This window comes from Psychrobacter sp. Choline-02u-9 (assembly GCF_002836505.1).
In the GTDB taxonomy this organism is placed as follows: domain Bacteria; phylum Pseudomonadota; class Gammaproteobacteria; order Pseudomonadales; family Moraxellaceae; genus Psychrobacter.
The window spans coordinates 57,672-115,342 of the sequence record NZ_PJBF01000042.1; the positions used below are offsets into that span (position 1 = coordinate 57,672).

The 57,671-nt window shown below is 44.3% G+C and carries 41 protein-coding genes (2 of these 41 cut by a window edge); 21 read left to right on the forward strand and 20 right to left on the reverse strand.

From position 1 onward, the window contains the following. From hisC to CXF69_RS03915, 6 genes are all read left to right on the forward strand, one after another. A protein-coding gene (hisC, locus tag CXF69_RS03890) for a histidinol-phosphate transaminase (protein WP_101204459.1) crosses the window boundary here: on the forward strand, positions 1–277 show its 3' portion. It extends 866 nt beyond the left edge of the window; 277 of the gene's 1,143 nt are visible here — the last part of the coding sequence; its start codon lies off the left edge, out of view; its stop codon occupies positions 275–277. Between the two features lie 110 nt (positions 278–387). Beyond that, entirely contained in the window at positions 388–2,721 is a 2,334-nt protein-coding gene (locus CXF69_RS03895) for a bifunctional prephenate dehydrogenase/3-phosphoshikimate 1-carboxyvinyltransferase (protein ID WP_101204460.1), read from the forward strand. A gap of 195 nt (positions 2,722–2,916) precedes the next feature. Beyond that, entirely contained in the window at positions 2,917–3,879 is a 963-nt protein-coding gene (gene rarD / locus CXF69_RS03900; RefSeq protein WP_101204461.1) for an EamA family transporter RarD, read from the forward strand. Between the two features lie 42 nt (positions 3,880–3,921). Continuing rightward, positions 3,922–4,359 carry a dihydroneopterin aldolase gene (folB, locus tag CXF69_RS03905; protein ID WP_101204462.1) on the forward strand — a complete coding sequence of 146 codons (438 nt, stop codon included), beginning with the start codon at positions 3,922–3,924 and terminating at the stop codon, positions 4,357–4,359. Positions 4,360–4,384: 25 nt separating this feature from the next. Further along, positions 4,385–4,882: a 2-amino-4-hydroxy-6-hydroxymethyldihydropteridine diphosphokinase gene (locus CXF69_RS03910; protein WP_227522879.1), complete on the forward strand. Its 498-nt coding sequence runs from the start codon at positions 4,385–4,387 to the stop codon at positions 4,880–4,882. Positions 4,883–5,103: 221 nt separating this feature from the next. After that, complete coding sequence (locus CXF69_RS03915) at positions 5,104–6,321, forward strand: RCC1 domain-containing protein (protein ID WP_166739204.1); 1,218 nt, start codon at positions 5,104–5,106, stop codon at positions 6,319–6,321. A gap of 274 nt (positions 6,322–6,595) precedes the next feature. On the opposite strand, the gene cysE is transcribed toward CXF69_RS03915, so the two are convergent. The 5 genes from cysE to ggt form a co-directional block, all read right to left on the reverse strand. After that, positions 6,596–7,507, reverse strand: coding sequence for a serine O-acetyltransferase (gene cysE, locus CXF69_RS03920; protein ID WP_101204464.1), 912 nt, complete (start codon positions 7,505–7,507; stop codon positions 6,596–6,598). A 189-nt stretch (positions 7,508–7,696) separates the two neighbouring features. Beyond that, positions 7,697–8,578, reverse strand: coding sequence for an RNA methyltransferase (locus tag CXF69_RS03925; RefSeq protein WP_101204465.1), 882 nt, complete (start codon positions 8,576–8,578; stop codon positions 7,697–7,699). Continuing rightward, positions 8,578–8,958 (reverse strand): Hpt domain-containing protein, encoded by a 381-nt coding sequence (locus tag CXF69_RS03930; protein ID WP_101204466.1) that lies wholly within the window; start codon positions 8,956–8,958, stop codon positions 8,578–8,580. Before CXF69_RS03930 ends, CXF69_RS03925 begins: the two co-directional genes overlap by 1 nt. Before the next feature lie 72 nt (positions 8,959–9,030). Beyond that, a complete protein-coding gene (dnaE, locus tag CXF69_RS03935; protein ID WP_101204467.1) occupies positions 9,031–12,750 on the reverse strand; it encodes a DNA polymerase III subunit alpha in 3,720 nt (1,239 codons plus the stop codon). A gap of 295 nt (positions 12,751–13,045) precedes the next feature. Further along, entirely contained in the window at positions 13,046–15,004 is a 1,959-nt protein-coding gene (ggt, locus tag CXF69_RS03940; protein ID WP_101204468.1) for a gamma-glutamyltransferase, read from the reverse strand. Positions 15,005–15,343: 339 nt separating this feature from the next. Here ggt and CXF69_RS03945 point away from each other — a divergent pair, with 339 nt between their 5' ends. Next, positions 15,344–17,530: a hypothetical protein gene (locus CXF69_RS03945; RefSeq protein ID WP_101204469.1), complete on the forward strand. Its 2,187-nt coding sequence runs from the start codon at positions 15,344–15,346 to the stop codon at positions 17,528–17,530. 55 nt (positions 17,531–17,585) lie between these two features. Beyond that, positions 17,586–19,202 carry a hypothetical protein gene (locus CXF69_RS03950; protein ID WP_102078241.1) on the forward strand — a complete coding sequence of 539 codons (1,617 nt, stop codon included), beginning with the start codon at positions 17,586–17,588 and terminating at the stop codon, positions 19,200–19,202. Positions 19,203–19,351: 149 nt separating this feature from the next. Here CXF69_RS03950 and CXF69_RS03955 read toward each other — a convergent pair whose 3' ends face one another. Continuing rightward, a complete protein-coding gene (locus CXF69_RS03955) occupies positions 19,352–19,876 on the reverse strand; it encodes a Spy/CpxP family protein refolding chaperone (RefSeq protein WP_227543643.1) in 525 nt (174 codons plus the stop codon). Between the two features lie 374 nt (positions 19,877–20,250). Here CXF69_RS03955 and CXF69_RS03960 point away from each other — a divergent pair, with 374 nt between their 5' ends. From CXF69_RS03960 to CXF69_RS03970, 3 genes are all read left to right on the forward strand, one after another. Further along, positions 20,251–20,937, forward strand: coding sequence for a response regulator transcription factor (locus CXF69_RS03960; protein ID WP_057759848.1), 687 nt, complete (start codon positions 20,251–20,253; stop codon positions 20,935–20,937). 14 nt (positions 20,938–20,951) lie between these two features. Next, a complete protein-coding gene (locus tag CXF69_RS03965; RefSeq protein ID WP_101204473.1) occupies positions 20,952–22,589 on the forward strand; it encodes a sensor histidine kinase in 1,638 nt (545 codons plus the stop codon). A 429-nt stretch (positions 22,590–23,018) separates the two neighbouring features. Next, positions 23,019–28,121: a YadA-like family protein gene (locus tag CXF69_RS03970; RefSeq protein WP_101204474.1), complete on the forward strand. Its 5,103-nt coding sequence runs from the start codon at positions 23,019–23,021 to the stop codon at positions 28,119–28,121. Positions 28,122–28,292: 171 nt separating this feature from the next. Here CXF69_RS03970 and CXF69_RS03975 read toward each other — a convergent pair whose 3' ends face one another. Then, positions 28,293–29,471 (reverse strand): acyl-CoA dehydrogenase family protein, encoded by a 1,179-nt coding sequence (locus tag CXF69_RS03975; RefSeq protein ID WP_101204475.1) that lies wholly within the window; start codon positions 29,469–29,471, stop codon positions 28,293–28,295. A gap of 349 nt (positions 29,472–29,820) precedes the next feature. Beyond that, positions 29,821–30,471 (reverse strand): maleylacetoacetate isomerase, encoded by a 651-nt coding sequence (gene maiA, locus CXF69_RS03980; RefSeq protein ID WP_198551520.1) that lies wholly within the window; start codon positions 30,469–30,471, stop codon positions 29,821–29,823. Between the two features lie 161 nt (positions 30,472–30,632). Here maiA and CXF69_RS03985 point away from each other — a divergent pair, with 161 nt between their 5' ends. Continuing rightward, entirely contained in the window at positions 30,633–31,490 is an 858-nt protein-coding gene (locus tag CXF69_RS03985; RefSeq protein ID WP_101204477.1) for an IclR family transcriptional regulator, read from the forward strand. A 45-nt stretch (positions 31,491–31,535) separates the two neighbouring features. Here the strand turns inward: CXF69_RS03985 and CXF69_RS03990 are convergent, their stop codons facing one another. The 5 genes from CXF69_RS03990 to CXF69_RS04010 all read right to left on the reverse strand — a co-directional run bounded on the left by CXF69_RS03990 (position 31,536) and on the right by CXF69_RS04010 (position 37,347). Then, positions 31,536–32,588: a TRAP transporter substrate-binding protein gene (locus CXF69_RS03990; RefSeq protein WP_101204478.1), complete on the reverse strand. Its 1,053-nt coding sequence runs from the start codon at positions 32,586–32,588 to the stop codon at positions 31,536–31,538. Between the two features lie 137 nt (positions 32,589–32,725). Then, a complete protein-coding gene (locus tag CXF69_RS03995) occupies positions 32,726–33,301 on the reverse strand; it encodes a VOC family protein (RefSeq protein ID WP_101204479.1) in 576 nt (191 codons plus the stop codon). Between the two features lie 146 nt (positions 33,302–33,447). Then, on the reverse strand, positions 33,448–34,749 hold the full coding sequence (gene fahA / locus CXF69_RS04000) for a fumarylacetoacetase (RefSeq protein ID WP_101204480.1): 1,302 nt from the start codon (positions 34,747–34,749) through the stop codon (positions 33,448–33,450). A 296-nt stretch (positions 34,750–35,045) separates the two neighbouring features. Then, entirely contained in the window at positions 35,046–36,242 is a 1,197-nt protein-coding gene (locus tag CXF69_RS04005) for an amino acid aminotransferase (RefSeq protein ID WP_101204481.1), read from the reverse strand. Positions 36,243–36,399: 157 nt separating this feature from the next. Continuing rightward, positions 36,400–37,347 (reverse strand): LysR family transcriptional regulator, encoded by a 948-nt coding sequence (locus tag CXF69_RS04010; protein WP_101204569.1) that lies wholly within the window; start codon positions 37,345–37,347, stop codon positions 36,400–36,402. Between the two features lie 178 nt (positions 37,348–37,525). Here CXF69_RS04010 and hppD point away from each other — a divergent pair, with 178 nt between their 5' ends. The 4 genes from hppD (at position 37,526) to CXF69_RS04030 (ending at position 41,716) form a co-directional block, all read left to right on the forward strand. Beyond that, entirely contained in the window at positions 37,526–38,626 is a 1,101-nt protein-coding gene (hppD, locus tag CXF69_RS04015) for a 4-hydroxyphenylpyruvate dioxygenase (RefSeq protein WP_101204482.1), read from the forward strand. Between the two features lie 131 nt (positions 38,627–38,757). Then, entirely contained in the window at positions 38,758–39,705 is a 948-nt protein-coding gene (phhA, locus tag CXF69_RS04020) for a phenylalanine 4-monooxygenase (protein WP_101204483.1), read from the forward strand. Between the two features lie 162 nt (positions 39,706–39,867). Continuing rightward, complete coding sequence (locus tag CXF69_RS04025) at positions 39,868–40,209, forward strand: 4a-hydroxytetrahydrobiopterin dehydratase (RefSeq protein WP_101204484.1); 342 nt, start codon at positions 39,868–39,870, stop codon at positions 40,207–40,209. A gap of 103 nt (positions 40,210–40,312) precedes the next feature. Beyond that, positions 40,313–41,716, forward strand: a complete 1,404-nt coding sequence (locus CXF69_RS04030; RefSeq protein WP_101204485.1) for a Na+/H+ antiporter NhaC family protein — start codon at positions 40,313–40,315, stop codon at positions 41,714–41,716. Between the two features lie 68 nt (positions 41,717–41,784). Here CXF69_RS04030 and CXF69_RS04035 read toward each other — a convergent pair whose 3' ends face one another. Further along, entirely contained in the window at positions 41,785–42,531 is a 747-nt protein-coding gene (locus CXF69_RS04035) for a siderophore-interacting protein (RefSeq protein WP_101204486.1), read from the reverse strand. 73 nt (positions 42,532–42,604) lie between these two features. Further along, positions 42,605–44,779, reverse strand: a complete 2,175-nt coding sequence (locus tag CXF69_RS04040; RefSeq protein ID WP_102078450.1) for a TonB-dependent siderophore receptor — start codon at positions 44,777–44,779, stop codon at positions 42,605–42,607. A gap of 433 nt (positions 44,780–45,212) precedes the next feature. On the opposite strand from CXF69_RS04040, the gene CXF69_RS04045 reads away from it, so the two are divergent. Further along, positions 45,213–46,718: a PepSY-associated TM helix domain-containing protein gene (locus CXF69_RS04045; RefSeq protein ID WP_102078449.1), complete on the forward strand. Its 1,506-nt coding sequence runs from the start codon at positions 45,213–45,215 to the stop codon at positions 46,716–46,718. Positions 46,719–46,887: 169 nt separating this feature from the next. Here CXF69_RS04045 and CXF69_RS04050 read toward each other — a convergent pair whose 3' ends face one another. Further along, positions 46,888–48,663 (reverse strand): multidrug ABC transporter permease/ATP-binding protein, encoded by a 1,776-nt coding sequence (locus tag CXF69_RS04050; RefSeq protein WP_101204489.1) that lies wholly within the window; start codon positions 48,661–48,663, stop codon positions 46,888–46,890. Between the two features lie 96 nt (positions 48,664–48,759). Next, a complete protein-coding gene (locus CXF69_RS04055) occupies positions 48,760–51,075 on the reverse strand; it encodes a TonB-dependent receptor (RefSeq protein WP_102078448.1) in 2,316 nt (771 codons plus the stop codon). Positions 51,076–51,449: 374 nt separating this feature from the next. On the opposite strand from CXF69_RS04055, the gene CXF69_RS04060 reads away from it, so the two are divergent. From CXF69_RS04060 to CXF69_RS04075, 4 genes are all read left to right on the forward strand, one after another. Continuing rightward, entirely contained in the window at positions 51,450–52,052 is a 603-nt protein-coding gene (locus tag CXF69_RS04060) for a cytochrome b/b6 domain-containing protein (RefSeq protein WP_058025436.1), read from the forward strand. Between the two features lie 36 nt (positions 52,053–52,088). Beyond that, positions 52,089–52,760, forward strand: coding sequence for a response regulator (locus tag CXF69_RS04065; RefSeq protein WP_101204491.1), 672 nt, complete (start codon positions 52,089–52,091; stop codon positions 52,758–52,760). 60 nt (positions 52,761–52,820) lie between these two features. Then, positions 52,821–54,305 carry an ATP-binding protein gene (locus CXF69_RS04070; RefSeq protein ID WP_101204492.1) on the forward strand — a complete coding sequence of 495 codons (1,485 nt, stop codon included), beginning with the start codon at positions 52,821–52,823 and terminating at the stop codon, positions 54,303–54,305. A gap of 78 nt (positions 54,306–54,383) precedes the next feature. After that, positions 54,384–55,082, forward strand: coding sequence for a VIT1/CCC1 transporter family protein (locus CXF69_RS04075; protein WP_058025429.1), 699 nt, complete (start codon positions 54,384–54,386; stop codon positions 55,080–55,082). 34 nt (positions 55,083–55,116) lie between these two features. Here CXF69_RS04075 and CXF69_RS04080 read toward each other — a convergent pair whose 3' ends face one another. From CXF69_RS04080 to CXF69_RS04090, 3 genes are all read right to left on the reverse strand, one after another. After that, positions 55,117–55,968, reverse strand: a complete 852-nt coding sequence (locus CXF69_RS04080) for an SDR family oxidoreductase (RefSeq protein ID WP_058025428.1) — start codon at positions 55,966–55,968, stop codon at positions 55,117–55,119. A gap of 77 nt (positions 55,969–56,045) precedes the next feature. Beyond that, complete coding sequence (locus CXF69_RS04085) at positions 56,046–57,029, reverse strand: TauD/TfdA family dioxygenase (protein ID WP_227522872.1); 984 nt, start codon at positions 57,027–57,029, stop codon at positions 56,046–56,048. 39 nt (positions 57,030–57,068) lie between these two features. Next, on the reverse strand, positions 57,069–57,671 hold the 3' end of the coding sequence (locus CXF69_RS04090) for an AMP-binding protein (protein ID WP_101204493.1). Its footprint extends 1,023 nt past the window's final position; the window shows 603 of its 1,626 coding nt (coding positions 1,024–1,626); the start codon falls outside the window, past its right edge; it ends in the stop codon at positions 57,069–57,071.

Consider the following 57,671-nt stretch of genomic DNA (forward strand, 5'->3'; position numbering starts at 1 on the left):
GATAAACGATGAGCAAATGCGTTGGTTAGAAAAGCAGTTTGACGCGCTAGGGCTGGGTTTTGTGAAGTCGCATGCCAATTTTATTATGGTCGAAGTGCAGGTTGAGATGGAAGATATAACTGCTGCCTCTATCCATCAGGCACTACTTGAACAAGGCGTTATTGTCCGTCCGTTGGATGCTTACGGATTGCCTAACTGGCTACGTATCACAGTAGGTGTGGCTGAAGACAATCTGCGTTTGATTGATACTCTGCGTTCTATTTTGACTGAAGACTAAGCGCATCTATAAGTGCTTTGTAATTTAAAAATTGTTCTTAATTAGCCATTAAAATTTATAACACTAAGACTGGCTCTATCTATGTCTTAGTGTGTCCAACGAGAAAAGCCGTGAGTAGTCAGAAAAATAATAAACTTCAATCGTCTCTAAATACTACGCCGCCTATATTCAAACAAGTTTGTGTGATTGGGCTTGGGCTGATTGGTGCCAGTTTTGCGCAAGCTATTAAAGACAATGGCTTAAGCGCGCGTCTGGTAGCAGTCGATAGACATGCACCAAGTATCACAGAAGCCATCGAGCATGGTCTGCTAGATGCAGGTAGTGCAAACTTACAAGACGTCATCGCTGGCAGTGATTTAATCATTATTGCAGTGCCAGTACAGGCAGTTCAAGCAGTGTTCGTTGATATCAAACAAGCGATAGATAACGGACAGCTTGCCAGTGATTGCATCATGACGGATGTCTGTAGCACTAAGGTCAATATCATTGATGCCGCTAAAGCAATGTTCGGCTCGCTGCCGACAGGATTGGTGCCAGCGCATCCAATTGCTGGGGCTGAAAATTCAGGGTATCATGCGCGCCGCGCCAGTTTATTTGTCAATCATAGCGTCATTATTTGCGAGCTACCGACAACCAGTGCAACTGCTATTGCAAAGTTGCGACTATTGTGGGAATCAGTAGGCGCAAATGTCATGTCAATGGATGCTGAGCACCATGACCGCATATTAGCGCACACCAGCCATTTGCCACATTTACTTGCCTTTAATTTGGTTGAGCAATTGGCAAGCCATGATGACAATTTAGATATGTTTCGTTATGCCGCTGGTGGATTCCGCGATTTCACGCGTATCGCTGCCAGTGACCCTAAAATGTGGCATGATATATTTTTTGCCAACCAAAGCGCGATTGTCAGCGCCCTTGATGAGTATGGTGTCTATTTACAGACGATGCGCCAGCTTATCATTGATCAAGATTCAACTGCCCTGATGGGACTTTTGGGCCGCGCGCAAGCCGCACGGCGACATTTCGGCCATATGTTAGCCAGCACCCCTTATACGGATACTTCTGCTATGTCAGCTTCTTATAATATTACCCCTAGCAATACTGTTTCTGGCACCATCGCGATTCCTGGTGATAAATCTATCTCGCATCGCAGCGTTATGCTCGGCAGTCTTGCCACAGGCGTGACAAATGTGACTGGGTTTTTGGAAGGGGAAGATGCGCTAGCAACGCTACAAGCATTCCGTGACATGGGTGTGACTATCGAAGGCCCTGATAATGGCAATTTGACCATTCATGGTGTTGGTATGAATGGTTTAAAACCTAGCAAAACACCACTGTATATGGGTAACTCTGGTACCAGTATGCGCCTGCTATCTGGTATTTTGGCAGCACAATCATTTGATAGCGTACTGACAGGTGATACTAGCTTGAATAAACGCCCGATGGAGCGCGTGGCGGCACCGTTACGGTCTATGGGTGCCGTTATCCAAAGCACTGGTCATAGTGGTACTGCGCCGCTGAGTATCACTGGTCGTGATACAGCTGGTAAGCCATTACAAGGTGCTGAGTATGATATGCCAGTTGCTTCAGCTCAGGTAAAGTCTTGTTTGCTACTAGCAGGTCTATGGGCCGAGGGTACGACAACGGTCACACAGCCTGAGATCAGCCGTGACCATACTGAGCGTATGCTATCGGCCTTTGGTTATCCGGTAACCGTAGAAGGCAATCGTATCAGTGTCACTGGCGGCGGCACACTAACAGGCGGCGATATCGCGGTTCCTGCTGATATCTCATCTGCAGCGTTTTTTATGGTGGCAGCAGCCATCAGTCAAGACAGCGAGCTGACCTTAACCCAAGTAGGTATCAACCCTACGCGTACTGGCGTCATTGATATTCTAAAATTAATGAATGCAGATATTAGCCTAAGCAATGAAACACATGTGGGCGGCGAGCCAGTTGCTGATATTACGATTCGCAGCTCAAACCTAGTCGGTATTGAAATACCAGAGCATCTCGTACCACTGGCGATTGATGAATTCCCTGTGCTATTTATCGCAGCCAGCTGTGCCCAAGGTCGTACGGTATTGACTGGTGCCAAGGAGCTGCGTGTCAAAGAGTCAGATCGTATCGCTGTGATGGCAGAAGGATTACATACGCTTGGTATTGATTGTACTGTAACTGATGATGGTCTGATTATCGAAGGCAAAGGCGCCGCTACTGAAAGCGGTGAAGTCAACAATGACCAACCTGTCTTTGGTGGCGGTCATATTGTCTCGCATCATGATCACCGTATTGCAATGAGCTTCTCTGTTGCCAGTCTGCGTGCATCCCAGCAAATTACCATTGAAGGGGTTGAAACGGTTAATACCAGTTTCCCGGGATTTGCTGAGCTTGCCAACCAAATTGGTATATCTATCCAAGTGGATACTGGTGCTGAGTAAGTCGCTAAGCTACCGTTAACTCTTAAAGATTTAATCTAACATCGTTAGCAATGTACTCATGTCACTATTGGCATGAGTACATTGCTTTTTACCTTATAATCTCACTGTAGTAACCCTGCACTCTCACGATTCGATTGACAATAATAATTAGAATTAGGTGAGAGTGCGCTTTGCTCTAAAAAGTTGTCCTATATTATGACTACCCAAAATGTCATCAAAAAACCCGTTGCCCCAATCACCACAACCAGACGCGGCATTATTACTGCGCTTATCGCGTTCTTTATTTGGGGTGGATTTCCGTTATACTTCAAGCAGCTATCTGATTATGATGCGACGGAGATCATAGGTCACCGTATCACTTGGACGTTTTGTTGCCTATTGATTGTGTTAGTGGCTACCAAACGCTGGGGATGGATAGAAACGCTCAAGCAAAACCCAAGATGGATCGCGCTATCACTGGTCTCTGGGTTAATTATCGCAACCAACTGGCTGACCTATGTATGGGCGGTTAATCAAGACCGTATCCTTGAGGCCAGTTTGGGTTACTTTATCGGGCCATTGGTAGGTGTTGCGCTATCGATGATTTTATTCAAAGAGCGTTTGCGTCCTTTACAGTGGGTCGCTATTGGATTTGCACTGTTGTCTGTCATCATTCAAGTGGTGATGCTTGGTAGTCTGCCGTGGATATCATTGATTTTGGCATTTAGTTTTAGTACTTACGGGACGATTCAACGACAAACGCCATTGACTGCTGTCGATGCCATGTTTGTCGAGACTGCAATGCTAGTACCGTTATGTCTTTGGTGGTTTTGGCAGTCTGATGTGGCAAGCCACCAACTGAGCTTTTGGTTTAGCTCAAACATTTGGCTACTGATGATCGCAGGTCCGATTACGCTAATACCACTTTTATTATTCAATAAATCTACCAAGCTCGTTGCATACAGTATTCTGAGCTTCATGAATTATCTGACGCCGACCTTCATTTTCTTTTTGGCGGTGTTCTATTATAAAGAACCGTTCGATTCACAACGTTTGGCAGTATTTGGTCTGATTTGGTTAGGTCTGCTATTATTTAGCATCGATCTGTGGCGCCATCGTCCAAGTAAAGTGTTAAAAGCGGCGCGCCTACGTGAAGAAGCGCTAAAATCGGTTAAGTAAATATTAATAATACGGAAAAAATTAGCAAACAAGGATGAAAGCATGTTTCATACTCAGTCTGATGTTGTATTTATAAAAGGTCTAAAAGTTGAGGCAGTAATTGGTGTTTATGATTGGGAGCGTGCTATCACTCAGCCATTACTCATTGATATCGTGCTTGAAACGGATATTAGCCGTGCGACTGTGTCAGATGATGTCAGCGATGCGCTGAGCTATAAAGAAGTCTGCGATGATGTGAGCGAGTGGTGCAAAGAGATTCAAGCAAAGCTGCTTGAGCATTTGGCTGGTCAGATCTCTGATAAGGTATTCGCAAAATATGACTGTCAAAAAATAACGTTGAGCATTGCTAAGCCTACCGCTATTGCCCAAGCTGATGCGGTAGGGGTGCAAATAACGCGCTATGCGCCAGCATCAACTAACGAGCTAACTACTAAAGAAGCTGCCAAAGAAGTTAACGTCAGCCAAGCTGATGATGCATAAAACGTCAGTGGATTTGAATTTGGAAATGCTAACACAATGCGCACCTGAGACTGTGCAAGCACAGCCTGTAGTAGAGGTAGTGTTAGCATTAGGTAGTAATTATCAAGCCGACAAGTATCTCCCGCTTGCTCGGCAGCGCTTGGCAGCGCTAGGTGCAGTGCAATTGTCTACGGCCTTCCAAAATCCTGATTTTACCGCGACTTTAGACCAGCCAAAACCTGACTATACCAATCAATGTGTCCATCTAGTACTGACCACACCGATGCGCCTACAACAACTACAGAAAACCTTCAAAACTCTTGAAGGCGATTGTAATAGGTGTCGACAGACTGAGCCAAATCAAGTACGGCGAGTGACGATGGACATTGATATTTTGATGGTCAAGTTGGCTAATATAGAAAATAGCCTAAGCAAAAAACCGAAATTTAAATCAGTGTTTGATTGGATTGTCATGGCCGATCGTTATCCATTTAAAGCGCATGAGGAAGCGGGAGTTAAAGAATTGATTTTAACTAAGCTATAGTTTGGCTAATAAGTAGCCGTATCTTAATCACCATTATATCTTTTCATCTAAAACTACCGTTGTTCAGTACTCACTCTGCCTTAACCCATCAGTTTACTAGACAAAAATCTAATAAAAACTATGCGATTATCTAAGCAATTGTTAGTATAAGTGACGATGTAATCTTCAAGATACTACTACCTATTCAAAAACCAATGAACTTTTTGAATAAAAAAATAATCATGAGTTTAGCAATCATACTCATGATGTCTACTTTGTCTGCCTGCGATAAAACGCCTTCCGAGCATCTTCAATCTCTTACCAAAGATAACTACCCTGTGGCAAATATGCCAGACGAGCCACTAGAAACTCCACTTGAGATTAATATTGAGCCCAAGCGCTTAGCCATGACCAGCTCATGGAGCGCAGGGGTAAAAGACGATGGTACGCTTTGGACATGGGGTACAGATGGTCTACTGCGTGATACCAAGACAGGACAAGATCCAACGCCTAGGCAAGTCGAGGGTGTCAATGATGCGGTGGCTGTGTCAGGTGCTGGTCATATGTTACTACTACGAAAAGATGGCACAGTGTGGGGTTGGGGTAGTAACTCTCATGGAGAGATAGACCCTAGTGATGGTGACATCTTTATTGAAGAATTGAGACAGATTAAAGGGATTGAGAATGTTGTAGATATCGCTGCTGGTGAAATGGACTCCATATTCTTAACTAATAACGGTGAAGTCTATGTATTAGGCAGTAATGAAGGTGGTTGGGTTAATGAAATCCCAAAGCAACTTATTATCCCAACTAAAGTTCCTAATCTTTCAGATATAATCCGTATTGAATTTAGAAATGGAGTTCTATTAGCGTTAGATAAAAAAGGCGAGTTGTACTCTACAGGAAAATCAGAACGTGCGTTAGGACGTCTTCTCTATCAATCACAAGAACCTGAAATAGAATATCATCCTGCTGCTAAAGTCGCATTACCTAAAAAAACTATCGATTTCTCAGTAACCTCTACAAGCGCAATGGCAGTTCTTGAAGATGGAAGCGTATGGAACTGGGGAAGCAATAGCTCTGCTAACCTAGCCTTATCAGATTCTGAAGATATTAAAATGCCAGAAAAAAATCCATATTTACATAAGGTTGTAAATATTGGAATACATGCTGCTGTAACTTCTCAAGGTGACTTATATACTTTGAGTAAATACGGGTTTGGGAAGAATAAAAACTCTATTTCAGCGTATACATATAATAAACCTTTTTTAATAATGCAAAATATTGATCCAGACCAAATAGTTTATGGGTACTTATCATATGCTGTGGTCACAAATGATGGCAATGTCTGGTTTTGGAATTGGAATGAAAATGGGCAACGCGGCACGGGTGAAATTGTAGAAAGCATGGAAAAAGATTATGTATTAACCCCCGAAAAATCACTATTTACGTTAAATTAAACTTCTTAATTATCAGGAAACTTACTATGTCACAGTCAATAAAAGATATCTTTTATCATGCTTTATTAGCTCGTGCAGATTACTCTGAGATGAAAAGCAACGATTTGCTAAGTCGAAATTTGCTAGAAAATCAAAAAAGTTAATCTACCATGTATGCGGACATGGTAGATTTTATCTAAGACTACTTTGACTCTATTGTTTCTCTACTAAAATCTATATAAGCATTTGTTATCACTCTATACGGCAATAGTACTGCCTACATTTAACGACTGTCTTAGCGATTTTTCTCATTATTGACATCATCTACATCAGCACGACCAATCACATCTAAATCTTCTAGACAAAGCTTGTCATATTCTTTTTTGCAAAAATTAGGATCAATATCACACATCGCTGACTGTAGTTGATCGAGGCGATTCTCTGACTGTTGAATGTGTTCGAGCATTTTAGCAAATGCTTCTGCGACTGGGTCTTGTGAATAAGGGTCGATACCATAAGCACGGAAAGTATTGGTACGTTTGGCAGTAGGGGTAGTGTCGTTAGTTTGATCGCTGTTCTCGCCAGCTTGCGCAACTTTTTCTTGTTGCTTAGCGTCTTGTACTTTTGTCGCGATTGGGTTGCCTTTTTCATCGTGATGATCTGAGATCATACGCGCGGCACTGCCGACCATTGTGGCGCCTGCTGGTACTGGTTTGACTACCACTGCATTCGAGCCGATTTTAGCGTTTTTACCGACTGTAAATGGTCCCAAAACTTTTGCACCAGCACCGACCGTTACACCGTCTTCTAGCGTTGGGTGACGCTTGCCATTATTCCAAGACACACCGCCCAAAGTAACACCATGGTATAGCGTCACATCGTTGCCGATCTCAGCAGTCTCACCGATGACGACGCCGACACCATGATCGATAAAAAAGCGTCTACCAATCTTGGCAGCAGGGTGAATTTCGATACCTGTCATGATGCGCGAGCCGTAGGAAATCACGCGTGCCGCTAGTTTTTGTTCATTGTTCCAAAGACAGTGTGCACCGCGATGCAAAACAAGCGCATGTATGCCCGGATAAGTTAGGATCACTTCCAGACTATTACGCGCCGCAGGATCTCGGGTGAATACTGCATCAATATCTTCTTTCAAATCGTTTTTGATAGTAATAAGCGATTTGAATAATTTGGATGGCAATGACATAAAGCGTCCTATCTATTCGTCGGTAGAGTGTCGTTGCGAAAACAGCGATGTCTCTAATCTGTGGTCATAAAGTTCGGATAATCAGGAATATATATTTTCGCTAAGCTTCTGCAAGTTATAACAGCTTTATACCGCAAAATATAGTAAAAAGCTGTCAAACAAAGGCAAGCTTATAAACTACGGCTTGTTTTAGTCTTTCGATAGTTTGGCAATCAAAGCGCTTAATAGCTGATATTCTTTTTGATCAAGCTGTAGGCGTGACCCAAGTCTAGACAAGCGTGATGGCAATGACTTTAGATGTTCGTTATTTGCTAGGCCACGCTGTACCATAAGGTCAGTGGTGCGCTGAGTGAGCTGTTGCAGCTGCTGCTGATTAATAGCAGGCTCATCCCATTGCTGACGCAAATTCACATTGATTATCGATTGGGCGTCTGTGCTTGCATCCGAATCTAAACTATCAGCTGTCTGAGTATGCGTTTGAGCATAAGCAAAAATAAAGCTGGCGATGACTTGCACCGCTGATGCAACATTTAGCACAGGGTAAGCAGGATTGGCATCGATTTGAACGTGATAATCAGCATAAGCCAATTCTTCATTGGTCAATCCACGGTCTTCACGTCCAAACAATATAGCAATATTTGGTTTGTTAGAAGTAGCAGCAGATGAGGTATCAACATTACTATCGTCTGCACTTAACGCTGCCTGTGCATCGATAAAGTCAAACATAATCTTAGCGGCTTGCGTAGGTGTCACGACAGGGCGCGGCATATGACGGCTACGACTGCTAGCGGCAAATACCAACTGACAGTCTGAAATAGCAGATTCTAAAGTGGGTGTAATCAAAGATGAGGATAATAATTCACTGCCACCCGCTGCATGAGACACACTGGTTTCGTCAATCGGTAATTTGGGATCAACCACCGTTAAGCGAGACAAGCCCATGGTATGCATTGCACGGGCAGCCGAACCAATATTGGCAGGCAAAGTCGTATTAACCATGACTACTTGTAGGCAATCAAGGTAGTCGCTTACTGTATGTGATGATACGGCTAATGAAGCGTCGTTACTCATTATTGTCCCAGTCTCTGATTGATTTCTTGTTCAGCACGGTGTAATGCAATGGCAATCTCTTCGATCAGGACGGCTTGCTCATTAATCCGGCGCTCACGGCAGTATTCTTGTAACTGGCTGCTAAGACGGACTAATTGAGTCGTACCTAAGTTGGCGCTGGCGCCTTTTAAAGCATGAGCAGTTTCGAAGCCATTGGCGTTATCGTCTTTTTGATGGGCAATTCGCAGCGCTGCAACTCTTTGCTTACTATCAGAAAAATATACTTGTATCAAATCAACAAAGTCTTCTTCGAGCAGGTCACGCATGTCCTCGAACTGTTCATGATTGATGATTTCTTCATCAGTTTGTCCGAGCATATTATTATTTGTAGTGTCATCCATCGTGGTTGTCCAATTTATAAAAGTTAAAGCAATAAGATTACTATAATGAATTTTTAAAACGTAATGTACGTCTTAGCTGTAATGAAAATGTAAGTTCTCTTCACTGACCAAAGTCTTTAATGTCTGCAAGTTATCGTCATTTGGGTAAACGCGCCAGTGTTCAGACAGTCCAACATTTGCGATGCCATAGACCTCATAAATGCTTAGTCCAAGTGGCAGACAGTTATCATTGATAGAAGCGTCAGTATTACTCAGGGCATTATTGGCATAACTGGCTGACATACCGTTTTGATTGGCCGCGTCATGATTCATGTCGCTCTCTAATGCCAATAAGTCATTACCGTTCTCATCATACAAGCTACCACCCATTGCAGGGTCGTAGACGTTACTACCGCTGCTACTTTGCTCGTCTTGCTCTTGGTTATATGCCAGACGCGGCTCAGGAATAATGTCAGCTTGGGCTGATTTAAGTAACGGCTGTAGACGTGTGAGCAGATTAATATCACTACCATGAACTTTGATACTGATTTTTTTGAGCCAACGTAGTCTGGCATCTACCATACTCATGGCACTATCAAGACGTGCAAACAAACGTCCATCGCGCTCACGGATGCTGCCTTTGATGATGACGACTTCATCGATTTTCAACTGCTCTTTGACACGATTAAAACGCTCAGCGTAGCAGCTGACCTCGAGTCTCGATGTACCATCATCCAAAGTAATCACGTTGCGATTACCAAAGTTGGCAATATCTATAATAAGCCCCGAGAAATAACAGCTACCGTTATAGCCAGTATCGGTCAACTTGTCGAGACGCGCACCAGAGGTATAGCGTTTGAGCTCATCCAAATACTCATTGATTGGATGTCCCGTTAAGTACAGTCCCAAGGTGTTTTTTTCGGCTTTTAGGCGGTGTTTGTCACCCCAGATGAGTTCTGGCGTCATGACTAACGGCGGCGCTGCGACCACACCGTCCATTTCACCAAACAAATCCATCATACCGATTTCGCGGTTTTGACGGTCTTGCTCAGCGGCTTGTACGGCGCTTGGCAATTGACTCATTAAGGCACCGCGAATCTCGTAAGCTTCATCGGCTGGCAAGTCAGGTCGTAGCGTGGCGGCAAAGTCATCAAAACAGCCAGCGCTAACCAATGCTTCTAGTGTGCGTTTATTGACTTTTTTGATGTCCACACGGCGGCAGAAGTCATACAAGTCCTTAAAAGGACCATCCGTGCGACGTGCATCTACGATAGACTCTACCGCGCCTTCACCCACGCCTTTGATTGCGCCAAGACCATAGATGATATTGGTTGGAGTATCGGCAACGAAATGCCACTCACTACGATTGACCGAAGGATTGACTACGGTTAACCCAAAGTTTTCACGGCAGTCATTGATAAAGAACACGACGTTGTCGGTGTTGTTCATATCTGAAGTTAAGACCGCTGCCATAAATTCGGCAGGGTAGTATTGCTTTAGGTAGGCCGTTTGATAAGCCAATACGCCATAAGCCGCAGAATGCGAGCGGTTAAAACCGTAACCTGCGAACTTTTCCATCAAGTCAAATACACCGCCTGACGTGACTTCATCAATGCCTTGTGAGGTGGCACCAGTGACAAAAATATCGCGCTGCTTGGCCATCTCTTCAGGTTTCTTTTTACCCATCGCACGGCGTAGCATATCAGCACCGCCCAAACTATAGCCTGCCATCACCTGCGAGATTTGCATCACCTGTTCTTGATAGACAATAACGCCATTGGTGTTTTCTAAAATCGGCTCAAGATTGGGATGGTCATAAATGACTTCCTCGCGACCATGCTTACGGTCGATATACATCTCTACCATACCTGCATCGAGTGGGCCGGGACGATACAGCGCACACATGGCGATGACATCTTCGATATTGGTCGGTTGCAGTTTGGCCAAATACTTTTTCATGCCCATACTTTCTAGCTGAAAGACCGCCGTGGTTTTGGCATCTTGCAGCAGCTTATAGGCTTTGCTGTCATCTAACGGCAAATCCTCTAAAACTAAGGCAGGTACGTTTTCTTTTGCACGGCGTAAATTGATATTTTCAACCGCTGCGTTGATAACGGTTAAGTTGCGTAGACCCAAAAAGTCAAACTTCACCAAACCGACAGCTTCTACATCGTCTTTATCAAACTGGCTGACACGGTGACCTTCATCATCACAGTAAATGGCGCTAAAGTCAGTGATCTTGTGCGGAGCAATCAATACACCACCAGCATGTTTACCGACATTTCGGCAGACGCCTTCCAGCTTAATCGCCATCTCCCAAATCTCAATGGCATCTTCATAATCCATATTATCAGGATTAGAGATCAAGTCTTTGAGTTGTGGTTCTTGCTCAAGCGCTTGGCTCAGTGTGATGCCAGGCGTTTTTGGAATCAGCTTGGATATTTTATTGGCCAAAAAATACGATTTGCTTTGTACGCGTGCCACATCACGCACAACCGCTTTTGCGGCCATAGTACCAAAGGTAATAATCTGTGAGACGGCATCACGACCATAGGTTTGCGCGACATAATCAATAACGCGGTCACGACCTTCGATACAAAAGTCGATATCGAAATCGGGCATCGATACACGCTCAGGGTTCAAGAAGCGCTCGAATAGTAGATCGTAATGAATCGGGTCAAGGTCGGTAATGTTTAGTGCATAGGCAACCAACGAACCTGCACCAGAACCACGTCCAGGGCCTACTGGCACACCATTGGCTTTTGCCCAGCGGATAAAGTCCATGACGATTAGGAAATAACCGGGGAAGCCCATGGATAGAATAATATCCAACTCATATGCGAGGCGTTCATCGTATCTCTGACGGAAATCGTTCCAATTGTCCGTACGTGCTTCGACAGGAAACAGCTTGTCTAAGCGCTGCTCAAGACCGCGTTGTGACTCGGCACGGAAAAACGACTCAATCGTTTCGCCTGCAGGCACAGGAAAATCAGGTAGGACGTTAATACCAAGCGTTAAGGTGACATTGCAGCGTGTAGCGAGGCGCAAGGTATTGTCAATGACCTGCGGAATATCAGCAAATAATTGCTCCATCTGAGCTTGTGTTTTTAGATACTGCTCATCTGAGTAAGTCTGTGGGCGATTTGGATCAGCAAGGACATAAGAGCCTGCAATACACACGCGGGCTTCATGAGCATCAAAATCATCTTGCTCTAAGAAACGCACGTCATTATGCGCAATGATAGGAATGTTGTGTTTGGCACCTGAATGGATGGCTGCTCTAATAAAAGCATCTTCGCCTGAGCGATTGGTACGCTTGATCGCAAAGTATAAACGATCGTCAAACTGTGCCTGCCACTCAGTAAGTAGTTCATCGGCTTTTTCTGGCATCGAGCCGACCAATGCTTGACCCACGTCTGACTTTTCTGTGAGCAGTACAATCACACCTGCTGCATGCTCTAAGATATGACTGCGCTTAATAACCGGGGTACCATGATTGATAGGATCAGCGCGACCTTCGGTAAACCCGAGCGATACGATACGGGTAATGTTTTGATACCCTTCGTTATTCATCGCAAGTAAGGTAAGGCGTGTGTCTTCATTATCCATGATGACTTCACTGCCAATAATAGGCTTGATACCCGCACCTAAGCAGGCACGATAAAATTTCACCGTGGCATATAAATTGGACAAATCGGTCAATGCCAACGCTCGCTGATTGTCAGCCGCAGCAGCTTTTACCAGCGGTTTAATACGCACGATAGAATCGGTGATGGAATATTCGCTGTGAATGCCAAGGTGTACAAATGCCATAGAAGACTCTTACTGGTACGATCAAAGAAATAAGCTAGCGATAAAATAATTGATTACTATCAATCAATTACGCTGATATCTAGAGGCCGACAAGACCTCGATAGCCATATTGATACGTTTTAAATGGGGTCGTCAATAATAGCATTATTTGCCGCAGACAGCCACAGGTTCAAAGGGTTTAATCTGCGTAAGTTAAGTCATTAAGGTATAAAAACTCGGTTATAGACAACAGCAAAAAGCCCTCAATACAACGAGGTATAGAGGGCTATGTAATTGATAATTAAAGTCAGTTTGTTTAATAACCAACCACTGCCGCATCGACAATACGTGGATCAGACGATCCATAAACACCGTTTGGTGTGAGCATGATCGATTGTGTAGATCCCATTGCAGATTTTGGACTGACCGTATGACCCATTGATTCGAGCTTTTTCACTGTGTCGATATTCAGTGCTTTTTCTACTCGAATTTCATCAGGTAACCATTGATCGTGGATACGCGGCGCATGCGTTGCTTCAGCGATATTCATATCATGGTCGATGACGTTGGATATAATCTGAGTGACAGTCGTGATGATACGGCTACCACCTGGGCTACCAGTAACGATGTAAGGTTTGCTGTCTTTGAATACGAGTGTCGGACTCATAGAAGACAGTGGACGCTTATTGGCTTCCACAGCATTAGCGTCGCCACCAAGTAAACCGTAGCCATTTGGTACGCCAGGTTTGGCAGAAAAATCATCCATTTCATTATTGAGCAAAATGCCTGTACCGTCCGCAACGAGACCAGTACCATAAGAGAAATTCAACGTATAAGTATTGGCTATCGCATTACCGTCTTTATCAACGATAGAGAAGTGTGTGGTCTGATCACTCTCATAGGGCAGAGGATTGTTCGCTTTGATAGTCGCTGCTGGCGTGGCTTTATTGGGATCAATCAACGTACGCAGTTTGTCTGCATAGGCTTGTGAGGTTAAGCCGCTGGCAGGTACATCGATAAAGTCGGCATCTCCCAGATACTCAGCTCGATCTGCATACGCTAACTGCATTGCTTCTGCCATTAAGTGAATAGTCTGTGCGCTGTTTTGTCCGTAGTCTTTGAGCGGATAGCCTTCTAATATATTCAAAATCTGCACGATGTGAATACCACCAGAGGAGGGCGGCGGCATAGAAACAATCTCATAGCCACGGTAGTCGCCTTTGACAGGTTCGCGAGCAATGGCTTGATAATTGGCCAAATCTTGCAGGCTCATGCTACCGCCTGCTTCGTTGACTGCTTTGACCAGTTTTTGAGCGGTCTCACCCTTATAAAACCCATCGGTACCCTGTACCGCAATCCGCTTTAACGAACGCGCAAGCTCAGGCTGCTTTAAACGTTCACCTGGCTGATAAGCGCTGCCATCAGGCTTAAAAAACACTTTTTTAGTACTTGGCCATTTCTGTAAGCGATCACTCAACGCCGTGAGTGACTCGGACAAGCCAGCGGTGACTTCTATACCGTTTTCAGCCAGTGCTATCGCTGGTGCCATAACTTGCTCGCGGCTCATCGTACCATGCTCTTCTAGCGCTTTTAGTAGTCCTGCTACTGTCCCTGGCACGCCAACGGCCAAGCCATGATAGCGAGATAAGTCGCTGACAGCATTGCCTTCTTTATCAAGGTACATATCGCGTGAGGCGCTACTTGGTGCTTTTTCACGGTAATCAAGCGCCACCGTTTTGCCTTGTTTGGCATCATAAATCATCATAAAACCACCACCACCGATATTACCTGCGCGCGGCAAGGTTACTGCTAGGGCAAAACCCACTGCAACGCCAGCATCTACCGCATTACCGCCGTCCTTTAGAATCTGTAAACCAATGTCAGAGGCAAGCGCTTCTTGGGTAGCGACCATGCCGTTCTTTGCCCAAACTGGATGATGAATGGCGTCTTCAGAATAGATGGCTTGGTCACTATTAGCATTGTTAGCATTGTTCGATTCGGTGCTAAGTGTATTGGTCTTTGCTCGCGTGATGCGCTTGGTTTCAGAGAGTACCGTTGGACTATCAGCCATGATGGCCAAGTTTATAGCACTGGTATTGATTGATGTATTGTTGACCGTGGCGTTACTTGTTGAGTTCGTTGGCTCTACAGCCTGTGTGGATATAGATAGCAGTAGCGTACTTGTAATGAGCACGACGCTAGATTTGAGTAAGGTATTAATTTTTGGTTTACGTTGCTGAGCGGTTCGATGGTGGCGAGATAATAACTGTGACATCGCAAAGTCCTTTTTACGCGAGTGGAGAGAATAGAGTTAGGAAATAGATAAGCCTAAATAGTAACGAAAATATGAAATAGTAGAAAGTTGTTTATTATCTTTTGTGGTGTACGCTTTTATAGCGTTCAGCTGTATCAGCTGTATTTCAAATAAATGAAGCTAATTTTCAAGTAAATGAAGCTAATGATAAGACAGCTGTTATGCAGAGAAAATTATTTATCAATGAAGAAATTCTTTAAAAATATTCGCTAATATTACTAAATTGTAACGTCTTGTGATATAAATAACGGTACCACTGTACACTCATTATCGACTGTCTATTCATACAAAGAGATTACTATGTCATCACACCATATTAATAACCGCAATCGACAGCGCTACTCTGAGACTGCGCCCACTTATTTATCTAGCACTGATCATAAAAACTATAATGGTAAAAATAACAATGGTCATCTATATCCAACCAGTAAATTGACTTCTATCGCACTGCTAGTTGGTAGTGCTTCACTTGTACTCGCAGGTTGCCAATCAACTCCAGCCAGCTCAGCTTCCAATCTGTCGTCGAATAGCAGCGTCTCTAGTACCATGATGGACTTTAGTATCGCAGATGCCGCGCAGAGCCAACGTCAGGGTCAAGCCTTTACTGCTAGTCAAAATGCTCAGGCCGCGCGTTATGAGCAGCTGTTTGATCAAGAGAAGTATCCAAGCACCGAAAACCAAGCCAAATCACACTTGCTAGCAGCCATTCGTCAGCACTTGGCGACCGAGCATGTCGCAGTCGCCACAGCCAACTATCGCTCAGCACCATTCATTGACCCAGATAGTATCGATGCAGGATCTAGTAGCTTGCTTAGAACGATCATAGAAACCTATGCGTATCAGCCTGAGGGTATGTATGATAGTAGCGATGATGAGGCGCAAGCTGAGGCTAGAGCAGAATTAGCAGCGGTAGGTGTAGAGTCGAATAAATGCAATGAAAACGAAGATGATGACGCTTATAAAGTCTGTGTGGTAGAGGGTATTAACTACGATTATGATGATGCGAAAGATTCGATAGAGTCCGACTATCCTAGTGACTATGATAAGTCTAGAGCAGAAGCTGAAGCAGAGAGAAGAGCCATTGCTGCTATATTGGCGGAAGCAGGGGAGAATGAGCCGACGATCAGTGATGCTAGCAGCGATAACGATTATGCTTACGATACAGCAGATGACTATAGTAGCGATGATTACAGTAGTGAGGACTATGATAATTATGATGAATACAGTAGCGGTACTGAAGGTAGGCTCTCAGGGATGTCAGGGTTAAGTCCCAAGTCAATGGCTGCAAAATATGAAGCCATGCAAATGGCAAAACAGCAAGCTAAGACAGAGACGGTAAATCGTGGCAGCCTACCAATGTCATCTACAGGCATGATTGGCAATATACTTGATATGTTCCACCGCACTCCTGAGCAAATAGCTGCATCCAATGCTTATCAGTATGAGCATTTAACGTTTAATAGCGTCAGTCAATACCGTCCCAAGCAGCGCCAACTACAAAGTGTCTATAGCTACGACTACGCCACACCAACGATTAGCTCATCGATACAGATACCGTTAGCATTTGATTTTAATAATAGCAGTGTCGTAGTAGATCCATCGGCCATTATGCCGATTGTTGCACTTGTTAACCCTGAGAATACGCCATTGCCAGCACAGATGACCTCGCACACGGTGAGCTTTGGTTTGCCTGAAAGTGTCACGGCACAGTTGCCACCAGCGGTGCTCTACGATGCGGTGCTCAATGCGATACAGAGCAGCATGGCTGAGCTGGCGCCTGAGCATTTTAGCGCAGTCGATATCAGTGGTGATGCGTTTGCCAAAGAAGTCGGTGCGACTCGCGCCGTAAAAGTCTATTTCGGTAGTCAGCAAAGCGGTGAGATGATCGGTAAGACCCTTAAATATGTAACGAAATCACTGCAAGAATACGTAGATGCCAATCCAGATAAATATCCTGATGGTGCCGCACTAAAGACAGCACTTGCTAAAGTGCAGTTATACAATAAAGGCTATCAAAGCGCGGATGTCGGTTCGCTATTGCAGCTGATCGAAGCTATCGGTCCTATCTCGTTTAATCAAATCAACTACTATTACTTAGACAGCTCAGATCGACTGCTGGCCAAGCAGCAACGTGTCAATATCGGTGGTGATTTGATGGGGTCGACCACAACCATGCTAAACCAAGTGCGTTACGATAAAGCCAGCTTCAACCGTCATGCCTTGACACCATTGCTTACAGAGTCTTTTGGTCCAGACGCTATGCCTCCTATCGATGGCAATGCATGGATAGCTACGCAGCGCGAGAAAAAAGACAGATTACAAACGGCCCGCTATGCACGCTACGACTATCAAGATAGCGGTAACGAGGGTGCTTATAGCAGTAATGAATATGGCACTGATGAGTATGGTAACGATAACGACAATGGCACAGACGCTGTCGATGAGAGCCGAGTTGACGATGCTCAAGATGATATGAATGAAAAATAGAAATCAAATGACATCATCGCATTGCATTTACGCTCATATCTATTAAGGATAAAAAATGAAAATAGTACATCACACCATTGCACAACGTCTGCCATGTAAGACTAAAAACAATCTGTTAGTCACCAGCGCATTTTTGACAGGGGCACTGTTGATAACAGGTTGCCAGTCTACCAGTTTGGGCCAGTCCAACACGGCGGCTGTAAAACAAGCACCTAGCATTGCCAAAAAGACACTAGAAACAGCACTACAAAAACAGCGTCGTCAGTCATTTAGCTATCATAGCAATCTTGAAATTGGCAATAACCAACAATTTACAGATGCAGATGCAGATGCAGATGCCGATGCCGATACTAATACTGGTACGGAGAAAATGGCAGCATCAGTCTATGTAGACGAACATTGCGAAGAGGCACATGACCAAGCGTATGCCGCTCTAATTCTGCAAGCCGAACAGCAAAACAAAGATGTCTTAGCGGTGGATTACGATACTAAGCGTGACAGCATAAGGCAGTCGTATTTTGAGTGCGTAGATGCCTATCATGCATGGGATGACCATCAATACGATAGCGATGTAAAAGTAGTACCAGATTATCAAGCGCTATTTGATAATTATGAAGATAAACAAAGACCGTTAGATAGGAAGAAAGCACAGTTATTAGATGAGTACCTACTGAAGCCGCTCTCTATCGACTCTCAAGGGATCTATCAACCGATGGCAGGCAAGGCTACGATGCTCGCTAGTGCGCAATACCAAGCACGTAATCATCACAGCAGTATCAACCAGCCTATTTATATGGATTTTAAAAACGGTGATATTTACCTATGGGCAGATAATTTTGCGATTCTAAACTCAGAATTGTTGGACGATAAACTCGGTACAAAATGGCAAAACAAGTGGTTAAAAATAGCTATTGATGATGGTACATTGCCTAAAGGATTTGGTGGTGAAGTCATCAAAAGCCACTTTGCAGCGTTAGATGCGACTTATGATGCGGCTCCTGTCAGCCAGTTTAATTATGTTGCCCCTAACTCACTTGCTTCAATATCGCCAAAACTGCCTGCGCACCAGTTATCGGCTATGCTACCAAGCGATCAAATCATTCGCCGAGTACAAAGCTTTGGGGATTATCAAGCGTCGCAACAGAAATATATGCAGATTTTCTACGATCGGATCAGTGAAAAATACCCAGAGTTGGTACAAGAACCCGAACCGATGACAGCGTTTGAGTCGATTCAAAATCCAAAGGCATTTACCAGTAAGTCTATTGTACAAAAAATACTGGCTATGATAGAAGATCAAATGAATGAGGAAGCCACGACAGGTGAGGCCGTTGCCAATACAGAAGTACAGGAACTGTACGGGTTTGATAAAAGTGGTCAACTCAAATGGGAGCACTTACGTCGTCAGTTGGACAATACTAGCGAAGCGAATAGTAATAAGGGCATGAGGATAGATGTGTTGCAGCAGTATTCTGCTATCAGCACTAAGGACTTGGCGTTTCCTAACTTACCAAGTAATGTGCAGATGCCGAACGCTAGCAATAGCATTGATTTACGAAAGTATGCTCCAGAGCTGCTGCAATACTACCAAGATGGTAATGGCACGGCAGTAGGTAAGATGGTCTTTAACATGTTGCCGATGGTCAGAGAGCGTATTGGTTCGGTTGAGTAACTTATTAGAGTATTAATGAGTAAATAGAAAGCATTATTAGTTTTTGAACAGGATAATTTTGCACTAAAAAAAGCGCACCTATTAACGGCGCGCTTTTTTAGTTTATACGTATACAGCTGGGTAAAATAACACTTTTCCGGAGTGGTTTATTACATACCTTGCTGTGCACGATCACCACGTTGCTCACGATGGTCTGGACCACGACGGCCTTCGTCGTCACCTTTTCTATCTTCTTTCATTTGTGCAAGTTTTGCACGTTGCTCAGCAGTCAACACTTGAGCGATGGCGTGTTGTGTTTGTACACGTTCGATAAAGCGTTGCTTTTCTTTTGCCGCACGTTGATCAGCCAGACGGTTCAAAGCAGCAGTATTCAAAGTGCTGGCATTGGTCAGTGCTTGTATTTGCTGATCCATTTGCGCGCGTTCTGCTTGATGTTCTGCACGGTCAGCAGTGCGATCGCCACGTTTGTTTTGCATGATGGCTTTGATTTGCGCTTGCTGTGTCGCTGTTAGATCCAGTTTTGACATTGGGCCTCTCATCGCACCATCTTTGTGGTTCTTTTGCATTTGTGCAGTTGGCGTTGTATCAGTGGTTGCGTTAACGCTGGTGCAAGCCGTTACTGTAAATATGCTAGACGCTGCTAATACTGAGCCTAATAGTAATTTTTTCATCATAATATCCTTGATTACATTGAGTTTGATTTCATAAGCACTAAATTTTTATCTTGCAAGTACCATCTGTTGAACGTTATCGCTCGTTATGGTCAGCCATCTTAGAAATGCAATACTTGCTGTTGATAGGAGTATATTACGACAGTTAAAGGTTACGAACATTTATGAAGTATTAAGAAAGGTAACGTTTCTGGTGAATTGGCAAGTGCTTGCCTGATAATATGGTTAACTACAGTCTACCGACAATAAAAATGCCACGGCGGCAATTTCGCTAACCATATCACAATGACACTTGTACGCGGATTTATTGCGTCATGATTACTATAGAGTGATTGGATTGAGTAAATAGAGATAAATAAAAATTAAAGGAGAGAAGCATGCCAAATATCCTGATAGGCGATGACGACGAAGAGTTGACTCAGTTATTGCAAGAGTACTTGGACAATCATGGCATTCGCTGTGACTGCGTGCATGATGGTGCAGCAGTCATACAACGACTCAAGGCAGTAGCACACGAAGATACGGTTTATGATTTACTCGTACTCGATATTATGATGCCAAAATTAGATGGATTAAGTGTCTTGCGCCAATTACCAAATATTATTGATATTCCTGTCATTATGTTAACGGCGAAAGGGGAGGAGATTGATCGTATTATTGGTCTAGAGCTTGGTGCCGATGACTATATCACCAAACCTTGTAACCCTCGAGAGCTGCTGGCTCGTATCAATGCAGTGATTAAACGTACCAATACGACCGCATCAGAGCATACTCCGTTGCCAGAGAGTCGTTTGCATCTCGATCAAAACCAACGCGCCTGTCAGATAGATGGGGTAACGCTACAAGTCACTGGTACAGAGTTTGATCTGCTCGTGGCTCTGCTCAAGCAAAAAGGGGAGGTGGTGAGTAAAGCATGGCTGTCAGAAAATGTCCTGCAACGCGAATTGCAGCCCTTCGACCGTAGTCTCGATGTACATGTATCTCGCTTACGCAAAAAACTTCAACCTTTCCACGATGAACCAATAAAAGCGGTGCGTGGCAAAGGTTATCAACTGGTGCTGTAATGACGGACATATCGATGAAAGCTTCTGAGCAGACCCTCAAAAAAGCACCTAAGTTTAAGGTGCGCATTACCTTGTTTTGGCGTCTGTTTCTGAGCTTATTACTGACGATTTTAATCACCTCTGTATTGTCTATCGTGGTAGAGCGCTGGCTGGCTGAAAAAGAGCTGACCTCTCGTATGGACGTACAAATCGATAGTCTATTGATAAAGCGTGAAGAGATGGTCGCGGCGCTACGGGCTGGTGATGTAGACTCTGTCAGGCAGATGTATCGTCAAGACCGACAGCTGATGAATCAAATCAGAGTCTATGATGAGCAGGGCGCTATTGTATTCCCGCGTTACCGTGACCAAGACGATCGTGCGCAAGGACAGTTGCAAAGTGGTCGGCGGCTAATGGATCGTGCGATACAACCGTTGCAGCAAATACCACCTAGGCCACCTAGAGTAGAGAATAGCGTTTATGGTCTAGAAGGTCGCAATGCTGACAATAGACTTCGTGAACACGACAATGAAATACCGAAAATTGAGCCGTCTTTTTGGCAAAAATTCCTAAAGTCAAGAACAGCAAGTAGTGCAGCAGTAGCTGATATCGATACTCGTCCTGAACTGGCTGATATGTCTGTTGAATTACCTGATGGTCAGTCAATTATCATACAGTTGCGTCCGCACCTACGTTTTTCGGACGTAGTTGAGCTACAGCACGGTAATTTTCCAATACGTTTGCTATTGATCGTTATCTTTAGTGTATTGGTCTGCATATGGCTCAGTCGTACGCTAACTCAGCGGATTGGCCGTGTACAAAATACCGTACACCGTATGATCGATGGTAATTATCAAGCCAACCCAGAACTGTCCAAGATGGGCGATGATGAGTTGGGGCTACTTGCCAAAGACGTTGCCCATCTCTCGACCAGACTGGTTGACAGTGAGCTGGCACGTAAGCAAATGCTCAGTGATATCTCACATGAGCTGCGTTCGCCACTTGCTCGTCTGGATGTAGCGACTGAGCTGACTCGAGACTTTGCGCCCAATGCCAATCGTTATCTGGACCGTATCGATAAAGAATCTACACGAATGAATGAGCTAATTGAGCAAATCATTCATATTCAGTCTCTACAAATGCAGCAATATACCGTCGATAATTTGGAGAGTGAGGCAGTCGATATATCCGACACTATTAGTAATATCGGAGAGGATGTCTGCTTTGAATTTCAACATAAAGACGTGCATTGGCAATGGCAACCGCATGAAGCCTCAGCGCTAGATAGTTTGGAAGGATTTTGGACAGTTCAAGGTAATGCAGAGCAGTTGTATAGTGCACTTGAAAATGTCATTCGCAATGCTTTTATGCACACGGCAGCGGGTTCGACAGTGATTGCGGAAATCAAAGCAATACAAATGGACAATAAGGCACCAGCTGTTCAAATTAATATAACAGACGAAGGCGGCGGTGTCGCAGACAAAGACTTAGAACGTATTTTTCATCCCTTTGTGCGGCTCGATACTGCTCGGCATCGTGACACTGGCGGCTATGGTCTTGGATTGGCTATTGTTCACGCTGTAGTCATGGCTCATAAAGGATATATCAATGCTCATAATCGGCAAGATGGTATTCAAGGGTTAGTGGTTCAAATAGTGCTACCTAGCAGATAAAAAGATAAATAATGCAGAAATAATTTATGTAACCAATATGCGCTTATCATGTATTTTTAATGTGTATAAGCGCATGTTTAGTAGTAGATAAAAGCTGACTCTTTTTAAAACCGACGTAATTTATTATAAATAGACACAAATTAAAAGTAATTATATTCGTTTATATGAATATAAATGACGAACGGTATCAAAACACGGATGAACGGCATTGTCTCTCTGTATATATTCGGTAATACTAATATATACAGAGAGTGATAAAGATTATACAAAACAGAACGTCTTATTCCTTAAAGACTACTACAACTATTATTTGAACAAGGTCTCGTTATTATAAGCTTATAACCCGTTTTATTTTGTCACATCGTCTCTCTGACATGGATCTTATCTCTGATTTTTTAAATCTGACAAGTCTGTAAGGGAGTACGCATCATGAACCGTATCTATAAAGTCATCTGGAATGAAGCCTTAAGTTGTTTTACCGCTGTTGGTGAATACGCGAAGGGACGTGGCAAATCTTCCAAATCTAGCGTTAGCTCTAACGCTACCATCAACACAACGTCTAACCTGTCCGTTATCCATACGTTACGTCTGAGCACTATAGCGCTTGGGCTACTAGCTGCTGGCTTTGGCATGCAGGCAAATGCATTGGGTACCTACTTTGTTGGAGACGATCCAACACCTAGAATACATACCAATTCATTCCTTCATCAAACACTAACGGTGCAGGGTGGAGAAACGGTCATTGGTGATCCAAATACCAAAAATATTAGCGTGACTGCCAATAGACATGATAAGTCGCTAACGATAAAGCTCGATGAAAATGTCGACTTGGGGGCTGATGGTAGTCTCAAAACGGGTGATACCTTAGTCGATAACTCTGGCATTAAGATTACAGCCATAAATCCAGCCAATAGTGTCACTTTGAGCAGTAGTGGCTTAAACAATGGTAATAATAAAATCACCAATGTATCCAATGGTGCTGTGATGGCAGGGAGTAAAGATGCAGTTAATGGCTCGCAGCTATATAGGCTAGTTAATATAGTCAAGGATAACAAGACTAAATATTATAGTGTTGACTCTGAAGCTATTGGCAATGCCAACAACGATGGCGCAACAGGTTATAACGCTATGGCCATGGGTGGCAATGCAAAGGCAACAGGCAGTCAAACTATTGCTATTGGTAGCTCGGAATCTGGACAGCAAACGTTGGCAAGTGGCGAGCAGTCTATTGCTATTGGTGCGAATGTCGTTTCAAGAGGCGGCTCTTCTATTGCCATCGGTGGCGATGACCTAAACTTAGCATCAATATACAATATCGACGGTAGTATCACTAGCACTGATCTAAACAGTGGTACAGTCAATACGGCTTTTAATGAATATGCGGGTCGAGATCTACTGGATGCAAGCGACCCATATACAGGAAATACTGAATCGGGCGGGGCAGCTTCCATAGCAATTGGTGTCAAAGCTCGTACGGCGGGTCATCTTGCAACTGCAATAGGTACGCATGCGAATGCTGCTGCAACCGCGTCATCAGCGTTCGGTGTGGCTGCCTCTGCTACTGAAAAAGGGGCCTTGGCACTGGGTGCTGGCGCTCAGTCTAATACTCAAGATGGCGTGGCGCTAGGATCACAATCTGTAGCTAACGTTGCAGGTGGTGCGCTTGGGTTTGCTCCATCAAGTGCTAGTGTCATAGACAAAGCAGTTATTACAGCAACTAATAGTACAGATCTTGGTGCAGTTTCTGTTGGTAGCTCTACTAATGGTACTCGCCAAATTGTTAATGTCGCAGCAGGTACTCAAAACAGTGATGCAGTAAACGTATCTCAATTAAAAGCGTTAGATACTATCGTTGCTGGCATTGATTTCCCGATTCGTTCTAGCAGTGCACAGCCATACACCACGTCAGTAACAGGTACTGACGCTCTTGCCGTTGGCTCGAATGCCAATGCAAACGGTAATAACTCTACCGTGGTTGGAGAGAACGCATTTGCAAACGCAAACGCAACAGTCATTGGTGAAGGCGCAAGGTCTTCATTCAACGGCTTTGCTGGTGGTCAAGATGCAAAAGCAGGGGTTAATTCAGTGGCGATAGGTCAACGAGCCACAAACGGAACTGCAAGTCGTGCGGTTGCGATAGGCTATCAAGCAAAAGCCATGGCTCAAGACACCATTGCAATTGGTCTTGATGCACAAGCTAAAGCGCAAGGCGGTGTAGCACTCGGTAAAGGTGCTAGTGCAAATGCTCTAAACAGCGTGGCTTTAGGTCAAAACTCTATTGGGGCGGTACAAAGCGGCGCATCTTTCTTAACCAACGTTGCTGCTGATGCCAATAACGGCACCGTCTCAGTAGGCGCTGTTGAAAGCGAACGTCGTATCATTAACGTTGCAGGTGGTTCAGCAGATACGGATGCAGTGAACGTATCTCAGCTAAAAGTGGTTACAGAAACTGCTAATAGAGGTTGGGATATTAGTGCACAAGGTGATAGTGCTACCGCAAGTACGGTAGAACCTGGCGAATCAGTTGACTTCAATAGTAAAAACAGCAACATCACTGTCTCCAAAACAGCAAACAACAATGATGTCTCGTTCGAACTCAACAACAACTTAGACCTAGGTAATAACGGTAGTGTAAGAATGGGTTCGAGCTCTCCATTCGGTCTTGGTAATACAACGACACTTGATCGCTCTGGCCTCAAAACAGGTAACGTATTATCTAGTACTACCGTTGATGGCTTAGGTGTTAGAACGGGTAATGCACTGGCTAGTACATCAGTTAATGGCTTAGGAGTATTTGTGAATGGTCCACTAGGTATTCCTAGTACTGTTCTAACCATGGATGGTTTAACAATTATCGGTGGTCCAAGCGTAACAAGATCTGGTGGTATCAACGCTGGTAATAGAAGGGTTGTCAATGTTGATAACGGTGAAGACCCAAATGATGCTGTCAATGTCAGTCAGCTCAATAGTGCCTCCGCTGCCGCTAAAACAGAGGTCGCTGCAGGTACTAACGTGGCTGACGTTGTAAAGTCTACAGGTGGTAACGGTCAAGATGTCTATACCGTTAATGCGGATGGTGTGACTGCTTCAGCAGGCTCTGATGCTGTCACAGTAACAGCAGGTGAAAAAGACGAGACGACTAACACGACCGATTATGCTGTTGATTTAAGTGCTGATAGCAAAGCCAGTCTGGTAAAAGCGGACAGTGCCATGCAGACCATTGTTGCTCAAATAGATGGCGTTGATGTCAAAACGCTTAACCAAACGGACAATACGGCTAATTTCCTAACAGGAGATAACATTGTTCTCACTGCTGAGGATGGTGGTATTAAAATCGCTACAAAAGAGGATGTCACTTTCACGAGTGCCAGCTTTGCTAATAGTACAGTTCGTGTGAGTAGTGAAGGTCTTGATAATGGCGGTAATAGAATCATCAATGTAGATGATGGTCAGGGAGATACAGATGCCGTCAATGTTAGACAATTAAATGCAACCAACAATACAGTGGACCTAGGACTGAACTTCACAGGAGATGATACAACCGTTGTCGTCAATCGCAAGTTGGGTCAAACGTTGACACTCCAAGGAGGCGCGACAGAGTTAACTGAGAACAATATCGGTGTGATCGCTGATGAAGAGGGCAATCTAAATGTTAGATTGGCTGAAGATGTCATGCTTGGTAAAAACGGTAGCGTGAGAATGGAAAGCACGGTACTTAACAATGCAGGCGTCACCATCACTGATGGTCCTAATCAGACCATTACGTTAAGCAACGAAGGTCTTGATAATGGTAATAATAGAATTATCAAAGTTGATAAGGGAATTGCCCCAACCGATGCCGTAAACTTTGCACAGCTCACTATGACTAATGATGAAATCGCTAAAGGCATCAAAATTGGTGACGGCAATAGTGCCAATGATCAGCAATTTGCATTAGGCGATACCATCAATGTCACAGGAGATAACAATCTGACTACTGTCGCTTCTGCGACTGGCGTCCAAGTGAAACTGAATAATCAGTTAGACCTCGGAGATGATGGCAGTATACAGATAGGCAATAGCATCATGAGTGATGCAGGCTTTACCTTCGTTGGAAATGGCGTGAATAGAATGGTTTCGCAGGTCTCATTGAGTAGTCGTGGTCTAGATAATGGAGGCAACACCATTCGCAACGTTGGGGAAGGTGTGCTAAATACGGATGCTGTCAATGTTGGGCAGTTAAAAGATGTCGCCATTGCCTTGGATCAAGGTTGGGGCATCACCGCTCAAGGTGATATCGCTACGATGGTAAAACAAGGAGATGCCGTCGACCTCAGTAGTAAAGACGGTAATATCAAGGTATCTAGGAAATCAGTGAGTGATGTCGCTGCTTTCGATAGTAGTCCATCACTACAAGCTGTAGCCATCCCTACCAATGCTAATGACATTAGCTTTGATTTGAACCCAGATATTACTTTGAATAGCGTAACCACTGGTGGTACGGTCATGAATGACGATGGACTGACCATTGCAGGTGGCCCAAGCATCACAAAAAGTGGTATTGATGCCGCTGATACCAAAATTACCAACGTTCAAAATGGGGAAGTTTCGGCGACAAGTCAGGACGCTATAAATGGTGGTCAGCTTTATGCCCAAGGAACTGGTATCAGCAGTATTATCGGTGGTGACATTGTTTACAATGCCGAAGATGGTACTTTCACCAACAGCGACATTGGTGGAACGGGTGAAAGCAATATTGATGGTGCGATTGCTTCTATCAGACAAGGCACGATTGAAATTAGTGAAAATGTGCAAATTAACACAGAGAGCATTACCACTAATACAACCAATATCGCGACCAATACGACAAATATTGCTACGAATATCAGCAATATCACGACCAATACCACGAATATCAGAACCAATACGGATAAGCTAAATGCTGGACTCAATTTTGGCGCAGACAGTGGTGCCAATATCAACAAACCAATTGGCGATGATAGTGTCCTAAGCTTTACTGGTGGCAATAACATCACCACCACAGCAGATGGCAGTAGTATTAAGTTTGATCTAAACGGTAATATCAGCGTTGATAGTGTCACAGTTGGGACAACGATTATCAATAGTGAGGGCATCAGTATGCAAGATGGGCCAAGTATGACGTCTCAAGGTCTATATGCTGGTAACCAACGTATGACTGGTGTCGCCGATGGTGTCGAAGCGACAGACGCCGTCAACTATAGTCAGCTTAGCGCGCTTGATAGTCGACTCAATAATAATATGAGCGATCTTGGCTACAAAATCGACGAAGTAGAAGACGATGCAAACGCAGGTATTTCAGCCGCGATGGCAATGTCGGCAATGCCTCAGGCTTATATCGCAGGTAAGTCACTGATTGGTGGCGGTGTCGGTACCTATAACGGAGAAAGTGCTGTAGCAATTGGTTTCTCTAAATTATCTAACGACGGTCGCTGGGTCATTAAGGTAAATGGTTCGGCAGATACTCAAGGAAACGTAGGCGGCGCAGTGGGTGCAGGTTTCCATTTTGACTAACAAAACCTCTCAATTGTAGCTATCGGTAGACTATAAAAAAGCAAGACATCTAATGTTTTGCTTTTTTACGGCTTAAAGATAAACAATTGATGCAGCAATAATGTCGATGAATCAAAATAAGCGCTTGTAAATTGTGTCTCACAAGCGCTTATTATTTATAATTAAGGGCTTCTATATTCTGAACATTGCACCATTCGGTTTCAGTCCAACATAGGCCATACCTGCTTGATTCATCCAGTGAGGTTGAATAATGCCATGCTGCAAAATCGCATGAATATCTCTATGCGCCCTTTCTATCTTATGCTTTTTATATAGGGAGGCTGTGCCTGCGACTGCGTAAATTTCAGATACCATGTCACGAGCTTCTCTTGCGCCTTCACAAGACGCTGCCCATACATCTGCAAGCTGTATATCAGTAAAGGTGTTCTGCTGCTGTGCCTCTTCCCATAGTACCTCGACACTATGATGCAGTTGGGCGCGTTTTGATGCCAGTATTGTTTTGCTCTTAGCAATGGTAGCTTGTACCGTTGCACGGTCGCGTAGATCTGGACTCTTACCAGGCGTTACTCTCTCAAGGCACATATCAACTAAGTCATCCATAGCGGCTTTTAATACGCCTAGCGCCATAGCTGCACAGCCAGCAGCATTGATACAACCAATAGGCAGTCGACTGTAGGCAGTATCGACAGCCACAGGACTATCAAAGTCAACTGCATAAGCCTCTTTGACAAAAGCGTCTTTAACAACGATATCGTGGCTACCTGTGCCATTTAGGCCGCCCACATCCCACGTATCAATGATTTTTACATCTTTCTTGGGAATAAAAAATAGCTTTAAGTTTGCACCTGGGCCAAGGGTCGTAGGAGAGCCTTCGGAGATAACGAGACAACGGAGCACAAACCAGTCAGCCAATTGGCATCCAGAGACGAGTGTCCATTGTCCTGATACCATATAGCCATTATCTACTGTTTGTGCCACGCCTTCAGGACGTGCGGAATTGGCATAAATATGAGAGGGGTCGCTGTATACTTCTTTCATGCTGGATTCATCCAAAAATCGACCGAATGTACAGGCCAAATGGTTGTTCCAAACAATCCAAGCAACGGAGGCTTCAGCACTGGCCAACGTCTCATAAGTTTTTAGCGTTTCTATTGGGTTTCCTGCCCATCCTCCTAACGATTTAGGCAGCCCCATTCTAAATAATGCAAATTCTGAAAGTTTATTGACTACCACGGGTGCAATTTTTCTAGCGCTTTCTGTTTCATCTCTGAACATGATTGCTGATGCATAAATCTTGTTTGCTGCATTCGATGGTAGGGTGGTTATCTCTGCTGAGGATATATCATTCATATTGTGCAACCTTATCTTGATGAATAAGACAGTACTTTTTTCTACAGCTGATAAAGTACAAATTTGAGCGATGACAAATGCTTATATAAAGAATAACCAACAGCTGCCCACCATACAACCGTTAATATGAATATATTAAAAATTATATTGTAAAAATTGAATAAATAATAGTCAATGAGACAAAATTCAGCAATTAAGCTAGGAATTAAGCTGTAAAGATAGGTAGGGGTAAAGAATATTGAAGAACGAAGCTAGACCAAATACTAAGTGTTAATTCTAAGTCACTTAATATTTGGCCGAGAAGATAAATATTCTATAAAGATAGGTATCCTATAAAAACTATCTTAAATTAGGCATCACGTTTCGGCGCATCAGGCTGCATCATAGGATCGGCATCTGCAAATGCCTTTAGTGTACGGCAATGAGTATCAATGGCGACGATATTGGGATAAGCGCTCAAATCTACTTTGAAGCGGCGAGCAGAAGAGACTTGCGGAATCAAATAACAATCTGCGAGAGTAGGACTGTCCCCATAGCAGAACTGTCCGCGATTGTTATCCGCTGCCAAACGTGTCTCTAAAGCGGCAAAACCTTCACTGATCCAGCGATTGCACCATGCAATCACATCTTTCTCGTCTACTGACAGCTCATTGCGTAGGTACTGTAAAATGCGGCGATTATTAATTGGGTGGATGTCGCAACCAATCATGGCGCTCAGCGCGCGTACCTGCATACGTCCAGCAGCATCGTTAGGTAATAATGGATGCTCAGGGTAGACCTCTTCTAACCACTCCAAGATAGCTGGACTTTGATATAATAATAAATCGTCAGCTTGTAGGACAGGCACCAGTCCTTGCGGATTAATCGCTTTGAAAGCATATTCTAACTGTTCATCCTGTGCCAGATTGATCGTGATATCATCGTAATCTAAGCCTTTTAGGTTCATAGCGATACGAGTACGGTAAGACGTGCTACTACGAAAGTAGCCATAAAGTGTCATCATGATTCATGTCCTTATATTGATGTGTTTTTATAAAGATAAATATTATGAAGTAGGGGCTGTATCTTAGTGATATTTGATCGGGTAAACCCTTATTGAACAAACCACTAACAAGCAAACCATCATTAAAAATAACCAAGCACACCAGAATCGAGCAAATCATGCCAGCAGACAAAACCCTTGTAGACAGTTCTATCAGCAGTAAAAACCAAAGTGGGGTTCAGTCGCTTGAGATTGGGCTGTCGATACTCGATGTGCTGATCGACCGCAATGAGCCTATGATGTTAAAAGATATCGCTGAAGCCATGCAAATGCATCCAGCAAAATCCCATCGTTACTTGGTCAGCCTCATCCGCAAAAACTACGCGCGTAAGCTTGATGATGGGCGCTATGGGCTTGGCGATAGAGTCAATGCATTGGCATCACTAGGACATACTGGACTCAACCAAAACAATCTTTTGGCACGTCTCACGCAAGTGGCTGATGAAATCAAAGACACCTTAAATTGCGGTGTGCAAATTGCCAAATGGTTTAGCGAAGGCCCTATTATTATTCAGTCCGTTGAGCCAGACAGTCCGATTAGTATCATTACTCGCATCGGCTCACGTATGCCTCTGACGACATCGGCCACAGGGCAGTTATTTGCCAGTTATCAACCTGATGCCGTCATTCAGCCATTGGTCACAGCTGAATGGCATACGAGTAATACCGCCGCAGATATGGCCGAGAAGTGGCAGCACTTTACCCAGCTACAGGCCAAAATTCGTACTCAAGGCTATGCGACAGTGACGGGCGATATGCTTATGGGGATTAACGCCATTACGATTCCTGTTATATTGCCACAGCTTGCCAATAGTGCTACTAAACCATCCACGAGTAGTGAAAAAACTGATAGTGAAGATTTACCGCTAGAATATGCTATCACTATCATTGGAACAACAGAGCAGTTACCGATGAGCGAGCAACATAACGTGGTTAAGCAAATACTGGCGATAGCACAGCGTTATCAAATTGCCTAGTCAGTATGTGGTGCTATAAGCTAGGGCGTGCCTTCAATTCATCCTTTAAACCATACAGGCGCTACTGGCCGCTTTTGCTTTTTCGTATACGTTATCAGCGTCTAGACCAGTTGCATTTACTTCATCTAGGTAATGCTGAGAGCCCTCCATTAATGGGCCTCTCCAATCTGGGTCGTTGAGTGGATCAGGAATATCAATCATAATATCGCCTTTTTCTTTGGCAGCGGCCATTGCTTTGGCATTGCTGACGTCAAATACTTTAGAGATATGCGCTGCCAGCTCTGCGCCAGAATTATCATCAATCACTTTTTTGAGGTCATCAGGCAAGCTGTTGTATTTCTCTTTGTTCATGCTAATCACAAAGGTGGAATTATAAAAAGGAATGTTGGTGTGCGTATTGATCAGCTCATCAAGGCGAAACGCTTGAATGGGTTGCCAAGTAAAGCTGAGCCCCTCAATGACACCGCGCTGCAGAGAGGTATAGGTATCACTGGCAGGCATGCCAACAGGTGCAGCACCAGTGGCTTCGATAATGTGGCTAGCAACCGCAGAAGGTTGGCGAATACGGAGACCTTTCATATCAGCTGGCGTGCGAATCGGCTTATCAACCGTATGAAGCGCGCCTTGTCCAGTCCCTATCAAAGCGAGCAAATGCGTGTCTTCATACTCATCTTTAATGACACCATCATCATATAGCTTATGAAGTATACAGCTCTGCTGCTGTGCGGTATTTGTGATACCTGGCAACTCTACAATTTGCGTTAAAGGAAAACGTCCTGCTGTATATCCTTGCGCTTGCATACCAATATCCACACTACCTTTCGCCGTAGCGTCATAGGTAGCACCTGGTTTGCTGAGCGTTGCAGAAGGGTAGATCTCAATCTTTAAGCGACCTTTTGAATCTGCTTCAATTTTCTTTGCCCATGGCTCTAACGCTTCGGTATTTATATTGTCAGTGGCAGTCATGAAATGCGAGAACCGCAACGTTGTCACTTTACCTGCATCTGTAGACGCGCCTGCTGCTTGGTCGTTATTGGAGCAGCCAGTTATCGAAATTGAGGCGGCTAAGAGTATTCCTAGAGGGGTTCTTATTTTCATCATAGAATCCTTTCATGATGGTTAGATAGGGTTCGCTATTTATTGATACCTAGGGTATGTCGTCAATTAGCACTTCTATGATTAAAGTGATGATTAACTGATCATGTAAAAAGGTAGTAAACAGAATGACAGGAGAGTTACTCGCCGACAGGAGCAGCCTCGCGTGCTTCAGCCAACTCATCACTATGCAAAAACTGCGTGTGTGCTGGTGCGCGTTTGGTACGAGACCATTCATCTAACATGTCTTGCTTAATGGCATCTGTAATCATCGATACTTTGTCTTCTGAAGTTGGATCGTCATAGGTCAGCTCTAGACGATGACCGTTGGGATCAAAGAAGTAAATCGAGTGGAATATACCGTGATTGGTCACGCCAATGACATCAATGCCTGCATTTTCTAAATGCTCTTTGGCAACAATAAGCTCGTCACGGTCCTTAACCTTTAGCGCCAAATGCTGCACCCAGCTTGGGGTATTAGGATCAAAGCCCATCTCAGGTTGATTGGGTACTTCAAAAAACGCTAAGACATTTCCATTACCAGCGTCCAAAAAGACGTGCATATAAGGGTCAAAGGCTTTGGTCGAAGGCACATGATCTTCTGCGAATGCCAGAATAAAATCCATATTTAGATTCTTTTTATACCATTCGACGGTTTCTTTGGCATCTTTGCAGCGATAAGCCACATGATGGATTTTCTCAATTTGAAAGCTCATATCAAACTCCTTTTGATAAGGCGCGTCACTCATTTGGCTGTATTCACATAACGATGAGTAGGTGAATGCATTTGTCTTCCTATCAGCCTGCATGAGAGTTTTCACGCCTATTTTGCTATTTCTCTATCTATGTTATTTCTTAAATACTATTTATCAAAATCAAAGCTCAGTGCTGGTAATACCTTGCCGCGTACTTCACCAAAGCCAACACGGATGCCGTCTTTTTCGCTATAGCCTTTCATAATGACTGTGTCACCATCTTCGATAAAGCTGCGTGTTTCGCCACCTTCAAGCGTGACTGGTTTGGTAGCATTCCAAGCAATCTCTAGCATCGAGCCATAAGAATCAGGCGTTGGTCCTGAAATCGTGCCTGAACCCATCATGTCACCGACTTCAACTTTGCAGCCAGTGATGGTGTGGTGGGTAAGCTGCTGTGCCATTGACCAATACATGTATTTGAAGTTGGTCTCACAAATGATGGTCGCTGTTTCCGCATTTTTAGGTAGTAATTCAACCGATAGATTGATGTCAAAGCTGTTGTCGCTCGATTTTTCATTTAAATAAGCGAGTGGCTTGGGTTCTTGTGTTGGACAAGCTGTTTTGAACGGAGCCAACGCATCCATGGTGACAATCCAAGGAGAAACCTCGGAGGCAAAGGTCTTAGCATTAAATGGACCTAAAGGCACGTATTCCCATTTTTGGATATCTCGTGCTGACCAGTCATTGAGCAACACAATGCCAAAAATATGATCAGCGGCATCATCTACGGCGATTGGCTGACCGATATGATTGCCTTTACCAACGACAAATGCGGTCTCTAGCTCAAAATCCAAGCGCTTACAGGCAGAGAAGATAGGGCGGTCGTCAGGGCTAGGCTTTAGCTGACCGGATGGACGCACGATATCAGTTCCACTGACGATGACGGTGCTGGCGCGTCCGTTATAGCCGACAGGCATTTCGGTCCAATTAGGTAGCAGGGCGTTGTTTGGATCGCGGAACATGGTGCCGACGTTGGTCGCGTGCTCTTTCGATGAGTAAAAATCGGTAAAGCCCGGTACTTGCACTGGCAAATGCATGGTGACGTCTGCTTGCTTAAACAGGACTTTGTTCTGTAAGTCTGCATTGTCACGTAGGGTGTCATTGTCGCTAGACAGCAGTGTCTGAATCGTCGTACGTGCTTGCGTCCAATTGTCTCGACCAGAATCAATAAAAGCATTTAGAGTGGACTGGTCAAAATACGGACCACCGTTCAAACTTAATAATCCTTCGGCTTCGAGTACAGATAGATCCAGTACATGCTCACCGATGGCAACGCCTGCACGGCGCTTGCTATCACTAGCAGCGTCTTTGGTTTCACTAAAGATGCCATAAGGGAGATTGTGAATAGAAAAGTCAGAGTCAGCAGCGATATCAATAAAAGAGGTGAGGGTGCTGTCAGTCGTTGACATGATTTGCTCCTTGCTAATATAAATTACGAATTACGTTATAATTAATCACTTACGTATAATGTAATTTATTGATATATGGATTGCAAGTTTTTTCTGCAACGTCTTTTGTGAAAAGGCTGCTTTGAAAAGTTGTTGCCGTTGTTTGACTAAAGGGTTTTAGCTAAACGGTTCTGACTAGATGGTTTTGATTAAATGCTAGGCGCAAAAAAAGGCCGCGCAATCGCTCAGCCTTTCTTATCTATGTTTATTTTTTATAAAGTTATATATTGAGTAATATGTTAAGTAACTTGGACTAATTAGTCTTTTAAGACGTCTGCCATGGCATTAGCCACATAGTCGATGTTACTAGTATTTAGGCCAGCCACACACATACGTGAGTTAGATACCATATAGATCCCAAACTCAATCTGTAAACGCTCGACTTGCTCAGGCGTGAGACCAGTAAAGCTAAACATACCATTTTGACGAGTGATGTAATCAAAGTTACGGTTAGGGATTTTAGCTTCTAATACCGATTTTAGCTTTAGGCGCATCGCTTTGATACGGTCGCGCATCGCATAAACTTCGCCAACCCACTGCTCATGTAGTGTTTCATCGTTCATAACGATATCGACCACACGTCCACCATGTGATGGCGGGCTTGAGTAGATACGGCGTACGGTCGCATTTAGCTGACCGAATACGCGCTCGGTTTCGTCTACGGTTGGGCAGACGACTGATAGGCCACCGACACGCTCACCGTATAGCGACAAGTTTTTAGAGAATGAGTTGCTAACAAACAATGGCAAGCCCATCTCAACCGCTTTACGAATAGCGTAAGCGTCGCTGTCCATGTCTTCGCCAAACCCTTGATAAGCGATGTCCATGAATGGAATCAGCTCACGCGCCTTCACGACGTTGAGTACAGTATCCCATTGCGCTTGAGTCAAATCCATACCGGTTGGGTTATGGCAGCATGGGTGTAGCAAAATGACGTCATTTTTGTTTAATGTTTCAAAAAACGCAATCATTTCATCAAATTTGATGCTGCTGTTGGCTTTGTCGTAGTACGGGTATTTACCCACTTCTACATCAGAGCCTTCAAAGATAGCGATATGGTTGCCCCATGTCGGATCGCTCACATAGCATTTGGCTTGTGGGAACCATGTGTGGATAAATTCAGCACCAACTTTCAACGCGCCAGAACCACCGATTGTAGCGATAGTAGCGACCAAGCCGTCCTTTAAAATCTGGGCGTCTTTACCAAATAGTAATTCCTGACAGCCTTTACGGTGACCTGGCAGGCCTGCCATTGGCAGGTATGGACGCGGTGCGATAGGATCAGCAATACGCTCTTCGGCTGTTTTTACACAGTCGAGTACAGGCAATACGCCATTCTCATCATAATAAATACCAATACCTAAATTGACCTTGTTAGGATTGCTATCTGCTGAGTATTTTTCCATAAGACCTAAGATTGGATCACCAGCGTAATAATCGATACGTTCAAACATGCCATTTCCTTATAAAAATATAAATCGAGCAGCCGAAAATCATAGAGCAAATCGCGGCTGAACTCAACACGAGAGTGGGTTATATGAGGCAATTAATAAAATAAATAGCCAAATAGATTGTTTATCCATCTATCAAGCGCATTTGACATGCTATACGTCATTCGCTAGACGATGATTCAGAGTGATGTAGGTCGTTATAATGAGTCGCAAAATAGGTTTGCAAGAACTGCTTAAAAGCAATGGTCGCCGGAGAGAGCGCACGTGAAGCACGTTGATAGATAAAGAATTGCCGCATTTTGACTGGTTGAGTGAGTGGTCGCATCAGCAGACCATTAGCACTGACCCAATCAATAACTTCAGGCATATAGGGCAGACACAGCGTGATACCAAAGCCTTGCCGCGTCATCTCAAGCGCAGTGGACATAAAGTTCACCTTGTAGCGGGCCTGTTGAACGTGAGCGGAGATAGAATCATCGAGCTCTGCGGTTACTTGCTCAAGGAACGGACCTTGTAAGGTAATCAGCGGCGTTTCTAATAAATCTTGCCAAGTAATTTCGTCTCTTTTTGCTAACGGATGGCTGTCTGGCATAACCACACAAAATGGTAGCTGATATAACAAGTCAGCCCTGATATCATCTTCAGTTTCTATAAAACCAAGCTCAGTACCAACGCCTAAATCGACTTCGATATCTTGGATATGCTTAAGCAAATTCTCGGCTGAACAGTCCAATAGCGAGACACCGATATTTGGATATTCTTTGGCAAATTGAGCGATGACAGCAGGTAGGGAAGACGCTGCAAACTGTGATACCGCCAAGCGCACTTGACCTTGGGCCAAGCTGGTCAAGCTACTCGCTTCATTTTCAAACAGCTGCATCTCATTCAAGATACGCCGCGCTTGCGGTAGTAGATGCCGTCCGACTGCTGACAAAGATAACTGGCGAGTGGTGCGATCAAACAACACGATACCTAGGCCAGTCTCTAATTCCTTAATCAATCCACTGACGGCAGATTGGGTCAAATACATCTGTTCGCTGGCACGAGTAAAACTGCCGTTGTCAGCGACTTTGATAAATGCGGTCAATTGGCGAATGCTGATATTCATAAGTAAACCTGATAAATAAATCATAAAAAACAATTAGTCTTATAAATAAAGCTAATCTAATATAAATACAACGTCAACAATAAAGATTGATTATTAATCGTTTTATAGACTTTTACTAATAATCGACTTTTACCACTCATCGATTTTCTATTACCAATTGAAATTAAGGATAATTACAATGGCAGATTTATTTGACAACCCAATGGGACTAAATGGATTTGATTTTGTCGAGTTTGCTTCTCCGCAGCCTGATGCAGTCGACGCATTGTTTAAGCAGCTTGGTTTTGCCCATGTCGCCAATCACCGTTCAAAAGACGTTGCTCTATATCGCCAAGGTGATATCAACCTTATCTTAAACCGTGAGCCAAAAAGCCAATCCAGTTACTTCGTTGAAGAGCATGGTGCTGGTGCTTGTAGCATGGGCTTTCGGGTAAAAGATGCCAAAAAAGCATATGAGCTTGCGGTGGAAATGGGTGCGCAGCCAGTAGATGTGCCAACTGGGGTGATGGAGCTTAGATTGCCTGCTATCAAAGGCATTGGCGGATCATTAATCTATTTGATTGACCGTTATAAAGACGGCGAATCTATCTATGATGTCGACTTTGAGTTCTTTGCAGATATCGACAGAAACCCTGTCGGCTATGGCTTCAAAGTTATCGACCATCTAACGCACAACGTCTATCGTGGACGCATGGCATACTGGGCAAAATTCTATGAGCGTATCTTTAATTTCCGCGAGATTCGCTACTTTGATATCAAAGGTGAGTACACGGGACTAACCAGTAAAGCCATGACAGCACCGGATGGAAAAATCCGTATTCCACTGAATGAAGAAGCCAAGCAGGGCGGTGGCCAAATCGAAGAGTATCTAATGCACTTCAATGGCGAAGGTATTCAGCATATTGCTTTAGCCAGTGATGACTTGTTTGCCAGTATTGATAAGCTAAAAGCAGCTGGTATTCCGCTGATGACCGCACCAAATGCCGCTTATTATGAAATGCTGAGCGAGCGTTTACCGAACCATGGTGAAAATGTCGCTGACTTGCAAACGCGCGGTATCTTGTTAGACGGTACAACAGAAGGCGGCGCACCGCGTCTATTACTACAGATTTTCTCGGAAACCATCTTAGGTAGCCCAGTGTTCTTTGAGTTTATTCAACGTAAAGGCGATTATGCAGATGGCTTTGGTGAAGGCAACTTTAAAGCGTTGTTTGAATCGATAGAGCGTGACCAAGTACGTCGCGGCACAGTCGGTCAGCCAGAGACTGAAACCCTATAATATTGTCTAATGCTCGGGCCACGTTTAATCAATGGACAAGACAAAAGGAGTTTGTGTTGTCCTTAATAGGAGTATTACCTAAAAGCATACTGCAAAGGTAATGCTCTCATTGCGATAAAAGGAATACAGGCATGGAACGCCTATCACAGATAGATTCTCTTAATACTGCCATCGGTACCAATAGCGTTGCGACTAATAAGCAAAGCGACGATGCGTCCAGTCATTCTAACGCGACAAATAAAAAACAGCCCTATATCTCACACCAGCCAGATAGCAATGGTCATATTCACTATAGTGATGATGAGCATGCGATGTGGCAAGCGTTGCTGGCACGTCAAGCAGAGCAAACGCCTAATCGTGCTTGTACTGCATATCTAGATGGTTTGACTAAGTTAAATTTACCGACGACGCATATCCCGCAGCTGCATGATATCGATGAGGTATTACAAGCGACCACAGGTTGGCAAACGGCTGCTGTGCCTGCATTAATTAGCTTTGGTAAATTTTTCAAACTGCTCGCCAATAAGTCCTTTCCTGTGGCGACGTTTATTCGTCGATTCGATGATATGGACTATATCGAAGAGCCTGATATCTTTCACGAAATCGTTGGGCATTGTCCGCTATTGACCCATCCTGCGTTTGCAGCCTTTAATGAGACGTATGGTAAGCTTGGTCTTAGTGCAACCAAAGAGGAGCGCTGGTTTTTAGCAAGGCTTTATTGGTTTACCATCGAGTTTGGATTAGTAGGCAGCCGCGTGGAAGATCGTAGAATTTATGGCGGCGGTATATTAAGCTCACCTTTTGAAACGATCTACGCACTTGATCGGACGCCGCAAGAGCTTCCAATCGCTCAAAATAAGCCGCAATCTCAACCTCAGTCTCAACCTGAGCACCGAGCGTTTGATTTGCTCGATGTGTTGCGGACGCCTTATCGTATCGATCAGATACAGCCGATCTACTATGTCATCGATGAATTAGATACCTTATTTGATATCGTCAATAGTGACATTATGGGTACGGTCAAAAAAGCTATGTCGCTTGGACTATTTGAGCCGACCTATCCAGAAAAAACTCGTTAAAGACGTCAATTCAAAATTAAACATGAAAACTATCACTTCAGTACGAAGTATTGAGATAGCAATACAGCTATATCAACATCGATGTACGAGTATTAGAAACTAGCTATCAAAACAACCATTAAAAACTGACATCGAAAACAGCCACTATAAAAGGATTTTATTATGACAGCGTTATCACAAAATAGCTGCGAAGCTTGCCGCATTGGCGCACCGAAAGTCGATGAAGCCGAAGCAAAAGAATTATTACCGCAAATTCCTGATTGGTCACTAATTGAGGTGGATGGTATTCAGCAATTGCAGCGTCAGTACAAATTTAAAAACTTCGTCTCAGCAATGGCATTTGCCAATCAACTGGCAGAAATCGCTGAAGCAGAAGGACATCATCCGGGTATATTGGTAGAGTGGGGTAAGGCTACGGTCACTTGGTGGTCGCATAGTATCAAGGGTTTGCATCGCAATGATTTCGTCATGGCAGCTAAGACCGATGACTTACTGAGCAAGTAATAGGTTTCCTCATTAGCAAATCACTTCAATCATACTTTCACAATCAAAATTAAAATAAAACCCAATCTAGTGCCAGTATTTACTGGCATTTTAAGGATGTGTCATGCCACCAAAACCCCTCACATTAATCAGTGCCAAGCTCGCCTTTATTATATCCGCCATCGTCATCGGTATCATGGGCATCACCATGATTGGCTTTGGCTGGGTGCCGCACCTGTCTCTTATATTGGCTATCTGTGTGCTACTGGCTATCGGTATGTATAAAGGACTCAGCTTTGATGACATGCAAGCGCAAATGGCCTCAGGTGTCATGCGTGGTATCGGTGCCATCTACCTATTCTTCTTTATTGGACTGATGGTTGCGGCTTTGATGATGTCGGGTGCGATTCCCACACTGATGTATGTAGGCTTTCAGCTGATCTCACCTGAGTACTACTATATCTCTGCCTTTATCTTAACCTCTATTATCGGTATTGCTCTAGGCAGTAGTTTGACGACTGCAGCTACTTTGGGCGTGGCGTTTATTGGTATGAGTAATGCTTTCGATGCCAATGTGGCGATAGCAGCAGGGGCAGTGGTTTCAGGGGCGTTCTTTGGTGATAAGATGTCGCCCTTGTCTGATACTTGTACGATTGCGTCCTCTGTCGTAGGTATCGATCTGTTTGAGCACATTCGTAATATGATGTATACGACAGTACCTGCATGGATATTGACGGTGATCTTGTTTTGGATGTTCTCAGGACAGACGACTAGCGCTGATCTAAGTCAAGTAACCATGCTACAAGGACAATTGATAGATAGTGGTTTGGTACATGGGTATTCGGTATTACCCTTTGTGGTATTGGTGGGGTTAGCCCTGTTTCGGGTCAATGCGATCTATACGATTATCTGTACTATTGCTGCGGCACTAATCATTACTTATGTACACAGTTCACCAAGCTTTGGTCAATTAGGTGGCTATCTATTTGCAGGCTACGCTCCTGCTGAGTCATTGGAGCTAGGTGAGGTAGGTGGTATGCTGTCGCGTGGCGGTGTACAGAGTATGTTCTTTACCCAGGCGATTGTGATACTGGCATTAAGCTTAGGTGGTCTATTAACGGCACTGGGTATTCTGCCAGCACTGCTATCTGGTATTAAGGACACATTGACGACATCAGGCCGAGCGATATTCGCCGCAGCGATGTCGGCACTGAGCATTAACGTGCTGATTGGTGAGCAGTACTTGAGTATTCTACTATCAGGTACGGCGTTTCGTTCGACGTTTGAGCGCTTGAACTTACATCCTAAGAATTTGTCTCGGACGATTGAAGATGCGGGAACGGTGATTAATCCATTAGTGCCTTGGAGTGTGTGCGGGGTGTTTATCAGTCAGGCGTTAGGGGTACCGGTATTAGACTATCTACCTTATGCATTCTTCTGTTATTTGTCACTGCTACTGACGCTACTATTCGGGTTCACGGGGCTGACGATTAGTCGAGTAAAAGAGGGGAAGGTGGTCGAAGCGTGATAGATAATGATTGATAAAAAAAGGTGGGGCTAATATTAGCCCCACCTTTTTTGTTTCGAAATACGTAACTACTGATCTTCCGTTTGTGCATCCTGACTTTTGACGATTTTATGCTGATCCTCTGTGCTATCGACTTTCCAGTAGCTAGAAACATATAAATGCGTCTTTGGTACCGCGCGCTCAACTTTGAAGTACTGGCGCAGTGCACGCATACTATGGAACTCACAAGCTGCCCAAACAGCAGGTTGACCATCAAGCCAGTTCAATGATTTAACACAGTCCAGTAAAGGTCTATCGTCTGCATTTGGATGCGCATTAATCACCCAATGTATCTCGACGTTCTCTGGTTTTTTGAGTGTCTGACGATCTGCCTCAGTCGTCACTTCAAGTACTGCGTAACCACGAGCCTCAGTAGGCAACTGGGCTAAGTTGACCGTAATCGCTGGTAGCGCAGTCATATCGCCGACTAATAAAAACCAATCCGCTTCATTGTTAATGAGCTTTTTTGGCCCTGGACCACCTATCAGAATCTGATCACCGACTTGCGCATTACGTGCCCATGCCGATGCGGGCCCTTCCGTCTCATGTAAAGCAAAATCAACATCTATTTCGCCATCACGTTGCACGCTCACCGTATAAGTGCGCATCAGTGGGCGGCTACCTGCATCTTGAGGGAATATCAGTTTGATATAAGCACTTTCTTGATCGATAGGAAAATCAACCATGCCAGCACCGCCAAGCGTGACACGGCACATATTTGGCGTAATGTATCTAGTGCCAATAACTTCTAGTACTCTTGGAGTAGGTTTTGCCATATTGTGCTTTCCTTCTAACAGCGGGTTAGGGGTTAGCTTACTAATAGAACCAACCCGCTGCTTGTAAATTTGATTAAAAATTGGCTTTTAGGCTGACTGACATTTGACGTTCAGGGCCCATCCAGCAGTTATTGATGTCGTAACAAGCACCAACATAGGTCTTATCAAACAGATTGTTGATACTAGCACCCACAGCCAGCATAGGGTTTATCTGATAGCTGCCTCCGACATCTACCAGCGTCACACTTGGCAGTTCATCTGAGTTTTGCTTGTCAATCTGCATACCATCTTCATAGCGAACACCAGCATTGAGAGTGAGTTTGTCTGTAGCATAGTAGTCTGCCCATAGCGTGGCTTTGTGTTTGGCAGTTTGAGCAGGGGTATTACCGACTATATCAGGGTTGAACTCATCTTCTGTGATCTCAGCATCGGTGTAGCTGTAGCTTGCCGCGAGATCTACCCAGTCATTAAGCATACGACTGCCTGATATCTCAAAGCCTTTTGATTCAATTTCACCGGTTTGAACTTTTTGTTGAGAATTAGCGGGGTTGGTTACTATGACATTTTTCTGTGTGATATCAAATACGGCAAGCGTCCCTTGAGTGGCACGGTCTGGAGAAAGATATTTGAAGCCAGCTTCGAGCTGATCAGCAGTGCTTGGTTCAAAAGGTTCATTAGTAATAAAGTTGCTACCAACAACGGGCTGAAAAGATTCTGAGTAGCTAGCAAACGGTGATAGACCATTACCAAAGTCATAGATAGCAGCAAAACGACCACTAGTTTCCTTGGCATCGTTAATAATAGTTTTTTCGCCAGGTGTACCTAGATAGCTTGATCTTTGCTCATTGGTACTTTTAAAATCGTCATGGCGTAGGCCTGCCACCACTGTCCAGTCTTGCCACCTCATTTCATCCTGCACATAGAGTCCAAGCTGGCTTTGTTCAATATCATCTTTCTGATAATAGGTATCCAGTGGTAGCATGTCAGTACTAATTTGAGAAAAGCTAGGTTTAGATAGATCAATAGGTAAATCTTTGCTGTCTAGCGTATCTCGATAACTCACCGTGCTGTCTGTCTCTTGATACTCAACACCGAACAGTAGATTGTGTGAGGTGTTAGCAGTATCGAATTGGTAAGCCAATTGGTTATCTGTGGTCCAGTTGTTCATACTTTCATCAGTAGTGTAGGCGCTACGCTTCAAAACCTTATCACTACCATCAATGAACCCTCTGTTATACATATTGCGTTGCTGCGCCTCGGCATCGGTATAGCGCGTGATATGTTTAAAAGCTAACTGGTCATTGATATCCCAGTTTACGGTGACGCTTGGCATAAATACTTCTTTACTAAACTTATTCCAGTCATCGCCTGCATAGGCATCACTGCCCAATTTGCCATAGCTTGCCTTATATACGGTGCCGACAGCAGGCAATGGGGTAGAAGGTATCATCTCTGGATCATCTTGATAAAACAGATTAGCAAGTACTGAGACATCATCCGTCGCTTGCCATTTAAGCGATGGATTAATCAGCAATCGCTCTTCTTCTGTGGTTTGCATTTGACCATCTTTTTGGCGTTTTAGCGCAACAAATCGATAATCCAAGGTGTCCGTGATTGGGCCTGTACTATCGACGGCCACTTCTTTTAGGTTCTGATTACCAAGTCGTAGCTGTACTTCATTTTCTTGAGTGCTCTTAGGGGCTTTAGCTATTTGATTCACCATACCGCCGGGTGCTGCATAGCCATAAAGGGATGAAGCAGGACCTTTCACGACTTCTACCGCTTCAGTCGCATAGACATCGACTTGTGGCATCAGATTCCAAGCGCCATCGTAGGGCAGTCTTAGTCCGTCATAAAAATTGGAATAGGTCTTAAACCCACGGATATTGTACTCATCAAAGACAGATACTGTACCGCGGCTCTCAGAGCTTACGCCTGGCTCATAACGTAGGGCAGCATTGACGCTATCTGCCTGACGCTTTTGCAACAGGTCTTGATCGATTCTGGTATAGCTCATTGGCGCATCGTTTGGGTCCAATGCAGTCTTGGTGCCAGTACTACGATAGCCATCTGAGTAGACGGTAATAGCATCTAAGGTGGCTGATGGTGTGGCAGCCTCATCGTTTTCAGTATTGTTTGTCGTCTCTACAGCGTAAGCGGCGTGACTCATACCCATGATCAGGCCAATTTGTACTGCTGTGGTGAGATATTTTTTGCGAATGACGTTAGTGGTTAGATGAGACCGCATCAGATTTCCTCTTGGACTAAAATGATTAAATATTATTGGTAACAGTTAAAGCAAATTTATAACGACGCTAATAATAACACTAATGATAATTATTATCATTAAAAAATTACAACGAGACAGTTTTGAGAAGTATTTGCACTATTAATAAGAGGCTAAAGATAGAGTATTGCGAATAGAGTCACACAGACTTACTGTTTTGAGCGATGTATTTTAAACGATGGTTTTTGTCAGACTTTTCTCGTATTATGCAGCAGCATTCTGAATACAATTATTTACAGTAGAGTTTTTACATCGCTGTATTGCCGTCACTGTACGGCTTTATTCTAGCTCGCTTTGAGATTCTTTAAGATTGGTCTTGCAAGCAGATATACCATTATTATCGATAGGTTTACGTTGTTCATTGAGCAACCAAAGATTGTTTAAGGTCACATTTATGGACACACCCTCCAACCAATCCACCAACAACCAACGCTATTTCACAGTGTGGCGTTGGCATTTTTATACAGGTATTTTTGTTGCTCCCTTTTTAATTGTCTTAGCGATAACGGCGCTCGGTATGCTGTTTATGTCCAACTCAGTAGGACGTGACAACGACCGCTTAACGGTTGTCGTGCCAGAGTCTACAGTTCAATCACCTGTCTCTACTCAAGCAAAGAACGCACTGAGCACCTTGCCTGATAGCACACTGGTTAAATATATCGCTCCTCGTGATACCGATACGGTAGCTTTGTTTCAGATAAAATCAGATGACCAAAGCAATATGGTGGCAGTTAACCCCTATACGGCTGATATCGTTCAAAGTGTGCCTACCAGTAGCGGTCTTTATAGTACGTTCAATGATATTCACAGTGATTTGCTGATTGGCAAAGTCGGTGATTATTTGTTAGAAACGGCGGCATCATTGACTATTTTGATGATTTTGTCTGGTTGGTATCTGTGGTGGCAAAAACGTAAATCAGTCAAAGCGATGTTGATACCTAACGAAAGGGTAACCAATAAGAAAAAGCGCTCTTTTATCCGTACGATTCATGCGACATTGGGTAGTTGGATATCTGTGCTGCTACTGTTTTTCTGTATATCAGGTATGGCATGGGCAGGTGTATGGGGCGAAAGAGTGGTGCAAGCATGGAGCCAGTTTCCTGCGGGTAAGTGGGGCGTTGCACCTGTTCCTGTATCGATTGATCACAGTCAACACGCTGCTATGCAAGAGTCTACACCAGCGCCGCATGTACATGGTGCGGCAGCGTCTGAAGCGCATACTGAAGCACCCACGCATGGCAGTGCTCTAAACTCAAGCGACACCAAAGAAGTTCCTTGGGTGCTTGAGCTGACGCCGATGCCTGTGTCAGGCACGACCATGGGTAAAGATGGTATCGCTGCTAATATCCCGATTATGATTGATACAGTGGATCGCTACGCTCGTGAAATCGGTTTTGTAGGGCGTTATCAATTGAACCTACCACAAGGTAGTACAGGCGTCTGGACCATTAGCCAAGATTCAATGAGCTATGATATGAAAAGTCCGACAGCAGATCGTACAGTACATATCGACCGTTATTCGGGCAATGTCTTAGCTGATATTCATTTTGATGACTATAATGCGTTTGGTAAGTTTATGGCGGCTGGTATCGCGCTGCATATGGGCACACTCGGATGGTGGAGCGTATTGGCTAATGTACTATTTTGCCTAGCAGTAATCGCTATTTGTGTCAGTGGCTATATCATGTGGTGGCAGCGTCGCCCTCGTCATGCGCGCGATAGCGCGGGATTAAACCCACCAGCTCGCGGCTTAAATGTTTCCGTCTGGTGGCCGCTTGCTATTCCATTATTAGTTGTGGCTATCATATTCCCGACTGCTATTATTGCAATTATAGCTATCGCGCTATTAGACTTCTTGGTGATTTCTCGAGTTGGGTTTTTGCAGAAATGGTTAAAATAAGCGCATAGCAGAATACAGCTGTTCCTTATATAGTAAAAGAGCGCCTTATAGTAAGGCGCTCCTTTTTTTGCTTAAAAAATGCTTAGATTAACTGCCATTTAGCTTAAAGTTGATCAAACGTTTTATGGGATTGAAATAGCTCGGTCCATGCTAGTAGTTAAAGCATTGCTTACTTAAGCATAGCAATGGCATCTTTGCTAGCACGCTGTCGCTCTTCGGCATTTAACTCAATGAGACGGCCTTCTTTCATCAGTAATAATCGATCAGCATGCTCAAAATAACCGTCATCATGACTAATAATAAACAATGTCTTACCCATGGCTTTTAGCTCAGGGATGAGCGTTTGGTAAAACACGCGGCGAAAGGCAGGGTCTTGGTCGGCTGCCCACTCATCGAGCAGTAATATGTCTTTTTGTTCGGCGACAGCGATTAGCATAGCCAAGCGTTTGCGCTGACCTTGCGACAACTTATCTGTAGAGAGCTTATGGTCAGACACACTTACTTTTTCTTGTAGATTGAGCTTATGCAGCCAGTCAGACACTAGAACCGTATCAGGCTCATTGCCTTGATCTCCAATCAGCTGCTTAAATAGATGCTGGTCGCTAAAAATTGCAGAAAACAGCTGTCTAAAGTCGGCATTGCTCTCTGAGTCGACGCTCTGTCCATCGACTTGTACCGTCCCTGTAGTGGGGGTAAAGATACCAGTAATGATTTTGGCAAGAGTCGATTTACCGCTACCATTCGCACCGATTAAGAAAACCACGTCACCTCGTTGCAACGTTAAATTGACGGATTTTAAGATATTATTGGCAGGGTTTTGGTTGTTATCACTGTTATCGCTATTTTGAACATTATCATTAACTGCTGTGTCTGGTGCATGACTACTATTGCTATTACTACTGCCTACATAGCGATAATTGATATTATTTAGAGTTATGGACTGCCAGTCCTGTGCAACCGTGTCTGTCGCAAAGCTCGGCTGATGCTCGGCCAATTCTAAAGACTGTATCTTTTCTAGCGCAACTTGAGCGGTCTGCAATGTTGGGTAAGCACCAACCGCATGTAGAAGCGGCGACTGCATAAACAAAATCGTCAAAGAAAAAGTAGTGGCAACCCCCATCGGAATATCGAGATAATTGGCTACTGCAAACACGATACCAATCGATGCGAACATCATAATATTGGACCAGTTCACCGCTGATAAATGAAAAGTATCAGATTTGGTTACGGTCTTTTCATACGATTTGGCATGAGCCAAAAAATCATCTGTATACAGTTTTTCTGCTCGGTGTTGGTTAAGTGCTAGCTCTTTGCGACCTTCTATTATCGATTGATAATCCTGATATAACGCGTCATTAATCTCTCTCAACTCGGTCAAATGCGTATAGACATGCTTGACCAATATGGTACTGATCCAAATCGTCATCACAATCCAAAACATGACAATGAACAATAATGGCAACGATAACCAGCCCAGATATAGCCCAACGCCAACAGATAAAATAATACCTTGTACTAGCTCTGGCATACGGACAAAAGCAACGGTAATCGATTGGATATCTGAGGATAAGCTGGCAAGTAGGCGTGCACTACCCAAATGATCTATCTGAGGAACGGTGGTATCGATGATTTGTTTGACCAGTTTTGTTCTAAGCTCATAGACAAATCGATGTCCCAATCGCGTTAAGGCATATTGCGACAAAAATGTCGTCACCAGCAGTAACAGTACTAGCAGTGAAAACTGCCCCAAGCTGAGCCAAGATAAAGTGTCAAATACTGGCTGACTAATAAAGGTGTGGTTGATATAAGCAATAATACCGACGCTGACAGCGGCATTGACCAAATTTAGCAGAATGACTTTGAGAAAAGGCAGACGATAATTCGCCCAAATCATATGATATAAAGAAGCGGTCGTACGAGAGGACGCTGTGGTACGAGAAGACATAGTAACTCAGTAATAAAATAAATTTTTGATAGCAGAAAAGGGAGTAGGTCGCGCCTAATCCCTTTTATAAAACCTAAGAAAGCCTACTAATAAATCTTAAAAATCGAACGTTGCCGATACTTTTAAGGCCGTTGGTTCACCTGCATTTAGATAGCCTGCATCTGAATAACCGCCTACTGACTGCCAGTAGTCTTCACCTGTGACATTGGTTACCATGCCTTTTAGAGTAACGTCTTGTCCTGCCAACATAGTGCGATAGCGTGCACCAAGGTCTAAGGTAGTATAACCATCAACCTTTAAGGTATTGGCATTATCCGAATAACGAGAGCCTGTGTGGATAATATCACCCGTCAATGTCAGTCCTTCAACGGCGGCTAAATCATACTCTAGGTTGACATTGCTCTGTAAGGTAGGCACACCAATCACTCGATTACCATCTAATGCACTATCACCAGTGTCTTTTTGCTTAGCACTTAAGTAAGTAACACCAGCATTGAGGCGCATGTTTTCACTTGGGCTACCAAAGACAGTCAACTCCACACCTTGATGACGATTTTCTCCAGCAGCAGTAAACGTATTTGAGTTGTTGATATAAGCACGCGGTTCATCAGTTCGGAAGACAGCGAGACTACTGCCAATCATACCATTGTCGTATTTCACACCCAGTTCAGTTTGCTCACTCACGTACGGATCTAGATTTTGACCACCATTAGTGACAGCGTCATTATCGTTAGTTAGAGGCGCTCTTTTTCCTGGTGCTAGACTTTCGATATAATTACCATATACAGACCAGTCCATCGTTGGCTGATAAATGATACCGACGCTTGGTGTCCATGCGCTTTCATCATAGCTAGCTGTTTTGGCTTGGGTATTATAGTCATAGCTGGTGGTTTTTATATTTTGATGACGCACACCCAAGGTGGTTTTCAGTTTGTCATCGAACAGCGATATGGTGTCTGCTAGCGCAAAGCTTTGGAACTGCTTTTCATTGGTTAATTTTGGATCGTCTAAGTTGCCGCCAAAACCTGCCTTATTCGACCAGGTATTATCTCGATACTTAGTGGGACTATATAAGTTAGTAGGGCGTGCGCTATCAAAAGCATAAGCGCCTTTTTCTTCTTGATCATAGAGGTTTGCGGCAAACACTAAGCTATGAGCCACTTCACCGGTTTGTAATTTACCACGTAGACCAAGCTCGGCGCTTTGGACTTTATCTTCTCGAATATTATCAAATCGAGAGGTAGTGCCACTGCCATCATTATTAGTTACTGTGAGGTCTGATAAAGAATTGTCTTCATCACCACGTCGCACACCGTAAGCACCATAAGCGGTGATATTGTCATTAAAGTCATATTCTCCTCGGATCGTACCAAAGACATCCTTTTCATCTGAGTAGGTCCAAGGCTGCGCCCAATTTTTTGAGCCGTCTGGCGCATTTGGTACACTAGAAACCCCACCAAGATTGACACTAGGACGAGTCTCTGACAGCTTATTGTCTTGCCAACCTAAATCTGCTGATAGTCGGTACTGATCCGCTCTATAATCCAAACCGAGGGCCGCCAAACCCAAAGTCGACGACTCATCATCGATAGCACTGTCACCATCTTGATAAGCAGCATTAAAACGAACACCAATAGCATCATCGCTACCAAAGCGATCACTGACATCTACCGCGACCTTACCTTGGTCACCTTGACCATAACCAAGCGTCACTTCACGTAGTGGCTCATTACTAGCACGTTTCGGTAGCAAATTGATTGTACCACCTGCGTTACCGCCACTGGGTGCTGCACCATTTAGCATGGCAGAAGCGCCGCGTTGGACTTCCACCCGTTCAAACAATTCAGTTGCAATGTACTGTCTTGGTAAGATGCCGTATAGACCATTGTACATGGTGTCATCTGATGTGGTGATGAAACCGCGCATAAAGTAGGCTTCTTGAAAGTTACCAAAACCCCTTGCCACGCGGACGGTTGGGTCTTTTTTGAGTAGATCGCCTACACTTTGGGCTTGCTGATTGGTGATATATTCATTGGTGTATGAGGTGGTAGAGAACGGCGTATCCATGATGTCTTGGTTACCCAAGAGTCCGACGCGGCTACCGGTCGCAACTTGGCCACCTTCATAAGCATCTGGCAATCCATCCGCTGAAGCATCAGCGCTACTAGTGACGACGATAGTATCAAGTACCACATTAGGAGTGGTTTGAGCATCTACATCATCTGCCTGTGCCCATGCCGATTGACTCGTTGTTAATACGATGACAGAAGTAGATAGACAGGTTGAGCATAGTGTCTTTAAAGAGAGGGATTTAGTCGATACCAATCTAGAAGGTATAGATGCTAATCGTAGAGAAGAACCAGATACATTCGAAAGATTAAATAACGCAGCAGATAAGCGAGACAATTGCATGAATATTTCCAGCATGTAATTTAAATCGTTATTATATTGATAATAATTTTCATTATCAATATTATTACGGAGCTAATGCTAAATATATTTTCAGGTTAAAATTTTAAATGTATTATTTATATTGCCAATAGTGGTCTTGCCTGCTCAATTTCTTGTTTTGAAATGTACTTTTAATTATCTATGAATGTCAGGTAGATTATTCACTACTTTAAAGTTCGAATTCTTAGTTTCCTAAGCTCCTCTTAAGGTTTGTTTGTTGTAATAGCGGTAGAGCAAACGATGTGATGGCGAGTCTACTAGCGGTATCTCGCCTAGATTCGATGTTTAGCAATCATGTCGTCAAAAACAAACGAACCATTAAAGGAGTGACGGTCATGACCCAACATAGCACAAGCAATCCGGCACACGAGCCTGATATGTCTTTATCAAATACTCCTAAAACTCGACAAGTACGAGTTTGGGACACTTTGGTTAGAGTGACTCACTGGGCCGTCGCGGCTGGTATCACTGCCAATTTGCTGTTTACCGAAGAAGGTAGTGAGCTGCATCAATATGTCGGTTATATCGTGGTGGGGCTAGTGGTTATCCGTCTACTTTGGGGCTTTGTGGGGACGCGTTATGCACGTTTCAGTGACTTTTTCCCCACGCCGTCTCGTATTAAGCACCACCTATCTGATTTGAGTATTCGCCACACAGACGAGCAGCATTTGGGTCATAATCCATTGGCTGCCCTGATGATGTTTGCGTTATGGGCGGTGATTATTGGCTTGGGTATTAGTGGCTATCTGATGGAAGCCAACATTTTTGCCAGTAAAGATGTCCTTGAAGAAGTTCATGAGATACTGGCCAATAGTTTATACTTGTTGGTGCCGCTGCATATTATCTCTGCGATTGCCATGAGCTATTGGGAAAGGCAAAACCTGATCAAGTCGATGATAACGGGTAATAAAACGGTGACGCCGCGTCGCCCACAATAAAAAAGACAATAGAGTACATAACGTAATAGGACAATCATGGCACGCATACTATTAATAGAAGATGATAGCAATATCGCTGAAAGTCTCGTTGTTGGACTCAAAAGCCATGGTATGATGGTCGATTGGTTTAGTGATGCCAAGCAAGGTGAGATGGCACTGCAAGAGGGTATGTTTGACGCGGTGCTACTTGATTTGACCTTGCCAAGAGGGGATGGCATGACGGTGCTACAAAATTGGCGCTACAAACAGCTAGATACGCCGGTATTGATCATTACGGCTCGTGACGCGATTGCCAACCGCGTGGCTGGACTCAATGCGGGCGCCGATGATTATCTGGTCAAGCCATTTGCACTAGATGAAGTGGTTGCCCGCCTGCAGGCGTTGATACGGCGCAGTCAAGGACGTAGCCAGCCTGAGATTCGTTATGGTGACGTCGCTTATTGGCCGCACAATCACCGAGTCTCTTATCAAGGCCAAGTCGTTGAGCTCACCATCAAAGAAGTGGCGATACTCGAGCAAATGCTGACCCATCCCAAACAGATTCACAGCCGCGCAAGCTTAGAGGACAAGCTCTATGGCTGGCAACAGGATATTGAGAGCAATGCCATTGAAGTACATATCCATCATTTACGCAAAAAGCTGGGCAATGACTTTATTTTAACCAAACGTGGCATCGGCTACTATCTCAATCCAGCCCATAATCATTAATATGTTTATATTCAATTTGGCTTTCAATATACAAACCATATATGAGCAACCTATGAGCTTATGAAAAGTATCCAGCAGCGACTGTTCATCTCCTTACTCATTGGTCTGCCTGTGCTATGGCTTATCACATCGAGCTTTATTGCTTGGCGATTGTGGCACGAAATCAATGAGATGAATGACACACAAATCACCCAAGTAGTTCGTTATTTGATGGGCATATCCGCCAATGATGATGAGCAAAGTGACCGCGACAATAATAACGAGACAGAGCACAATGGAAAACCTGTCGCCAAAATATATAATTTAAAAAGTAAGGCGCTGTCAGGTGATCTGGGTGATGCAAAAGACGATTACATGGGCTTTGCCATTTGGGATAAAGAGGGGCATTTATTAGCGGCTGACGAGAACGGACAGTCGTTTTCTTTTTTGCCAGATCAGCGCGGTTTTGTAGAAGAGGACAACGCTATTTATCAGCGTCTAAACCCTTTTAGTAAACGCTGGCGGTTGTTTTATGCGCATGATGACTATCGTAGCGATGATATGGGTGAGGAGCGTGTGATTGCTATTGGTCAAAGCCTTGCCTCTCGCCGAGAAATGATTGTTGAAGCGATGTCTGTGCAAGTACTGCCGATGTTAATTGGGCTGCTTTCCTTAATGATCTTGACTATCGGATTGATACGACACGGACTGATGCCATTAAGTCAGATTAGTTCTGAGGTAGAACAGCGCAAGCCGCAAGACGATCGTCCGATTACAGCAGACGTCCCACAAGAGATTCAGCCTTTAGTGACCGCGTTAAACGTGTTGTTTGTGAAAGTGGCAGACACTCTAGCACGGGAGCAGCGCTTTACCGCTGATGCCTCTCATGAGCTGCGTAGCCCACTGGCTGCGCTCAAACTACAAGCCGATCTTTTGCAGCAGCAGCTATTACAGCTGTCTGGTATAGAAAACGACAGTCAACTGTTTTATCACACGCAAAAAATCAGCGATGGTATTGAGCGCGCCACCCATTTGGTCGATCAGTTATTGGTGTTAGCCAAAATAGAGCCGCAACAGCAGTTGCCTTTTGAGCAATTAGAACGTCCAGACTGGCTGACGCTCACCGATACTGTGCTGAGTGATGTCAACCGCTTGGCTCGAGAAAAATACATCCAATTAAGACGCACGGTACACTGTGACAATCATGCCGATATTTTACCCATTCTTATTAATCCAGTGTTATTTAAATTGCTAATCCGCAACCTATTAGACAATGCCATTCGCTATTGCCCAGAGGGCTGCCAGATCGAACTGCAGTTGGATACTGATAGTATCAAAGTGGTGGATAATGGCTTGGGCGCAGACCCAGAGCAGCTAGCGCGGCTAAGCGAGCGCTTCTATCGTCCAGCCGGTCAAACCCAAATAGGTAGTGGGCTGGGGCTATCAATTGCCAATCGAATTGCCGATCTGCACAATCTTACCTTAGCATTTGCCAACCGCCCTCAACCAGAAACAGGCTTTATCGTAACGGTCAGCAGTAAGAACGCACTCTCAAAACCGTTATAAGATATAAAGCATACTGTCTTAATCTGTATCAGCTACACTAGGGCATACCCATTCGCGTCTCTACCTTTTGAGGATTTTATGCATCATTCTATTCATGACGAAGCACATTTGAGCAATCGCAATCATTGGTTGAGGGCAGCAGTGCTGGGGGCGAACGATGGGTTGATTTCGACCGCCAGTCTATTGGTTGGGGTGGCTGCTGCCAGTACAAGCAGTCAGACATTGCTGCTGACAGGTATGGCGGCGCTGACCGCAGGTGCATTATCAATGGCGGCTGGCGAGTATATCTCGGTCTCATCACAGGCGGATACCGAAAAGGCGGATCTCGATAAAGAGCGACATGAGCTGAGGCACAATGCTGAGCGCGAGCTGCTTGAGCTTACCAAGATTTATGAGGCGCGTGGACTTGAGCATGATTTGGCGCATCAAGTGGCCGTGAGCTTGACTGAGCACAATGCGTTAGAAGCCCATGCCCGTGATGAGATTGGCCTGACGGATATTAGTGAAGCAAAGCCCATTCATGCCTCAGTGGCTTCGGGACTATCATTTATAGCGGGGGCAATACTACCCATTATTGGGATATTACTGTTACCAGCGGAAACACTGGTTTGGTCATTGTCATCTTTGACGATAGTGGGCTTGATGTTACTTGGTATTATCTCTGCTCGTCTAGGCGGTGCACCTGTGATTCCGGCGACTACCAGAGTCGTGGTTTGGGGCGTGCTTGCCATGGTGGCAACCTCGTTAATTGGTCGCTTATTTGGCGTGGCGATTTAACAGCAGATTTATGCCATGACACCCTAACCGATTATTATGATTTTTTAGCATATTGTTTGATGGTGGGCAGGTCTTTGACAATGGCGTTGCCAACGATGTTGGGAAACAATCGATTGAGCCATGCAAAAAAACGCTCAGGAAACCCCAAATGCTGATGCGCCTGATCGGTTGATATAAAGTGAATCAGTGCTTTTGCGACAGTCTCAGGTAAGTCCATTTTTACTTTCAATGCCTCATTCATAGCGACGACTGCGTCTTTATTCATGGTGGTTTTGGTGGCTCTGGGCGCAAAATAGCGAAACGTCACTGAGGTGTCGGCATACTCGCGGCCTAACGCTTCACTTGCACCGCGTAAGGCAAACTTGCTCGCGCCATAAGCACTAAAACCTGGGTAGCCAATACTGCCAAAGGTTGAGCCAACGCTGATAATTTGGCTCGGGCTAGGCTGCGCTATCAAGATAGGTAGCAGTCTTTTTATAAGCTGTAGTGGATACGCCACATTGACGAGCATCATCTGTTCAATCGTGTCATCATTTTGATCCGTGAGCAAAGCAAAATCATTGATACCTGCGTTGAGTATGACCGTATCAATGACGTTTCTATGGCCTTGTGTCATTTCACCCAGTCCCTCTACCAGTAGCGATTGCGATGTCTGCGAGCTTAAATCACACGTATGAGACACAAGCGGGACATCAGGATAGTCTTTGGTCAACTCATCTACCAAATGAGTCAAGGTCTGGTTGTTACGCCCGACCAAAATGACAGGCTGATTATTGGCACATAATTGCCGTGCGATCTCCTGCCCGATACCACCCGTGGCACCGATTAGCATGGTGTAATTGAGCGTAGCTTGTACTAGGTCTGATTGGCCATTAGCTGGTGTCATGATATCGAATCCTTGTTGAACATTGATTGTTAGAGCACGGACTATTGAAGCGCGGATTGTGGTGAGATGTGCTGTTGCTAATCGTTTGAGTGATTAATGCCATGCCTAATGCCAAGCCCCATCGCAATATACAGCTTACGCTCTGTTAAAGGCACATCAATTTGTCGACGACCATGCATGATGCGTTTGTTGTCGAGTATCACCACATCGCCATTTTGCCACGCAATGTCTTGAGTGTATTTTTCACAAAGCTGAGTCAGCTCATCTAGGAGCGCATCATCAACGTGTTGACCGTTTGCTAGGGTGAACTCAGGTTTTTCATAGTTAAATGAGGGCCCAAGTAAAGTATTTGCAAAGGCCAGTTGTCCGCTTACGTTGTCTTCTCGAATTGCAGGTATCTGTAATACGTACCGAACGCCGCCGTCTGTCTGAGGTTCTACGTGATGCGTTAACGTCTTGCTCGTCGTCGCCGTGATAAATGTCTCTAAATCATCCAAGCTTATTTGATCGGCGTCTGCTCTGCCGGTCGCAGTCGCCACGTAATTTTGCCATATTGCCTGAGGTAAATAGCGACTGATCCGCATCGGCTGATTAAAGATGGTCTTTAGCTCAGGTGATAGCGCTTGATATACAGCATGCCCATCACATATCGTTGTTTGTGAGCCTTTTTTGGCGCTCAATTCACTAAAAAAAGCAATGACGTCAGGCGGCATCGGCGTATTGCCATTTTCGATATGTAGTCCAATAGCATGCGTGCCTGCATCCACTTTTTGCGCTTCAGAAGTGATGTTTTGGCGGGCGGGATCGTAGGTCAAGGTTTGACAAAGTTGACTCATCAATTGGCTAAACGTCTCTACATCGTAGTGATAGCCTCGAAGTAACGTCCAACCATGGGTTTGCAACTCCATTAAAATATCAGCGATTTTAGGCAGGGATACGCTAGCAGACGCGTGGGAGGTTGGTGCCTCAAAAGTGTCAAGTTCGATAACGTCGCTTTTTATCAAGTTGCTTTGTATCAGGTCGTTTTCTATCAAATTATTTGGCATAAGAGTGGTTTGCATAATATGGTCCTATTGTTGTACTGCTGGTAAAATCGTCCGTTATAAGCCGAGTACCGATTGATAAGCGGTAAAAATGTGCGCGCGTCGTAGCTTACCGTTATCAGTCAATAATTCATTGTCCGTACTAAAAGGGTGCTCGGCGAGATGCCACTGTTGGATACGCGCATAGTCAGGCAAGGTTTGGTTAACGACATCTATCGCTTGCGCAATCGCAGATTGTGGATTATTGCTCGTTGCGACCATGTTGGGGTTGGCGACTATCACCGCAGACAAATGCGGCTCACCGTCTCCGAGTACCGCGACCTGATAAATAATGGGCTGCGTTGAGAGCTGCGCTTCTACCCATTCAGGCGAGATATTACGGCCAAAACTACTGATGAGCACGTTTTTGCGTCGACCCGTGATGTATAAATAGCCGTCGTCATCTAAATGACCGATATCCCCTGTGGCAATGATGCCATTGTCATCCTTACTATTGTCATGGTTTAAGTAGCCTTGCATCGCATTGCCCTTTACCATTACTTCGCCACTATCTGCGATGCTGACCGAGGCGTGAGGCATAGGTTTGCCCACACTGCCTTCGCGCTTTGCTTTTGGCGTATTGAGACTGACTACCGAGCCGCATTCAGACAAACCATAGCC

Coding starts and splice junctions, on each gene's coding strand:
- rarD (WP_101204461.1), top strand. CDS start 2,917: ATGACTACCCAAAATGTCATCAAAAAACCCGTTGCCCCAATCACCACA.
- folB (WP_101204462.1), top strand. CDS start 3,922: ATGTTTCATACTCAGTCTGATGTTGTATTTATAAAAGGTCTAAAAGTT.
- CXF69_RS03910 (WP_227522879.1), top strand. CDS start 4,385: ATGCTAACACAATGCGCACCTGAGACTGTGCAAGCACAGCCTGTAGTA.
- CXF69_RS03915 (WP_166739204.1), top strand. CDS start 5,104: ATGAGTTTAGCAATCATACTCATGATGTCTACTTTGTCTGCCTGCGAT.
- cysE (WP_101204464.1), bottom strand. CDS start 7,507: ATGTCATTGCCATCCAAATTATTCAAATCGCTTATTACTATCAAAAAC.
- CXF69_RS03925 (WP_101204465.1), bottom strand. CDS start 8,578: ATGAGTAACGACGCTTCATTAGCCGTATCATCACATACAGTAAGCGAC.
- CXF69_RS03930 (WP_101204466.1), bottom strand. CDS start 8,958: ATGGATGACACTACAAATAATAATATGCTCGGACAAACTGATGAAGAA.
- dnaE (WP_101204467.1), bottom strand. CDS start 12,750: ATGGCATTTGTACACCTTGGCATTCACAGCGAATATTCCATCACCGAT.
- ggt (WP_101204468.1), bottom strand. CDS start 15,004: ATGTCACAGTTATTATCTCGCCACCATCGAACCGCTCAGCAACGTAAA.
- CXF69_RS03945 (WP_101204469.1), top strand. CDS start 15,344: ATGTCATCACACCATATTAATAACCGCAATCGACAGCGCTACTCTGAG.
- CXF69_RS03950 (WP_102078241.1), top strand. CDS start 17,586: ATGAAAATAGTACATCACACCATTGCACAACGTCTGCCATGTAAGACT.
- CXF69_RS03955 (WP_227543643.1), bottom strand. CDS start 19,876: ATGATGAAAAAATTACTATTAGGCTCAGTATTAGCAGCGTCTAGCATA.
- CXF69_RS03960 (WP_057759848.1), top strand. CDS start 20,251: ATGCCAAATATCCTGATAGGCGATGACGACGAAGAGTTGACTCAGTTA.
- CXF69_RS03965 (WP_101204473.1), top strand. CDS start 20,952: ATGAAAGCTTCTGAGCAGACCCTCAAAAAAGCACCTAAGTTTAAGGTG.
- CXF69_RS03970 (WP_101204474.1), top strand. CDS start 23,019: ATGAACCGTATCTATAAAGTCATCTGGAATGAAGCCTTAAGTTGTTTT.
- CXF69_RS03975 (WP_101204475.1), bottom strand. CDS start 29,471: ATGAATGATATATCCTCAGCAGAGATAACCACCCTACCATCGAATGCA.
- maiA (WP_198551520.1), bottom strand. CDS start 30,471: ATGACACTTTATGGCTACTTTCGTAGTAGCACGTCTTACCGTACTCGT.
- CXF69_RS03985 (WP_101204477.1), top strand. CDS start 30,633: ATGCCAGCAGACAAAACCCTTGTAGACAGTTCTATCAGCAGTAAAAAC.
- CXF69_RS03990 (WP_101204478.1), bottom strand. CDS start 32,588: ATGAAAATAAGAACCCCTCTAGGAATACTCTTAGCCGCCTCAATTTCG.
- CXF69_RS03995 (WP_101204479.1), bottom strand. CDS start 33,301: ATGAGCTTTCAAATTGAGAAAATCCATCATGTGGCTTATCGCTGCAAA.
- fahA (WP_101204480.1), bottom strand. CDS start 34,749: ATGTCAACGACTGACAGCACCCTCACCTCTTTTATTGATATCGCTGCT.
- CXF69_RS04005 (WP_101204481.1), bottom strand. CDS start 36,242: ATGTTTGAACGTATCGATTATTACGCTGGTGATCCAATCTTAGGTCTT.
- CXF69_RS04010 (WP_101204569.1), bottom strand. CDS start 37,347: ATGAATATCAGCATTCGCCAATTGACCGCATTTATCAAAGTCGCTGAC.
- hppD (WP_101204482.1), top strand. CDS start 37,526: ATGGCAGATTTATTTGACAACCCAATGGGACTAAATGGATTTGATTTT.
- phhA (WP_101204483.1), top strand. CDS start 38,758: ATGGAACGCCTATCACAGATAGATTCTCTTAATACTGCCATCGGTACC.
- CXF69_RS04025 (WP_101204484.1), top strand. CDS start 39,868: ATGACAGCGTTATCACAAAATAGCTGCGAAGCTTGCCGCATTGGCGCA.
- CXF69_RS04030 (WP_101204485.1), top strand. CDS start 40,313: ATGCCACCAAAACCCCTCACATTAATCAGTGCCAAGCTCGCCTTTATT.
- CXF69_RS04035 (WP_101204486.1), bottom strand. CDS start 42,531: ATGGCAAAACCTACTCCAAGAGTACTAGAAGTTATTGGCACTAGATAC.
- CXF69_RS04040 (WP_102078450.1), bottom strand. CDS start 44,779: ATGCGGTCTCATCTAACCACTAACGTCATTCGCAAAAAATATCTCACC.
- CXF69_RS04045 (WP_102078449.1), top strand. CDS start 45,213: ATGGACACACCCTCCAACCAATCCACCAACAACCAACGCTATTTCACA.
- CXF69_RS04050 (WP_101204489.1), bottom strand. CDS start 48,663: ATGTCTTCTCGTACCACAGCGTCCTCTCGTACGACCGCTTCTTTATAT.
- CXF69_RS04055 (WP_102078448.1), bottom strand. CDS start 51,075: ATGCAATTGTCTCGCTTATCTGCTGCGTTATTTAATCTTTCGAATGTA.
- CXF69_RS04060 (WP_058025436.1), top strand. CDS start 51,450: ATGACCCAACATAGCACAAGCAATCCGGCACACGAGCCTGATATGTCT.
- CXF69_RS04065 (WP_101204491.1), top strand. CDS start 52,089: ATGGCACGCATACTATTAATAGAAGATGATAGCAATATCGCTGAAAGT.
- CXF69_RS04070 (WP_101204492.1), top strand. CDS start 52,821: ATGAAAAGTATCCAGCAGCGACTGTTCATCTCCTTACTCATTGGTCTG.
- CXF69_RS04075 (WP_058025429.1), top strand. CDS start 54,384: ATGCATCATTCTATTCATGACGAAGCACATTTGAGCAATCGCAATCAT.
- CXF69_RS04080 (WP_058025428.1), bottom strand. CDS start 55,968: ATGACACCAGCTAATGGCCAATCAGACCTAGTACAAGCTACGCTCAAT.
- CXF69_RS04085 (WP_227522872.1), bottom strand. CDS start 57,029: ATGCAAACCACTCTTATGCCAAATAATTTGATAGAAAACGACCTGATA.